Here is a 57,671-nt window from a genome sequence, read left to right as displayed (position 1 = left end):
CGCCTATGCGAACAAGACGGATCGGCCTCGCCGAGTGCTGACCATCGTATACATGCCCGAGCAGGCAACCTTCGACGGCATGAGCAACCATCATTTGACTAGCGGCATGGGGTTCAAGGACGGAGATATGATTGCGGGAGAGCTGTTCCCGGTATTGGCTAGTGAAGTTTAAACCATGATTGTATCGTTATAGAAAAAATCAAAAGCAAACCGTTAAGCTAATATGCTTAATTGTTTGCTTTTTCATATTAAGAGGAAATTCAAGGATATTGTCGGAAGAAATGTTGGCTGACATGGACTCAAGTGTCGGAAAGATGTCACTAGATGCACTCGATAAAACAACTCACAAAGACCCGCACCTTTATACCTATACTAGATAATTATCTGTTTTATATTTACAAATAAATAGTCCAATACTATTATGTTTATGTGCACTTTTTTCATTTTCATCCAATTTACTGATTAAGCAAAACCGATGGGGGCTAAGAGGCTTATAATGAGGAAAGATAAGAACCTATACATAATCTTCATGCTGTTGATGGCTTTTCTGGCATTTTATTGGGCGAATTCTAACGAGAGCTGGACCGTGGGTGGCACAATCGCCACTGCTTCCTGTTTCGTACTATTCGTGTTATTGGGCCTGCGCGCTATACCTGTTCTGTCCGCCTATATTCTGACTGGCGATCGGACGGATGAGATACAGGTTCATCGAACGGATGAAGGTAATAGGAAACGGGATTGGTTGAGAATAATAGGCTGGATGCTGCTAAGCCGCTGTCTCCTTCTGATTATTGGTTATGTTTTTCTGATCATACAGCATGGTTATTCGGGCGGGCTATTCAGTAAAATTATGGAGACATGGCACATATCGGGGATCGATGCCTTTGCCTATTTGGGGATTGCGGAGAATGGTTATGTGACGGAGGGAGATCCAAGGTTCCACATTGTTTTTTTTCCGTTGCTGCCTCATTTGATAAGAGTAATCGAGGTATTGACTGGAAGCTATCTCGCTGCGGGATTCGTGGTTTCTATCATCTTCTCGATTGTCGCGGCTCTGTTCGCTTATGAGCTTGCGCGTATGGATATGTCTCGCAGAAACGCTATGCGGGCAGTAAAATATATTTTTATATTCCCGGCAGCATTTTTTTTCCTCATACCTATGACAGAATCTTTATTTTTGGCACTTTCTCTCATGTGCATTTATTTTGTGCGTAACAAAAAGTGGATCATCGGATGTTTGTGTGGAGCGCTAGCCGCTTATACGCGTTCGCCGGGGATTCTCTTGGCTGTGCCGGTGGCTATTGAGCTCGTAAGGGATCTAATAGTTTACTATAAGGTTTCGGATAAGCGGGTGTTTATAGGCAAATTGGCCACAGCTGTTGCCGGTCTGCTTATTATACCTTTGGGTCTGCTGGCGTATTTATATATAAATTACGAGGTTACTGGGAACGCATTTCAGTACTCTATCTACCAGAAAGAGCATTGGTCTCAGGAGCTCTATTTATTTTTCGATACGGTAAGGTATCAGATGGAATACGCTGTTCGCGCATTTACGGAGGGGAATAGTCGTTTCTTCTTAGGATTATGGCTGCCGAATCTGGTCGCTATATTTACTGCTCTGATTGTTATGTTGCTTGGTGTCAAGAAGCTGAATCCCTCGTACACGGCGTATTTTATCGTATATTTTGTTTTAGTAGTGGGACCTACCTGGTTGCTGTCCGCTCCGCGTTATTTTATCGTTGCGTTTCCGCTAGCTTTTGCAACCGCAGCCCTTACAGAAGAAAAGTCTAAGGATGCTGCGCTTACCGTATTATCGATTGTTGGAAGTCTACTGTATCTCGCATTGTTCGTAACAGGTTATCCTGTATATTAGCATTGATTTTTTTGAAATTAAAATAGGGTCTGTAATAACAATGAAGCCACTCCATCAGGAGTGGCTTTGTCTCTATATGCTGATAATTCTAGTGCCGTCTTTGCTGTGCGCGCTGCAGTAAGATCTGCGGTTTGGCGGTGTCTGGTGCTAGGTCGTGAACTGCTTGCGGAACTTGCTCGGCGCCATGCCGATCTTGTCGGCGAAGCAATTGGAGAAGTAAGGCGTATTCTCGAAGCCGACGTATTGTGCGATTTGCGCTACGGGCCATTCCGTCTTAATGAGCAGCAGCTTCGCCTGCTCGAGTCTGTACTTGGTTACGTAGTCCATCGGGGTCATTCCGTATACCTGTTTCATACAGCGAGTAATGTAGTTGTAATGGAAGTTCAAGGCATCGGTCATTGTTTTGCTCGTAATTTCCGTCCGATAGTTATTCTTAATGTAGGCTTCCGTTTTCTCCGCGAGCGTGACCGAAGGGCTCGTATACATGTCATCTTGCCTGAGGTCCATTAAGCGCAGCAGTTCATCGAAGTGCTGTTGACTTGTCCAAAAAGCGCTGGATTGGCGCTCGCTGCCCGATTGGTTCAGCGCGCGGAGGAGCTGATACGTCGTCTCTGGGTTTGGCAGCCTCCATTGCTTCTGCAGGTGAAGGGAGTAAGGCGATGTATGAAATTTTGTATAATGCTCCTCTTGATTCAGGCTTGCATATTCTTCTGCCGACTGTTGCCATTCGCCAACAGGCAGGAAGTGTATCCAGTAAAAGCAGGTTGGTTCCTCGCAGGGCTTCACCGAATAATGATAACGATCGGGGAGCAGCAGGAGCGTCTCTCCAGCTGTCAGAGCCCATTTCATATCCTCTTCTCCTATATGCAAAGTGCCGGATTCGACGATAATCAGATCGAACAAGCCAAGCTGCTGGCGGCTTGGATGCTGACCGCCCGGCTCATAAATAGTCATGCCGCTTTCTAGAAAATAAGGCAGCGGCGGGGCTGCGAAGTACACATGCTCAGACGATCGGTTAGTCATTGAATCTCCCTCCCGGGCGAGTGTGATATTTTATAAAAAATAGGTTTGATCTTATTATATTTATGTTTCATTGTAGCGCATACAATAGGAATCAGCAGCACATAAATCATAACTTTCTTTCGGAGAGGTGCGAGTTACTGATGGGACAAGCGGTAAATAATAGGAGCAAGGCAAGACCGGCTTCGCTTCAAGACGTTCAAATAAAAGACGATTTCTGGAGCTACTATATCGATTTGGTGCGAGACGTCGTCGTTCCGTATCAATGGGATGCGCTGAACGATCGAATCGAAAGCGCAGATCCGAGCCATGCGATCGCCAACTTCAAGATAGCAGCTGGCGAAGCTGAAGGCAGCTACCACGGTATGGTGTTCCAGGACAGCGATGTGGCCAAATGGCTGGAAGCCGTCGGTTACTTGCTGCATACGAGAAAAGATCCGGCGCTCGAGGTGATCGCCGACGAGGTTATAGATACAATTGCGAAGGCGCAGCATGCGGATGGCTACTTGAATACGTATTATACGCTCAAGGAACCGGGCAAGAAGTGGACGAACTTGACGGAATGCCACGAATTGTATTGCGCCGGACATATGATCGAAGCGGGTGTTGCGTATTACAAAGGAACAGGCAAGCGCAAGCTGTTAGATGTCGTATGCAAGATGGCTGACGATATTGCTATTGTTTTCGGCGATGGACCAGGTCAAATTGCCGGTTACGATGGTCACCAGGAAATTGAACTGGCGCTCGTGAAGCTGTACGAAGCGACGGGCGAAAATAAATATTTGGAACTAAGCCGATACTTTATCGATAAGCGCGGACAGAAACCGAGTTTCTTCCATGCTGAGGCGGAAGCGCGGGGGTGGACATCGCATTGGCATAATGGAAGGCTGCAGCTTGATGATGCCTACTTTCAAGCGCATGTGCCGGTTCGAGAGCAGGACGTAGCGATAGGCCACGCGGTGCGAGTCGTATATATGCTTGCGGGAATGGCTGACGTAGCTCGCGAAACGAACGATCAATCGTTGGTCGATGCTTGCCGTAAGCTTTGGGACAATATCGTCTCCAAGCAAATGTACGTAACGGGCGGCATCGGCTCGATGGCGAACGGGGAAGCCTTCTCGATCGATTATGATCTGCCGAATGACACGGCTTATTCGGAGACGTGCGCCGCAATCGGACTTATTTTTTTTGCGCACCGGATGCTGCAGATTGAACCGAACAGCCGGTATGCGGACGTATTAGAACGTGCGCTCTATAACACGGTAATCGCAGGCATGTCCCGCGACGGCAAACATTTCTTCTACGTTAATCCATTGGAAGTAACGCCGGAAGTATGCGACGGAAACAATAAAACCTACAATCACGTTAAGCCGGTACGCCAACAATGGTTTGGCTGCGCGTGCTGCCCGCCGAATATTGCGCGCTTGCTTGCTTCCCTAGGCGAGTATACGTATGCGGTCAAAGGTTCGACGATCTATTCGCATTTGTATATCGGCGGCGAAGCAACCTTGCAGGTTGAAGGAACAAGTGTACAGCTTGCCCAGAAATCAAGCATGCCATGGTCGGGCAACGTCAGCTATGAAGTGAAGCCTGCTGCGCCAACCAAGTTCGCGCTTGCGCTCCGTCTTCCGGATTGGAGTGCTTCCGCGACGATTACCGTGAACGGCAAGCCTTATGCATATGAGGATAAGATTGAAGGCGGATACGCAATCGTAGAGAAAACATGGTCCTCTGGAGATGTCGTGGAGCTTGTGCTTGAGATGCCGGTTATGCGTGTAAGAAGCAATCCGCTTGTGAAGTATAACGCCGGCAAGGTTGCGCTGCAGCACGGACCGCTCGTCTACTGCGTCGAGGAGGCGGATAATGGCGCGGGTCTTGGCTCGCTCATGCTGCCGGTCGACTCGGAGCTGCGCGTGTCGTTCGACAAAGGGCTTGCGGGAGGACTGCAAGTGATCTCGGCCCAAGCGCTCAAGCTGGAGTATAAGCAATGGGGAACGCAGTTGTACCGTACGGATTCATCGGCTTACTTGGCGCCTGCCGAAGCGAAGTTCATCCCCTATTACGCTTGGGCGAACCGCGGCAAAGGCGAGATGGCGGTTTGGGTGAAGGAACGCGTGTAAAGTACTTTATATTAAGGTTCTAAGGTGCTGGTTGAACGCGAGACTGAATATATAGGATGAGGGTAGGGTCGTATAAGCCTAAGTTGGCTTGTACGGCTCTTTTTCTAGTTAGTTTGAACTGGATCTAACGGACAGCAGMAGCTCTTATTCGTTCGTTTACCCTCTGATCGCCCTCGTTCCGGACACAGCTGACGCTATACCTGTCAAACGAGGCTAGAACGCTCTAGTTATGAGGGAATAGGGTCTCCTCGGTCCGTTAAYTCGCGGGATGCACATTATTCGGCRTATTAGCGTCGCTGGTGTCCGTAACTGAGATTGCGGAACGAGAGGCAATTTTTCGATAAGGTACTTTTTATGTTCGTAATTGTGTGTTATTATAGAAAACGAACAATAACATACCTATTAGGAGGCTTTTATACAATGGAAGTGCGCCATACTACGAACCCAACCGATGTGAAGCTATATGATACGGAACGTCTTCGCCAGGAGTTTTTGATCGAAAGCTTGTTCGAGCAGGATCAAATCAAAATGACTTATACACACTATGATCGTATGGTCGTTGGCGGCGCAGTGCCGGTTACGAAAGCGCTTGAACTGGAAGCGGCTGCTACGCTTAAGACGGAATACTTCCTTGAGCGCCGCGAGATTGGCTTCCTGAACATTGGCGGACCGGCATCGATTTCCGTTGACGGCGAATCGTATGAGCTTAGCAAGCTTGAGGTGCTGTATGTCGGCAAAGGCAAACGTCAAGTGCTGCTTGCAAGCCTTGATGCTGCCAATCCGGCTAAGCTGTATTTCTGCTCCGCCCTTGCGCACAAAGAAATCGAGACGCGCAAAATGACGGTAGAGGAAGCGAACCCTTCGCACCTTGGCTCGCAAGAAACTTCCAATGAACGCGTCCTTTATAAATATATCCATGCAGACGGTATCCAAAGCTGCCAGCTGATGCTTGGCGTTACGAGCTTGAAGACGGGCAGCGTGTGGAATACGATGCCTTCGCACGTACATGACCGCCGCATGGAAGCTTACTTGTACTTTGACATGAACGACGACGCGCGCGTGTTCCATATGATGGGCGAGCCTTCGCAGACGAGACATCTTGTCGTGGCGAACGAGCAAGCGATTATTTCGCCGCCATGGTCGATTCATTCCGGCGTGGGCACAAGCAACTACACATTCTGTTGGTCGATGGCCGGCGAGAACTACACGTTCACGGATATGGACGCGGTACCTGCAAGCCAGTTAAAATAGTCGTACTGAAAGATTTGGGAGGTACGCGTCATGCTAGCAGCGGAAAGGCATCGCAAAATTATAGAAAAATTAGAGCGTAACGGCGCGGTCAAAGTATCCGAGCTAAGCGAGCAATTCCAGGTAACGGAGAAGACAGTCCGCGAGGATCTGGAGAAGCTGGAAGAGAAGGGGCTGCTGAAGCGCACGCACGGCGGGGCGGTCATGGAGCAGAACGGCGAGGACAGCCTGCTTCCGATCCAATACCCGAACAGCAAACACCAGTCCGAGAAGACGGCGATCGCGGCGCTTGCGGTAACTTGCATCGAGCCGGAAGACATTATTGCTCTGGATGCCGGAAGCACGACGCTTGAAGTGGCCAGACTGCTCCCGAACATGCCTGTAACGGTACTGACGAACGATCTGCTCATTATCCGGGAACTAATCATGAAGGATCAGGTTAGACTTGTTGTTCCCGGCGGATATCGACATAACAATCTGCTTATCGGCGCGGAATCGCAGGAATGGATTAAGCGGCTTAATGTCCATAAGCTGTTTCTGTCGACGACCGGCATTCATATGGAATACGGCTTAACGATCTTCACCGAGGAACTAACGAAGCTGAAGAAGATGTATATGGAGAATGCGAAAACCGTCTATTGCCTGGCCGACCATAGCAAATTCGACCGAGGGGCGCTCATTACGTATGCGGCTTTGGAAGATGTCGATATCATCATTACCGATGATGGCATAACTCCAGAAATAGAAGCGAAGTATGAAGCATACGGCCTTCAAATGATGAAAGCATCGGCGGCAGGCGGCGGCAAACGCAATAAAGGGAAGGTGTAGAACGATGGGATTGTTTGATTTAAGCGGCAAAACGGCTGTTGTGACAGGAGCAGGCCGCGGGCTTGGAGAAGCGATCGCGCTTGGGCTGGCGCAAGCAGGCGCCGATATTGCGCTCATAACGAACCGAACGCCTGCGGACAAGGCTGCGGAAGCGATTCGCGCGCTTGGACGCAAAGCGATTACCATTCAGGTTGATGTTGCCGATCGCGGCAAGCTGCCTGGCATCATTGAACGGACCGTCGACGAGTTAGGCAAGATCGACATATTGGTCAATAACGCGGGCATTATCCGGCGTACGCCTGCAGCCGATCACAGCTACGCCGATTGGCAGGACGTGCTGGACGTCAATTTGAATTCCGTATTCGCGCTTTGCCAGCTTGCGGGCAACCGCATGATCGAGCAAGGCTCGGGCAAAATCATCAATATTGCTTCGATGCTTTCCTTCCAAGGCGGCATCAACGTCCCGGGCTACACGTCGAGCAAGCATGCGGTAGCTGGTCTTACCAAAGCTCTTGCGAGCGAATGGGCTTCGAAGGGCGTGCAAGTGAATGCCATCGCTCCAGGTTATATGAGCACGGATAATACGGAAGCGCTTCGCGAAGATCCGGTTCGCAGCGCCCAAATTCTTGGCCGCATACCGGCTGGCCGCTGGGGTACGTCCGAGGATATGATCGGTCCTGCGGTATTCCTTTCATCCGCCGCATCCGATTATATGAACGGCCATATTCTCGCTGTAGACGGCGGCTGGCTCGTTCGATAAGCAGCGTTGTGTTGCAAGCCTCTAAGCTATAATAGCTTGGGGGATTTTTTTTTGGAGCAAAGCTTTGATTGCCTAGATATGGATTGTGTTTCATAATCGTAACTAATAGAACAAAAGGGTAAAAGGAGGAAGGACGTTGCTGCGGAGAACGTTAACATGGGTAGGATGGATTATTGCCATACCGGTCGCTATTGCTGCTCTGTTCCTTATTTATGTGACATTGGTCGATTACAAGCCTGCTTCGGAGATAGAGCTTGAAGCTAGCCATAACAGCCAGCAAGCGTTGAAGCAAGGCGATTCTGTAACGGTGACAACCTTTAACATCGGATATGCTGGGCTTGATCAACGGCAAGATTTTTTCATGGATGGCGGAAAAATGTCGCGTTCGAGCAGCAAGGAGCAGACCGAAGCTAATCTTGATGCTATTGCTGATTTTTTGCAAGGCACGCAATCGGATTTCTATTTGCTGCAAGAGGTAGATACGAAATCATCTCGAAGCTACAAGATTGACGAAGCGGCTGCTCTAAGCAGCGCTCTATCCGACTACGACAGCACCTATGCGATTAATTATAAAGTGCCTTGGGTGCCTGTTCCTGTGTTTGCTCCGATGGGGACGGTCAGAAGCGGTCTGATGACGTTATCTACGTTCCAAACTACATCACATGTACGTTATGATCTGCCAGGCAAGGAAAGCTGGCCCGTTCAGCAATTGGAGCTGGATCGCGCATTAATCGCAAGCCGTTATCCAGTCGACAATGGCAAGGAGCTGGTGCTGATCAATCTGCATCTGTCCGCGTTTGACAAGGGCGGGACCATTCGCAAGCAGCAATTGGATTTCTTGGACGGTTTTATTCGCGAGGAATCAGACAAAGGCAACTATCTCATCGTTGGCGGCGACTGGAACCACTCACTCCCTTCAACCGATGCCGCTGCTTTCGAAGCGGAGCAGGATTGGCCGGAATGGCTGCAGCCGTTTCCTGAAGGTTTCGGGTTAGAAGGGCTTCAGTGGGCGAATGATCCCGCTGTCCCATCCGTTAGAACGCTCGACATTCCTTATGAGAAAGGCGTTAATTTTCTAGCTGTCATTGACGGTTTCCTAGTATCTTCGAATATTGGGATAACGACTGTGAAGGGGCATGACCTCGGCTTTGCGAACAGCGATCATAACCCAGTGACGGCCAGCTTTGTATTGAAGTAATAAAAAATAGTGAGGAGAATCTCACTCGCAATGAACCTAAGTTCATGAGAGATGAAGTTCTCCTCACTTTCTATCAAACTATGCCCGCTCTTCGTACAGCTTCACGATCTCGATAATCGTATTCACGGCATGAAGCATGCTGTCGACCGATACATACTCGTAACGGCCATGGTAGTTCTCTCCGCCAGTAAAAATGTTCGGCGTCGGAAGCCCCATGTAGGACAGCTGAGATCCATCCGTTCCCCCGCGGATCGGCTGGATGATCGGCGTAATGCCGAGACGCTCCATCGCCTGCCTCGCAATATCGACGATTTCTTTGACAGGCTCGATTTTCTCGCCCATGTTGAAATATTGATCGCGCAGCTCGAGCTCAATACGATCGGCGCCGTACTTCGCCTTCAACGTCTCGACGATGTCGGTCAGCTCGGCTTTGCGGCCATTGAATCGCTCGCGGTCATGGTCGCGAATCAAGTAACGAAGCTGAGCCTCCTCCACATCGCCTTGAATCGAGGATAGATGGAAGAACCCCTCGTAACCTTCGGTATGCTCAGGAGCTTCTTCGGCAGRAAGCTTGCTCTGAAGCAGGGCGGCGATTTTTACCGCATTGATCATCTTGCCTTTGGCAGTGCCGGGATGAACGTTCTTGCCCTTGATCGTGATTGCTGCTGCTGCTGCATTGAAGCTCTCGAATTGCAGTTCCCCAAGCGGTCCTCCATCGAGCGTATAGGCATACGAAGCATCGAACGCCGCCACGTCGAACTTATGCGGTCCTCTGCCGATCTCCTCATCGGGTGTGAACGCGACACGTATTCTGCCATGCTTCACCTCGGGATGTTGGATGAGATAATTCATCGCCGTCATAATCTCGGCAATACCGGCTTTGTCGTCCGCGCCAAGCAGCGTCGTGCCGTCAGTCGTAATGAGTGTTTGACCCTTATAGCCTGCCAGCTCAGGGAAGTCACGCGGCGACAAGACAATTCGGAGCTCTTCGTTCAGCGTAATATCGCCTCCGTCATACGCTTCAACGACTTGCGGCTTCACATTCGCGCCAGACAGCTCGGTAGCGGTGTCGACATGGGCGAGGAAGCCGATCGTAGGGATCGGCTTATCGCTGTTGGCTGGAAGGGTTGCCATAACATAGCCATTGTCGTCAAGCGTTATCTCCTGCATGCCAATCGCCTTAAGCTCCTCTACAAGCATACGCGCCAGCGTCAGCTGTCCTGGTGTGGAAGGGCAGCTTGTATAGGTTTCGTTCGATTGCGTATCCACCTTGGCATAGGTGACGAAACGATTCATAATTTCGGATTTCATAGTTAACGGTCATCTCCAATTGTAATAGACATATTTATCATTATAATACAAACCCGCCTTCAACGAGAAACGGTCGACAACATCTCCAATTTTCACCGAAAAAAACACAAAATAAGCGATTCACTCGGCGCTGCATGCAGGATAATTGCGCCCGCTAAAGAATGACTTCTTATAGATGAAGAAGCTTGTCCATTTGTTCACGAAAGGGCTGATCGGGTAGTGGACGCTTATGAGTATTACAAACAAATATTTGCAGATCTGCCGAAGCCCCTTGCTTATGTCGATCTTGACATGCTGGATGCGAATGCGGCTGCAATCGCTGCGGCAGCGGGAAGCAAAAAGGTGCGTATAGCGAGCAAGTCGATTCGGTGCGTCGATGCCATGCGGCGGCTTCTGCAAACGAGCGACGTATTCCAAGGCATCATGTGTTTTACGGCAGGCGAGGCGGCATTCCTTGCACGCCAAGGATTCGACGACCTGCTGCTTGGTTATCCGCAGTGGTATTCTGCCGCATTGCTCGAATTGCTGGAGTTCATTCGCGAGGGGCGCTCGATCGTCTTTATGGTTGACTGCGAGGAGCATGTGATTCAGCTTGAGAGACTGGCGGAGGATAGGCAAGTCGTTGTTCCTCTATGCATTGATATGGATATGTCTGCCGATTATCCCGGTTTGCACTTTGGGGTATGGCGCTCGCCGATTCGATCATGGGAACAGATGAAGCCGCTAGTGCAGCGCATTAGCGAATCATCGTGGCTGAAGCTGGACGGAATGATGGGCTATGAAGCCCAGGTAGCGGGAGTTGGTGACAACGTACCGGGCAAGCGATTCAAAAATGCGTCAATCAAATGGCTCAAAAAAAGATCGATCGCAGAAAGCGCAAGACGCAGGAAGGAAGCGGCCCAGGGCATTAGCGCTATGGGCATTTCCTTGCGCTTCGTGAATGCGGGCGGAACGGGAAGCATGGACAGCTCCCGCGAGGAAGCATGCGTCACCGAGATCACGGCAGGCTCAGGCTTCTACGCGCCGGGTTTATTCGATCTCTATAGCTCGTTCCGTTTTAAGCCGGCGGTAGGTTTTGCCGTCGAGGTCGTTCGCCGGCCGAAGACGGACATTGTCACTTGTATGGGCGGCGGCTATACCGCATCGGGTTCGCCTGGACCGGAGAAGGAGGCGAAGCCTTATTTGCCGGAAGGGCTGGAGCTGTTCAAGCTTGAGGGGGCGGGCGAGGTGCAGACGCCGCTGCGCGTGCCGTCCGGTTTGAAGCTTGAGCTCGGCGACCCCGTGTTCTTCCGCCATGCGAAGGCCGGAGAGCTCTGCGAGCGATTCGAAATTTTGTATGCGGTTTCGCAAGGGAAAATTGTTGGCGAATATAAGACTTATCGCGGAATGGGAGAGTGCTTCCTATGAAACAAGACTCGTCAGGCTGGTCGAATTGGTCGGGCTCGGTACAAGCGACGCCAAGACAGGTCATCATGCCGAGCAGCATCGAAGAGGTTGTAAATACGGTGCTCCTATGCCGCCGTGAAGGAAGGAGGCTGCGAACGGTTGGCTCAGGTCATTCCTTCACGCCGATAGCGGCATCCGACGATATACTGATCTCGCTAGACCGCATGCAAGGCATCGTATCCGTCGATCCGGAAGCGAGAACGGCAACCGTATGGGCAGGAACGAAGCTGAAGCTGCTCGGCGAGCTGCTGTTCGAGAACGGATTGGCTCAGGAAAATCTAGGCGATATCGATGTACAGTCGATTGCCGGGGCGATTAGTACGGGTACGCACGGGACGGGGCGAACACTCGGCAATATCGCAACGCAGATCGCCGAGCTCACAGTCGTTACGGGCACGGGTGAAGTCGTGCAATGTACGGAGCAATCTCATCCTGAATGGTTCAAAGCGTTCCAAATATCGCTTGGCACTCTCGGCATTATCGTGCAGGTGACGCTGAAGCTTGAGCCAGCCTACAAGCTCGAATACGAGAGCAGACGAATCCCTTTGTCTGAATGTTTGCAGCAATTGCCGAAGCTGGCGGGAGACAATCGCCACTTTGAATTTTATTGGTTTCCTTATGCGCAGCCATGCCAGATTAAGCTTACGAACAAGACGGACAAGGAAGTGACCGGAAGAAGGGCATGGGATCACATCAGCGAAGTGTGGATCGAGAATCGCTTATTCGGGCTTCTGTCGGAGGTATCCCGCAGGCTGCCGGGCACGAGCAAGCATATTAGCCGAATCTCTGCTTCGCAAGTTCCTGTAGGACGTAAGATCGACCACAGCCACCGATTGTTTGCTACACAGCGATATGTTCGTTTTAACGAAATGGAATACAATTTGCCGGCGGAAGCAATGGCACCGGCTATTGAAGAGATGCGAGAGGCCATGTCGCGCGGCAAGTACCGCGTTCACTTCCCGATCGAGTGCCGTTATGCGAAGGGCGACGATATTTGGCTTAGCCCGGCGCACGGTAGGGACTCGGCGTACATCGCCGTTCACATGTACAAAGGGATGCCGCATGAAGCTTATTTCGAGGCGATGGAGCAAATCTTTCTGAATTACGGCGGCAGGCCGCATTGGGGCAAGATGCATAAGCTTCAAGCGGCGCAATTGCAGACGCTGTATCCGAAGTGGCATTCATTCCAAGCGGTGCGCGAGGAGCTGGATCCAGATCGTATTTTGCTGAACGACTACATGCGGAAGCTGCTTGTTTAAGCAGTCGTTTCCAGCCGTCATCGGCTGTAATCTATCTTCAAAAGGAGGGCTGTGCGAATGGAAGTTGACGCAATCGTAGTAGGCGCCGGTCTGGCTGGTCTTGTCGCGGCGGCAGAGATCGCAGACGCAGGGAAGAAGGTGCTGCTTCTCGACCAAGAACCGGAGAGCTCCCTTGGCGGGCAAGCATGGTGGTCGTTCGGCGGACTGTTTCTTGTTGATTCGCCGGAGCAGAGACGGCTTAGGATTAAAGATTCGAAGGCGCTGGCGTGGCAGGATTGGCTGGGAGCGGCAGGCTTCGACCGGGATGAGGACGAGGATAATTGGGGACGAAAATGGGCAGAAGCTTATGTCGACTTCGCCTCGGGCGAGAAGAGGGCTTGGCTTCATGCGATGGGTGTTCGTTTCTTCCCGATTGTCGGCTGGGCGGAGCGCGGAGGTTATTTGGCGGAAGGTCACGGAAATTCCGTTCCCCGCTTTCATATCGTGTGGGGGACTGGGCCTGGAATCGTCGAGCCGTTCGAGCGGCGGGTTCGTGCGCATATGGCGAGCGGGACGATTACGTATTTGCCGCGCCACCTTGTCGATAATCTGCTGCGCAGCAATGGTGCCGTCACAGGCGTGGAAGGTGCGGTGCTTGCGCCAAGCACGGCGGCGCGCGGCGAAGCAAGCTCCCGCGAGGAGGTTGGACGCTTCGAATATCGGGCGCAGGCTGTCCTTGTCAGCAGCGGAGGAATCGGCGCGAATCACGACCTCGTTCGGCAGAACTGGCCGAGCAGGCTGGGGACGCCGCCCGATGATATGCTGTCAGGCGTTCCGGCTTACGTTGACGGGCGCATGCTCGCCATAACGGAGGAAGCAGGAGGCCGAATCGTTAACCGTGACCGGATGTGGCATTATACCGAGGGCATTAAGAACTGGGATCCGGTCTGGCATAAGCACGGCATTCGGATTCTTCCAGGTCCGTCATCGTTATGGCTGGATGCGAAGGGGCAGCGTTTCCCTGCGCCAAACTTCCCAGGGTTCGATACGCTTGGCACGCTAGAGACGATACAGAAGACCGGCTACAGCTATTCGTGGTTCATTCTGACGCAAAAGATTATTGAACGCGAATTCGCGCTGTCCGGCTCGGAGCAAAATCCCGATCTGACCGGCAAAAGCATCAAACAGGTGCTCGGCCGCGTGCTGCCGGGACCGACTGCACCGGTCAAGGCGTTCATGGAGAAGGGGGAAGATTTCGTTATAGCGACGAATCTAACCGAGCTTGTAGACGGCATGAACAAGCTGACGGGTGAATCGTTGCTGAACTTAGCTGACATTGAACGCCAGATACAGGCGAGAGACCGCGAGATTGAGAACAGCTTTACGAAGGATATGCAAATTACAGCCATTCGGGGAGCACGCAACTATATTGGCGATAAGCTGATTCGTGTCGCGGCTCCGCATAAGCTGCTCGATCCGAAGAGCGGTCCGCTCATTGCCGTGAGACTTAGAATCGTAAGCCGCAAGACGCTCGGCGGATTGCAGACGGACTTGTCCGGCAGAGTGCTTGACGGGAACGGTGATCCGGTACCCGGCCTATATGCAGCCGGAGAAGCGTCCGGCTTCGGCGGCGGCGGCGTACACGGCTACCGCGCGCTCGAAGGCACTTTCCTCGGGGGCTGCCTCTTCTCGGGAAGAGTGGCCGGTCGTGCTATCGCCAAGCTTTGAATTATACGTAAAATTAAAAGCCGAGAATTCTTGCGAATAAAGGATTCTCGGCTTTTTACTTTTAGGCTGCTGTTATACCTTACTTTTTCACGATCGGAATCCAAACTTCGCAGCGATAATCCTCTGCGGTCGTGTCGCCGAGCGGATAGACTTCGATCTCCGGTCCTTCCGCATGCTCGTATCCTGTAGCGGGGAACCATTCCTGATAGATTCTGCCGAATACGGCTTGTATCGCACCGGGGAGCGGCCCGATGGAAGTGAAGATGGCCCATGTAGATGCCGGAACGGTGCGCAGCGACAATCCTTCGGCAGCGCCGCCGCTCGTTTGACCGGCAATCATGTAGGTGAATTCGCCCTGTCCCGGCTTCATATCCAGGCAAATGCCAAGCAAGTCCCCCTTGATACCCGCAGTCTCAAATTGCTGAATAGTGCCGTTGCTGTTGCATTCCGCCCAAAACTTCGGTATGTCGCGCAAATTTTGACCGTCCTCGCACGTTACCTCGATCGACTTGCCGATGACATTAAACGCTTCTTTCTCTTCAATGCGATAGTCCATGTCTTTGTCTCCCTTCAAGGATAGATGGAAAGAGATGCGTGGAAAAGCTTTCAAGCTGACGCCTGGTTTCCTGGCTTCCGACGGCGTTAAACCGTGGATCTTGCGGAACGCTTTGGCGAACGATTCGGGAGAATCGTAGCCATACTTGAGCGCTACGTCGATGACCTTGGCAGAAGACATCGCGAGCTCCTGAGCAGCTAACGTCAGCCGGCGCTTACGCGTATATTCGGCTACCGTCATCCCGGTAAGGATATGGAACATGCGCTGAAAGTGGAAGGGAGAGACGAATGCCTCCTTCGCGATTTCCTCGATATCCAGCCGATCATCCATGCGTTCCTCCATTAAATCCAAGGCGTCCTTCATGCGGAGCAGCCATTCCAATCGCAGCACTTCCTTTCGTTGCCTATATTATCACCACTCAGGACGGGAAACCTGTCATTGCGTGCTCTCTTATAACAGGTGTCACCAATGAAATAAGAAAAGGCCGAGCGATAGTAATTAGCTACTCGCTCGGCCTTTTATATGCCGTAAACCTATTTTAGACAAATTTCAAGCTAGGGGGTCCGTCCTCRATCTCTATAATAATAGTATAGCTGGGCCGAAATTATAAGTCTATACTTTTTTGACTAATTTGGATATATTTCTTGAGCGGCGTTTGCAAAGTGTTTCGGACTTATCAGGAAGAGGATGTAAACATAAAAAGAGCGAGGAGGATTAATTGACATGCATGACCCTATGATTCAATTGAAAGGAATTGGGAAGTCGTTCAAGGTAGCAAAACGTTCGGCTGGATTGAGGCAAGCGGCGAAAGCGTTGTTCGTACGGGAGCATACGGTTGTCGAAGCGCTTAAAGATATTTCTTTCTCGATTGGCAAGGGGGAGATTGTCGGATACATCGGCCCGAACGGAGCGGGAAAGTCGACGACGATTAAAGTAATGAGCGGCATACTCGTGCCGGATGAAGGAAGCTGCTCCATTATGGGCTATACACCATGGACGGATCGTACTGCTTATGTGAAAAATATCGGTGTCGTCTTCGGCCAGCGCTCCCAGCTATGGTGGGATGTGCCGGTGATTGATTCTTATGAGCTGCTCAAGGATATTTACAAGATACCGCCTAAGCGGTATGAAGACAATCTACGAATGCTGACGGAAACGCTGGACCTTGCAGAATTCATTCGTACGCCTGTGAGGCAGCTCAGTCTGGGCCAAAGAATGCGCTGCGAGATAGCGGCTTCGCTGCTGCATAGCCCAAGCGTATTGTTCCTCGACGAACCGACGATCGGACTTGATGCCGTGAGCAAGCTGGCTGTTAGGCAGTTTATTAAGACAATCAACAAGGAGCAAGGCGTTACGGTCATTCTGACCACGCATGACATGGCCGATATAGAAGCGCTGGCCGACCGGATTCTTATGATTGGCAAGGGTACTTTGTTATACGACGGGAGCTTGGAGCAGCTGCGCAGACGGTTCGGCGTGCAGGAAAAAGAATCCTTGGATGAGATGATCGTTCAGCTCTATAAGGAGCATCAAATATGAGGGCCTATGTCTCGGTATGGAAGCTGAGATTCATTAATGGTCTGCAATATCGCGCATCTGCAATTGCCGGTGCAATAACGCAGTTGTTTTTTGGATTCGTATTCATTATGATCTACATCGCTTTCTATAGTCATAGCACGGCGCAGCCGCCAATATCGTTGAAGGAAATTATTACTTACGTCTGGCTGCAGCAAATTTTTCTTTCGTTCATCATGCTTTGGGCGCGTGACAATGAAATATTCGATCTCATTACGAGCGGCAATATTGCCTATGAATTGTGCAGGCCAATCGGCATATATCCGCTGTGGTTCGCCAAGCTGCTCGCGCAGCGCGTGGCAAACGCAGCGTTGCGCTGCTTGCCGATTGTTCTTGTCGTGTTTTTTTTGCCGGAACCGTATCGTATGACAACGCCTCCGGACTGGCCAACGCTTTTCTTCTTTGTTGCTTCATTGCTGCTGGGCTTATTCGTCATTGTTGCGATATCAATGATGATTTACATTTCCGTATTTTGGACACTTTCACCGACAGGTTCGATTCTTATGATCTCGATCGCCGGCGAATTCCTGGCGGGGATGATTATTCCCGTACCGCTTATGCCGGATTGGCTGCAACGGTTTACTTACGTATTGCCGTTCCGCTGGACGGTTGACTTCCCTTTCCGCGTATATTCAGGCCATATTTCACAGACGGAAGCGCTATGGGGGATCATCATCCAGGTAGGCTGGCTTGGGGTTCTCATAGGAATTGGTTGGGCCACGATGAGGAAGGCACTACGGCAAATAGTCATTCAGGGGGGCTAACCGCTATGCAACTCTATTTCAAATACTTATCGATTTTGTTCAAGTCGCAGCTGCAATATCGCGCTTCCTTCTGGCTGCTAAGCTTCGGACAGTTTTTTGTACCGGTTACGGTGTTCGCAGGTTTGTATTTTATGTTCGAGCGCTTTGGGGAACTGCAAGGTTGGACCTTTTTCGAGGTTGCGTTGTGCTTCGGCATTATTCATATGGCGTTCTCGCTAAGCGAATGTTTCGCGCGGGGCTTCGATGCCTTCTCGGGTCTTGTGAGAAGAGGCGAGTTCGACCGTCTGCTTGTTCGCCCGCGCAGCACAGTACTTCAGGTGCTTGGGTCGCAATTCGAGTTCACGAGAGTCGGGCGGATGCTGCAAAGCGCGATTGTGCTTGGCTGGGCACTATACAAGCTGCCGGTTGAATGGAATGCGTCCAAGGTGACGACATTTATCTTGATGATCGTTTGCGGCGTATGTATCTTCGCAGGCATCTATATCTTGATGGCAACGATGTGCTTTTGGACGATTCAGGGGCTTGAGATCGCGAACATTTTGACGGACGGAGGGCGGGAGATGGCACAATACCCGCTGAATATTTACGAAAGATGGGTTAAAGTTCTGTTTACGTATATGATCCCGTTCGGATGCGTCAATTATTTGCCGTTGCTCTATATTCTTGGAAAGCAGAACGGCAATCACTGGTTCTATATGCTGCTGCCACTTGCTGGTGTATTGTTCTTGGTACCTTGTCTAGCGGTATGGCATATCGGTGTCCGCCATTATCGTTCGACCGGATCATAAGCTCGCCGTAACGTAAGCAAGCCCGCTCCTTCGCGCTGTAGGAGCGGGCTTGCTTCATTCTAAAACGCTAATGGATGGACACATAGGCAACGGAACGGTTCTTAAGTACTGTCTCTTCGGTATTGCCTTCGATGAAGGTAGGATTGTCGGTATGAGCGAGAAGATCGTCGATCGCGGTGCAGAACAATTCATTGAGTCTTCCATCCACATGTGCCGGCAGTAGAGAGTCATACAACGAGGCAGAATCCGTGAAAGCTCCGACGAATTGACGCAGCGGCTCACTCCATTGCTTCAGATCGATTTGGCTGTCGGACTCAGGCGCAAAAAATTCACCCCAGCCGACCCCTTTGTTGCTTAGCATTCGAAGACATACGCGATAACCGGAAGAGTCGACGGCGAGGGCAGGAATAACGAACAACTCGATGCGTGTGATGGTGAGACTGTCACTAAGATCTTGATCGGACAGAAAAKAAAGATGACAATCGGATTTCGTCAACATAAATAAACCTCTCCTTATTTCGCTTACGAGGTTAGCTGTCGGATTCGGACAGAGAGACGCCCTACCAAGGTTACAAATCCTTGGATTCACCCCTTGCGAGCGGATCGATTGATCCAAGTAGTGGCTCGCGTTGGTTCCCCCGCTTTTTCAAACGAAAAATTCAGCGTTAGTATGCCGTATATTATAAATCTATTCGCACCATTTGTAAATGCTTTTCGCTAAATATTCTGACAACTTACTCTTAAAACAGTGAGATATAGGAAACGGAGCACTTCAGTAAATCTCCAMTCTTGGCGGGATTTAACGTACTCTTGTCATTCCGAACGTGAAGAAGCGCGTCGTTGAACAAACTGTTAATGCGATTGTCAACGAGGCTTTCCTCAGCATGCATCACACCTATATAACGATGCAGCATGCCGCCCCATCTGATCCAGTCTGCCGGTTTATCTGCTTCATTCACGAACAACTCACCCCAGCCTAATCCATTAGTCGTTGTTAAATGGAGACAGACGCGATACCCGGCGCAATAACCGTCGTAATCAGGAATGACGAACATCTCGATTCTTCGAATGATTAGCACCAGGCAGTCGTTGGTGCAAGAAGGTAATGGCTCGTCGATTTGTGCTTGTGTGAACATATGAAATTCTCTCCTCTATTCGCTTACGAGGTTAGCTGACGGATTCGGACTAGAGAGCTGCCCTACCGAGGCATTGCCTCGGATTCACCCCATTCGAACAATCGAACGATTGCTCTTGTTGGTTCCCCCGCTTTATCCTATGGACAAATTCAGCGATAATGATATGCCTTTTTCGGCTCGACGTCTATCCTAAACCGATTCGAAGCATTTGTAAAAGGTTCATTTTGTTGCACAAGACGCTCTAAGAGCAAATTAGAGGAGCGACGATCATTTTATCCATGAAAAGAGGCTTTTTCGATGGAATACTCGTTTTTACTTCTGTTATTTATGATTTGAAAAAAAGCATGCTTGCGCGTGTTGGATAAGAAATTCAGGCATATATGTAATTTCAAAAAACGAGAGATAATTGGCGAAAAAGTGAGTAATATCGAGCTATAACTTTTTGAAAACGTTAACGATCACTCTATAAGCTCCTATATTATCCAATATGGACGCTGGACCTGCTTTACATAAAATTTGGCTGGGAGTAAGATTCGATACAGGATTCGCAATTGAAGTTGCGATGGACTGATCGCTGAGTTTCCGCGAGGCAAGCGGAAAGCGGGGGAACCAAATGTGAAGCGGTGCGTTTGTACGATGTGAGAGTCGGACGACAGCACGGCAGGGGTGAATCTTCGAAGAGGCAGCACCATGGATGCCGCTTCGAAGTAGGGCGACTCTCACCGCCCGAATCCGACAGCTAACCTCGTAAGCGTGGTTTGGAGAGAGGAATGATACAACGATTCGTTTTTAATTGCTATTTTATCGCTGAGTTCCGCAGCAGTCTGCGGGAACGGGGGAACCAAAGAGCGATGCGCCGCGATGGAGTCGGCCGCATAGGTGCTCATGGGGTGAATCGCAAGGCTTAACTGCCTTGCGTAGGGCGACTCTCACGCCCGAATCCGACAGCTAACCTCGTAAGCGTAATCGAGAGAGGCAACCATCGCAGTGCCGATTCGGCATGGCTTCCTTAGCCATGCCTCCGAAGAAGCCCGCGGGGAAAGGTCCTCTTTTCCCGCAGGCTTCTTTTTTGTTGCCTTTTTACAGAAATTCGGAGGAGATTGCCGTTGGGCGAGGAGCATATTATCGTTGCCGGGCTTAATGAAGCTGGCAAAGCATTCATAAAAACATTGGTATTTCGCGGACTGCCGTTCATCGTCCTGACGAACAGCAAGCTAGAGGAAAGACAACTTCGTAAGCATGGACTTAATAACGTTTTATACGTGAATACTAATGACAGGAATAGTTGGATGATACCGGAAAAGGTCATTGGAGATGTATTCATCTTTGAGAGCAGCTTAGCTCTTAGCTGCAGGTTCATACAATGCTGCAGGGATTGGACGTCTAGATCGATCTACGTCATTACTACGCATTGGAATCCAAGAGTCATATATAAAGGTCTTGGCGCAGATCACATCGTACATTCGCAAACCGGCGAAATTGGGTTTCTATTGAAAAAATAACTTTTTGTAAATGTCTATAGCAGGAGGGAACTGCCTTGATGGATCTGTACATGATTGGTACTTTAATCGTTTGCTTCGGATTGTTTTATGGTTTTCTTGCTTGGTGCGACAGAGCTGTTAAGCAAACGGGGGGCGATGGCGAATGATTATCGTAGCAGCGCTTGCGGTGCTCGTATTCGGTTACCTATTATATGCTTTAATTCACCCGGAAAAATTTTAACCAGGAGGAACAACGATGGATATTTTGCAGCTATTAATTGTCATTGCCGTTCTTCTGCTGCTTGTGAAGCCGCTCGGAACGTATGTGTATCACGTATTCTCGAACGAGTCCAACCGGCTCGATAAAGTATATGGAGGATCGGAACGGTTCATTTACAGGTTGATTGGACTTAAGAATCGAGCGGGCATGAGCTGGAAAACGTATGCGCTCAGTTTCATCGCCACGAACATTATTTTGGTAGCTTTCAGCTATCTGATTCTACGGCTGCAGCATGCGCTGCCGCTTAATCCGAACGGCATGGCGAGCATGGAGCCTACGCTAACGTTTAATACGATTATCAGTTTCATGACCAATACGAACCTGCAGCATTACAGCGGCGAGAGCGCTTTGTCTTATTTTTCGCAAATGGCGGTCATCATGATGATGATGTTCACATCCGCTGCAACCGGGTTTTCAGTCGCAATCGCGTTCGTAAGGGGCATTACGAGCAAAGGAAAAACGATCGGCAACTTTTTCGAAGACTTTGTTAAAGCCCATACGAGAATTTTCCTTCCGTTGGCCTTTATCGTTACGCTCGTTCTCGTTGCGCTGCAAGTACCGCAGACACTCGATCCGACGATCGCGATCAAGACATTCGAGGGCGCGGTGCAGCAAATTGCGATCGGACCGGTCGCTTCGCTGGAATCGATCAAGCATCTCGGTACGAACGGCGGCGGCTTCTTCGGCGTCAACTCGGCTCACCCGTTCGAGAATCCGAATCCGTTAACGAATGTCATCGAAATTTTGTGCATGTGGGTTCTTCCAGCAGCACTGCCTTACACATTCGGTTTATTCGCCAAAAATAAAAAGCAGGGCTGGATCATTTTTTCGGCCATGATGACTTTGTTCCTCGTATTCCTTGGCGTTGCTTATGGCGCCGAGAAGATGGGCAACCCGGCAATGACCGCGCTTGGCATCGACGCCTCGCAGGGAAGCATGGAGGGCAAAGAGGTTCGATTCGGCATCGCGCAATCCGCTCTCTTCACGACGGTGACGGCGGCTGCGACGACAGGAACGGTCAACAATATGCACGATACGCTTACGCCGCTTGGCGGACTGGTGCCGCTGGCCGAAATGATGCTTAACGTCGTATTCGGGGGCAAGGGCGTAGGGCTAATTAATATGCTTATGTACGCTATCTTGGCCGTGTTTATATGCGGGCTTATGGTTGGACGGACGCCGGAGTTTCTCGGACGGAAGATCGAGCCTCGCGAAATGAAGCTGATCGCCATCGCGATTCTCGCGCATCCGTTCATTATCCTTGTACCGACCGCACTCGCGTTCATGACGRATCTTGGTTACGCAGCCGTTACCAACCCGGGCTTCCATGGCATAAGCCAGGTGCTCTACGAGTATACGTCCTCGGCTGCCAATAATGGCTCCGGCTTCGAAGGACTTGGCGATAATACGCCTTTCTGGAATATTAGCACCGGACTTGTCATGCTCTTCGGACGTTACATTTCGATGATCGCGATGCTCGCCGTAGCGGGATCGCTTGCACGCAAGCAGCCGGTTCCGGAGACCATCGGCACGTTCCGCACGGATAATAAGCTGTTCCTTGGTCTGTTGATAGGTACGGTGTTGCTGATTGGCGCTTTAACATTTTTGCCGGTTATCGTTCTCGGACCGATAGCCGAACATTTGACACTCCGCTAACGGATGAGGTGAACGAAGATGAGTAGAAACGAAACCAATAAATTGCTATCCTCAGGCGCGGTCAAACGTGCGGTAATGGATAGCTTCATAAAATTGAATCCCATTGTTATGATGAAAAATCCGGTCATGTTCGTTGTAGAGGTCGGTACGGTTATCGTCCTATTGATGGCCCTATTCCCCGGATATTTCGATGCCAAGCAAAACGTTGGCTTTAATCTGACCGTGTTCGTCATTCTGTTCGTTACGCTGCTGTTCGCGAACTTTGCGGAGGCAATTGCAGAGGGCCGAGGTAAAGCGCAAGCCGATTCGCTCAAAAGGTCTAAGCAAGACATGACCGCCAATAAGCTGGTTGGCAGTACGATTACGGTTGTATCTTCGCCTGAGCTGCGCAAAGGCGATATCGTCGTCGTCTCTCAAGGCGAGATGATTCCCGGCGACGGCGAAGTCATCGAAGGTCTGGCATCGGTAGACGAATCAGCTATCACAGGTGAATCGGCGCCCGTTATTAAAGAGGCGGGCGGAGACTTCAGCTCTGTAACCGGCGGCACGAAGGTCGTCAGCGACTCGATTAAGGTCCGAATTACAAGCGATCCGGGACAATCGTTCATCGATCGGATGATCGCGCTCGTGGAGGGCGCCAAGCGGCAAAAAACGCCGAATGAGATCGCGCTGAATACGCTGCTGACGAGCTTGACGATCATATTTTTAATCGTCGTTGTCACGTTGAAGCCAATTGCGGAATACGTAGGCGTCGACTTGGAAATTCCGGTGCTGATTGCTTTGCTGGTATGCTTGATTCCAACGACGATCGGCGGTTTGTTGTCAGCGATCGGCATTGCCGGCATGGACCGCGTTACGCAATATAACGTTCTTGCCATGTCGGGTAAAGCGGTCGAGGCCGCAGGAGACATCAATACAATGATTTTGGATAAGACGGGAACGATTACGTTCGGCAATCGGATGGCAAGCGAGCTTATAGCGGCAGGCGGCGTCAATCAGCAGGCTTTAGCGGAGTGGGCTGCGATCAGCTCCATCAAGGACGAGACGCYGGAAGGCAGATCCGTGCTGGAATGGATGAAGAAGCAAGGACTTAGCTACGATGCTTCCATTGCTGAGGGCGGAGAATTCGTGCCTTTCAAAGCGGAAACGCGCATGAGCGGAATGGACTTGCCGGACGGTAGGCGAGTTCGCAAAGGGGCCGTCGATTCGGTCAAGAAATGGGTAATCGAGCAGGGCGGACAGATACCGTCCGACACAGACCAAATCGCGAATACGATCGCGACGCTTGGCGGTACACCGCTTGCGGTAGCAGTCGACAAGCAATTGTTCGGCGTCATCTATTTGAAGGATACGGTCAAGCCGGGCATGAAGGAGCGGTTCGATCAACTGCGCGAGATGGGGATCAAAACCATCATGTGTACGGGCGACAATCCGCTTACGGCAGCAACGATCGCTAGAGAAGCCGGCGTTGACGACTTCATTGCCGAGAGCAAGCCGGAAGACAAGATTGCGGTCATACGCCGAGAGCAGGCGGAGGGCAAGATGGTCGCGATGACGGGCGACGGAACGAATGACGCGCCAGCTCTGGCGCAAGCCGACGTCGGCCTAGCTATGAACAGCGGTACGACTGCAGCCAAGGAAGCGGCCAATATGGTCGATCTGGATTCCGATCCATCCAAAATCATTGAAGTAGTCGCAATTGGCAAGCAGCTTCTAATGACGAGAGGGGCGCTTACGACATTCAGTATCGCGAATGACATTGCTAAGTATTTCGCAATCATTCCCGCTATGTTCATGCTCGCTATCCCTCAGATGAGCGTGCTTAATATTATGAATCTCGGCTCCCCGATGTCTGCTATATTGTCGGCGTTGATTTTCAATGCGATTATTATACCGCTGCTTATACCGCTCGCCATGAAAGGCGTTGCCTATAAAGCAATGAGCGCCTCGCGATTGCTGAGCCGCAACGTGTTGGTCTATGGACTCGGAGGCGTTATCGTTCCGTTCGTAGGGATTAAGCTGATCGACCTGATCGTGCATTTGTGGGTTTAACATTTAACGAATATAGATGAAAGAAGGCTTGCCTAATGGCGACTGAGGAGAAACAAAACTCGAAAAGCGGTTTGACAATCATAACAGTAGCATTGCGCAGCAGCGTCGTGTTTATGATCCTATGCGGCATTTTATATCCGCTCGCAAGCACGGGAGCAGCGCAGCTGCTCTTCCCCGCACAAGCGGATGGAAGTTTAATTAAAAATAGCAGTGGCGAAGTGGTGGGATCGGAGCTGATCGGACAGAGCTTCGCTGATCCAAGCTACTTCCAAGGACGAGTATCGAGTATCGATTATAACGCAGCCGGCTCTGGTTCGAACAACTATGCGCCTTCCAATCCTGCATTGATTGAACGGACGCAAGCTTCGATTGACGCCTGGATAGCGAATAATCCAGATGTACCGATCGATCAGCTTCCAATTGCGCTGATCACGAATTCGGGCTCGGGGCTCGACCCGCATATTACGCCGCAATCGGCGACGGTTCAAATTCCGAGAATTAGCAAGCTGTCGGGAGTATCGGTCTCCGAGCTTGAGAAGCTTGTAGCCGATCATACGGAAGGCAGGGATTTGGGCGTATTTGGCGAAGAACGCGTCAACGTGCTTAAGCTGAATTTGGCGCTCTCTGAACTTGTGGGCAAGTAGGATCACCCTGGAGGTGAGTGGCATATATGCCGTATCAAAGAAAAACGCCCGAGGAGCTGTTGCTGACCATCTCCAAGCTGCATCGCGGCCGGCTTAAAATATTGATTGGAGCTGTAAGCGGATCAGGAAAGACGTATCATTTGCTGCAGGAAGGCTTGCAGTTGAAAAAGGACGGTATTGACGTCGTCATTGGCTTGTTATCGACACCGCTTCGACCGGAAACGGCAGAGCTTGCGGATGGGCTCGAGTGCGTGCCTAGCCTGTTGCAGGRGGACGTTGATCTTGATGCGCTGGTAGAGCGCAATCCCGAGGTTGTCCTCGTAGACGGGCTTGCTCATATAAACCGGCCAGGCTCGCGATTCTACGATCGGCTCGGAGAGGTTAAGTTTTTATTGGATAGAGGCATAAGCGTCATTACGACCATCAATGTGTACGAGCTCGACGGAATCGACGAAACGGTGCTGAAATGGATGGACATCCAAGCAACCCATACCGTACCCGCAGATACGCTCGAACTGGCAGACGAGGTTAGACTCATCGACGTTTCGCCTGAAACGATGCTCGGACGGTTTGAAGCGGGGCTGCTCGGCGATGCCGCTCATCCGGCTATGGCGCAGCGAGGCAATCTGGCGATACTGCGGGAGCTGTCACTGCGCCTCGTGGCTGAAGGTGTTAACGATATGCTGGAGAAACATCGCGGTGAAAAGGGACTCAGCGGTCCCTCCGGGGCTTCGGAGACGATCCTCGTTACGGCCCAATACGTCGTGAACGGCTCGTTGTATGTGCGGCGGGGGCGGCAAATAGCGAGAAGATTGAACGGCGAGCTTATTGTTGCTGCCTACGTTCCTCCCGGGAAGACGTTGTCCAAAGTGGAGCAGGCCATTAAACGTTCAATCATGAAGATGACAGAGAAGGCGGACGGAAGCTTCGAGGAGCTGCCGCAGCCTCGCAGGCGCAAGCTGCCTGCTGCCTTAGCGCAGTATGCGGCAGATCGTCAAGCGACGCGTATCGTGATGGGTCACTCCAAGAAAAGCCGCTGGCAGCAGCTGTTGCAGGGCTCGCTTGCGGACAGCGTTCTGCGTCGATTGGAGAAGGTCGACTTGCTGCTCATGGCGGATCTTGCCGAGCATGAAGGGGAGAGAATTATGCCCGTTCGGCAACGGGGGGATTCGAAGCGGGAGCTGTTCCGCAGATTCAGCATGGAAGAGAAGGAGCGGCAGATCGCATCGTATCGCAGGGGGGAACTGAAAGTATATATCGGAGCGGCGCCAGGCGTAGGCAAGACGTATACGATGCTAGCCGAAGCAAACTTGCTGCGCGCTAAGGGAGTCGACGTCGTGATCGGTCTCGTGGAGACGCACGGCCGCGCCGATACGCTGGGGAAGATCGGTTTGTTGCCGATTATCGAACGACAGGTTATCCCTTATAAAGGCACGAGTTTAGAGGAGATGGATGTTGACGCCATCATACGAAGAAATCCGGAGGTCGTGCTTGTAGATGAGCTGGCGCATACGAATGTGCCGGGAAGCGCGCGCAAGAAGCGTTATGAGGACGTCGTACAGCTGCTCGAGCATGGCATCTCCGTCATCTCGACGATGAACATCCAGCATATTGAAAGCTTAAACGACGCCGTTGAGCAGCTTACCGGCGTAAGGGTCAGGGAGACAGTGCCTGATGCCATCCTCAGGCTGGCGGATCAGGTAGAACTGATCGACGTGACGCCGCAAATGCTGCAGAGCCGTATGCGGGAAGGGAAAATTTACGCTATGGCAAAGGTAGAGCAAGCGCTTGGCGCTTTTTTCTCGACTGGCAATCTGATCGCCCTTCGGGAGCTAGCGCTGCGTGAAGTCGCCGACGATGTCGACGAGAGACTGGAATCGTGGGATCGCCGCCAGACGCTGCGCGGCGAGCTCCGCAGGCGGGAGATTATTTTCGTCGCTGTCGATATTCGGTCGGGAGCGGAGCAGCTAGTCAGACGAGGATTCCGTACGGCGTATCGGCTTAAGGCGGAATGGCGTGTTCATTACGTTCATGACAGGAGCGAATGGTCGCCCGGCGACGCCGCCAAACGAGATTCGGTGATGAAGCTGGTCGAGCGACTCGGAGGTAAGTTTGAGACGTCATTGACGGCCAGCAAGAAGCATATAGCCGAGACGCTGCTTACCGCGGCTAGCCAAGCGAAAGCAACACAGCTCGTTATCGGTCAGCCGGCTCGTTCAATGGTAGGAAACTGGCTGAAGGGAAATACGGTTCGCAAACTGCTGCGGCTTGGTCGTCATATGGATGTGCTGATCGTAGCAAGGCAAACAAAATAGACATCCTTCTGGCGGGCTATGGCTCACCGGGGGATGTCTTTTTTTGTAGAGAACGTTATGGCTGCAGCCAATCCGACGACCATTTCTGAATTTCGCGAATGACCGGCTCGAGTGCCTTGCCTTTATCGGTTAATGAATATTCTATGCGTACGGGGATGTCTGGATAAACGTGACGAACGACAATGCCTTCTGCCTCTAGCTCCTTCAAACGTTCAGACAATAGTCTGCCGCTGATCGGCAAGGCGCTTTGTATCGTGCAGAAACGTTGTGTTCCCTCTAATAGTTGATAAATGATCAGGCCGGTCCAACGCCTGCTGAACATATCCATCCCCTTCTCGAAGCGGGGACAAAGAGTCTGTTGTTCCATTCGTATCACCTCTTTTGTCTACATCCACAGTATAACCCTTATATAGTTTTTATACAAGCACACTTCTTGACTGTTAATTACTTGACTATCATTAGTTGTGAAACTATAATTAGTTACGAATAGTAAGTGAATAAGCAGGATGAAAATTAAGGAGGCGCTTCGTTATGAAGCCATTATTTTTAGCGCACGGCTCACCTATGCTGGCCGTCGAGCAAAATGAATATAGCCGTTTTCTACAACATATAGGCGCCAATATGAAGCCTGACGCCATCGTCATTTTTACCGCACATTGGGAGACCGAAGCTGTAACGATCTCTTCCAAGGATGACGAATACGAAACGATCTATGACTTCTACGGTTTTCCCGATGAACTGTATCAAGTGAAGTACCCGGCCAAGGGATCAACCAAAGTTGCGGCATTAGTGGGCAAGTTGCTTAGCGATAAAGGCATCCCGGTCGCATACGATGAAACACGCGGACTTGACCATGGCTCATGGACGATGCTAAAGCATATGTTCCCGCTAGCCGATATACCTGTCGTACAGGTGTCGGTCAATCCATATCGCTCCGCAGAGGAGCAATACCGGATCGGCGAAGCACTCCGGAGCTTGAGTTCACAAAATATTTTGTTGATTGGAAGCGGTGTAACCGTTCATAATCTAAGAGCGGTCAAATGGGGACAGAAGGAGCCTGAGAGCTGGGCAGTCGAGTTTGACGATTGGCTGATCGAGAAAATGAACGAGCATGATACGGATTCGTTGTTTAAGTACGACAGTCTTGCTCCGCACGCACGAATGGCCGTCCCGCGCGCCGAGCATTTCGTACCGTTATATATTGCGCTTGGAGGCGGCGATCCCGAAACTGCGCCAACAATTGTATATCGAAATTATGAATTTGGAACTTTGAGCTATCTTTCGATGCAATTTTAATTCATACTAATCCTATAATCTTACAGAGAAGGTGAAACGCCTAATGATTCAATCCCATATTGCAGACCGTATTAAGGACAAAATAAGAAGGATCGAGAACGGCGCTAACGATATTTACGTCGTCGGCCCGATTAATCTGCCTGTCAATTTGGATGGGGAGACGAAGATGTTCCAGTGGTACTCGTGGCTTCGCAAGGAAGCAGGCGAACCAAAGACTGCAACGCAGCTTGTCGAGGATTTGAATAGATTCTCATATGCAGAGATGCAGCAATCCAGCGTTCTTGTGTACGGCGACTTCGAGCATGAGAGTGACGCAATTATACGTATGCACAGCATTTGCCACACGGGCGATATATTCGGCAGCGAGCGCTGCGACTGCGGCTTCCAATTGAAGCAATCRATGCGGATGATTACGGAGCATGGCACAGGCGCGTTATTTTATTTGGCTAACCACGAGGGCCGCGGAATCGGATTGTTCAGCAAGGCGATCGCCTATTTGCTCCAGGAGGACGGCCTAGATACCGTCGATGCGAATACTGAGCTTGGCTTCGCCGACGATTCGCGCGATTACAGCGAGGCGATTGCCGTTCTGAAGCTGCTTCGCCCAGCGAGCGTTGCGATCATTACGAACAACCCGCGCAAGGTAGAGGCGCTGCGCAAAGCTGGCATGAACATTGCCCGCCGAGTACCGCTATGGGGCAATCCATCCGTTTATAACGAGAAATACCTCCATACGAAGGTCAATCGTTCGGGCCACTTCAGCAAAGAGTCGGTGTCGGGCTCGGAGTCCGAGACGATTGCGCGATAGCAGCTGCAAACCCTTAATTGGAATATGGTGACTGTCGATTCATTCGGCTCTCTTAGAGGTGCACTAGCCTTTTGGGTGGATATTATCCAATCAAAAGGTTGGGAATGAGAAAGTTTCAGAGTTTGTTTGGATTTTGTACAGTCAAATGGGCGGAAAAAGGTTACTGAGGTTAAAATCGCAGGTTTTGGCTGTATAATTTCCACTCAAAAGTAATTTTGTGGTGTTTTGGGTCAATTAGACTGTATGAAATACAGGCTAACGTAATCTCAGCCATTAAAGAATCGACAGTCTCTTATGTCCAACATTGCGGAAAATGAAGAAAAGGCGGAGCTACCTTGCTCCGCCTTAATTGATTTTCTGTAAAAACAAATGATCGCTTCTGGACTTTACTTGAAAAAGTCGTTGAAAATTTCAGCGGCCTTTTTCTGATCCGACGTTATCGAGAATAGGACATAATCGCCATTTCGAACGATTTGATAGTTGCTGGCCAGCTCGTATTGGTTCGGAAGATAGTTTTCAAACGATTTTTTGACTGTTTCCGCGCGCTGCTCGAGCCCTTTTTTGACCGCCTCGTATTGCTTGTCCGACTTCAACTTGACGACAGCGACCTCGCTGACGTTAATGTTGATCATGGCGTATCTGAACGAGCCCTCGCTAATCATTGTATCAGCGTCGATGCCGTAAACATCCTTAATGAGATCTCCTTCCGCTTCGGCTAGCGAGCCCAAATCGATTTCGTTCATGATTTTATCCGAAATATCGGATACCTTCACCTGAGCGGCAGGCTTTTCCGTCGGTTTAGCTGTTGGCTTTGCCGTAGGCTTAGCCGCCGGCTTGGCGGTCGGTTTTGCCGTAGGCTTCGTCGTTGGTTTCGCCGTAGGCTTAGCTGTCGGTTTGGTGGTCGGTTTTGCCGTTGGCTTTTCGCTTGGCACATCTGGCGGCTCATTGCTTGGAGCTAAGCTCGGCTCGGGGCTGCCGGCATTATCGCTTGGCTCTGGCGTTGCGGCCGGTTCGACCGTAGCAGAAGGAGCGTTCGTTGCCGGAGCTTCTGTTACGGAGCCTTCATTTGTTGAGGGAGCGTCGGCATTGTTCCCGTTCGCGCTGCATCCAACGACTATTAATGAAAGCACAATCATGATTGCTACTGCTTTAGAACGTTTGTTCATTTTGTTCTACTCCTTATCTATTTGAAGAAACTGTTGAAAGCTTTGGCTACACCCGTCTGATCATCGGAAATCGATAAAAGAACGTAGTGGCCGTTTCGAATAATTTGATAGTTTTCGGCGAGCTCATATTGATCCTGCAAGTAGGATTCGAACGTTTTTTTAATGCTTTCCGCGCGCTTTGTCAGTACTTTCTCGACTTCATCGTAATCTTTGTCGGACATAAGCTGGACGACGGTAAGCTCAGCCGAACTATTTCGCATGCCTCCCATGAAGATGCCATCCGATAACAGGGTGCTCGGATCGAATCCGTATATATCTTTGAGATAATCGCCTTCCATTGCAAATAGCATAGGAAGCTCAACATCTTCTTTAATCTTAGCGATAATATCAGCGACCTTAACGGCTGCAGGCTTTTCTGACGGCTTCGGCGTTGCAGCGGGCTTCACTGTCGGCTTCGCTGTTGCGGCCGGTTTATTCGTCGGCTTTGCCGTCGGTTTCGCCGTCGGTTTCGCTGTCGGTTTGGCTGTCGGTTTGGCGGTTGCAGCTGTTTCCGTCTCTTTCTCCACAGCAGGCTTGTCGGGTGCAGGGGCCTCGGTGACGGATGCTTCAAATTCGGGAGTAGTCGTAGCTGCTGGATCGTTAGTAGCGCTAGGGGTCTCAGTCTGCGAGTTGCCCGAGGATGCATTGTCAGCTGCTTCGTTGTTGCTCGCGTTGCCGCAGCCCGTTGCTAAGATTGAAAAGGCGATCAAAAATGCTGCTATTCGGGTGAATTTCTTGCTGTGCTGTGACATGGTATTCTCTCCTTAATGATGTATTCCACCTAAAGACGACAATATTCGACAATAGGTTGCGTGTACAGAAAGATTGCAGGAAGAAAATGAAAATGCCGGCTGTGATGCAAATCCATGTAGGCTTGAAGGTAGAGGCGGAAAGCTGATTAAATCAACCATAAATCGACAAATTTATTTTGCGTTCGCTCTTTATTTCAAGTATGATGATAAGAAAAAAAGAACTCTTGTTCACAATCAAAGGAGCAACAACGCATGCATTCGAAAACAAGCCACTGCAAAATTGTCGATTGCACGATCCGCGACGGCGGACTCGTGAATAACTGGGATTTCAGCGTAGAATTCGTTCAATATTTGTACCAAAGCTTGAATGAAGCTGGCGTCGACTATATGGAAATCGGCTACAAAAACTCGCCAAAGCTGCTTAAAGGCGCTGAAAGCGCTGGACCTTGGCGTTTCCTGGACGACGATTTCTTGAAAAAAGTCATTCCGAACAAAGGAAATACGAAGCTGTCCGCATTAGTTGATATCGGTCGTGTAGACGAAAATGATATCCTTCCGCGCAGCGAGAGCCTGCTTGATCTTATCCGCGTCGCTTGCTACATCCAAGACGTAGACAAAGCGCTTGAGCTTGTGAAAGTATTCCACGACCGCGGATACGAAACGACGCTTAACATTATGGCACTCTCCAACGTAATGGAGAACCAGCTTATTGAAGCGTTCAAGCTGATCGACGAGAGCGTTGTAGATGTTGTGTACATCGTGGACTCGTACGGCAGCCTGAAGCCTAACGATATGACTTACCTCGTACAGAAGTTCCAACAGCACTTGCCGAACAAACGTCTGGGCGTTCATGCGCACAACAACCTTCAGCTTGCTTACGCGAACACATTGCTTGCTGCCGAGAAGGGCGTTGAGCTGCTTGACTCCTCCGTATACGGCATGGGCCGCGCAGCGGGCAACTGCAATACGGAATTGCTTGTTGCTGAATTGCAAAACACGAAATACAACATTCGCCCAGTTCTCGATATGATCGAGAAATACATGATTTCTCTCCGCGAGAAGGAAGAGTGGGGCTACATTATCCCTTACATGATCACAGGCATTCTTGACGAGCACCCACGCTCGGCAATGGCGCTTCGTGATTCGGATGACAGAGACAAAGGCGTCGATTTCTACGACCGTCTGACGACTCCGGAAATCGCTCACGGCAAATAAGCTTTAAGAATGAGAAAAAACCGTTCGACCAGTGAATTGACGCTGGTTGGACGGTTTTTCTTTGTTGATGGCTCGATCTAGATGAACGAACAAACAAGTCATCTCTGTTTGAAATAAAGGGAATATCTCCAGTTAATAAAGGAGAATCTCCCTAAAAGTATCGAATAACGGGAGTTCCTCCTGTTAATTTTGAATATTACACAGATTTGACCGATAACCGGAGAAATTAACGGGAGATATTCCATCTAACTCATATAAACCGACAGGGAGAGACGCAATAACGGGAGAAATTCCAGTTATTTCGATCATCTCCCTGTTGAAGGTTTCTGGTGCTAGAGGCCGTAGTCTGACTGCGATTGATTATTGCGAGAATAGTTCGCCGTCACCGCGGATTGCCGCTGCTTGATGCGGCTCATTCGGATGCAAATAACCTTTGCCGCGGAAGGTCGTGCCGTTAACAGCGACAGCCGTTACTTCAACGCCGATGTCCTCCGATTGTCCGAACCAGGCAAGCAAATCTACTTCGCCGATGCCTACGACATCGATATACCATAGCCGGTCGCCGTAATCAGTGACGAGAACGAGACCTGCTGAAGTGAATGATAAATGTCTGGTTTGCTGCTGATATGCGATTTCTATTACGATGAGCTCGAATGTTTCCATTAGGGAAGTCCTCCTTGAATATGAAGCTGATGCAGTCGATCGCGGACTCGCCTCATGTCTGTTACCGATTGTAAAACGATCAGCGGAAATATGCAACATTTGTAAGCCGAAGGCCGTTTGATAACCAAATAGATAAAAAGGGGTTGAAGGAATGAATAATGCTCATTCGTTCAGAAGGTCTATTGGTAAAACGGCTGCGATGCTGGTTGGCATAGCGATGCTCGTCTGGCTGCTCGGCGGCTGCTCATCGAGCAGCTCAAATGACGAAGGCACAGGTAATCGAGGCAGCAGCGAAAGCGCGACTGAAGCAGGGGAGTCCGCGAACGGAGGCGATCACGATACGTCGGAGCCGAGCTCTGAAGAGTCGACGTCGTCGAAGTCCGATACTAGTAATCGCAAAGAGAACAAAGACAAGCGCGGTTATGGCTCGCAAGACAAGGAAGTTCAGGCTGGTCAGTTGACCGCGGGAGAATGGGATGATCTCGCCGCATGGGAGCGGTTCGGCAATCTGCTTAATAGCCAAGAGGGCGACAGCAGCTTGCGCGCGTGGTCCTTCGCTGCGTTCCACCGTGTTGAGGTTGTGGTGACTGCGAACGGCAAGGCAGTTGCCGACGCGGAGGTAAAGGTGATGCAAGGCGGGCAACCGCTTTGGGAAGCCCGGACGAACACAGAAGGAAGAGCTTATGTATTCGCCGGCTTGTTCGACGGGCAAGAGAACAGACGCCAGAGCGAATACGTCATCGAGGCGAGAGCCGGGCAACAGAACAAGCGGTTAGAAAATATAGATATTACGAAGCAAGGCGTCGTCAAGGTTGATCTTGGCAGCGAAAGCGGTGCTTCTTTGTCCGATCAGGTCGATGTGATGTTCGTCGTCGATACGACGGGTTCGATGGAGGATGAGCTTAACTACTTGGGCGCTGAGCTGAAGGACGTCATTCGAAGAGTGTCCGAGGAGCATGCGAACCAGCTGGATATCCGTCTGAGCGCCAACTTTTACCGGGATAAGCATGATGATTATATCGTGAAGCCGCATCCGTTCGTCACGAACGTGGATACGGTGACCGGATGGATTACGAAGGAAAATGCACGCGGAGGCGGTGACTTCCCGGAGGCAGTCGATCAGGCGCTGCGGGATGCGATTCATGACCATGAATGGAGTAAAGAGGCAAGGGCGAGGCTGCTGTTCCTCGTGCTGGATGCTCCCCCGCACAGCGATCCGCAAATCATAGATGAAGTGCAGCAGTTGATACTAGACGCGGCGAAGCAGGGCGTCCGCGTTATTCCCGTCGCCTCAAGCGGAATAGACGTCGATACGGAATATTTGCTCCGATTCATGGCTATCGCGTCAGGAGGGACATACTTGTTCCTGACGGATGATAGCGGAATTGGCGGCGATCACTTGGAGCCTGCAGTCGGCGAATATGAGGTGAAGCTGCTGAACGATCTACTGGTAGAGGTCATTAATCGCTACGTGCAGGAGTAAAATCTGATATAGAAGAGGGCTATTCCTAAGCGGCGACTTGGCTGCCGTGGAATAGCCCTTCTTATTATCTTTAATTAGTATAGCTTGCCTTGGCGATACAGAGAGGTGGACAGCTTCGTTACGGCATGATTGTAACAGCTTTGACGAAGCGGTGTAGGCTCTCCGAAATAAGCGGGCAGTATGCCGGTTAATGTTTTTTGCATTTTGGTATAGAGAAGATTGTAGACTTCTTCTTCTGTGTAGAATTGCGTCTCGCGTCCCTGGAGCCATTCGAAATAAGACACGATAACGCCGCCTGCGTTGGCAAGTATGTCGGGAATGACGATCGTGCCGTTCGCATTCAATACATCGTCGGCCTCGCCGGTAACTGGAGCATTGGCGCCTTCCACGACGATACGGGCTTTCACTTTGGACACATTGTCGGCGCGGATCTGTTCTTCCAACGCAGCGAGCATCAGGACGTCAACGTCGAGGTAAAGGACAGCCTCGCGCTCGAGAATGTCGGCACGAATGCCAAGCTCCTTCAAGCTCTCTGGCGTAGAAGGAAGATCGCCTTGGTTATTGGCGGCATATTCGATCAGTACCGGAATGGATAAGCCCTCCGCATTAAACAAGGTGACGTTGCGGTCACTGACGGCCACGACCTTGTTGTGGAGATACGGACATTTGTAAGCTTCAAGCGCGGCGACCGAGCCGACATTGCCGAAGCCCTGTACCGCAATCGACAACGGTCTGTTCGTATGTGCAAGCGCCGTCTGAGCGTACGGGTTCGAGCTTCCCGCGAGCCAATCGCTCTGCTCATTCAGGAAGTCGTGCAGCAGGTAGCGGAATGTGAAGTACACGCCTTTGCCTGTCGCTTCCCTGCGGCCAAGCGAACCTCCGCTTACGATGCTTTTGCCTGTAAAGCTGCCGAGGTATGGCTGACCGGGATGGATGCTCTTGTATTCGGCCATCATCCAGTCCATTTCGCGCTCGCCCGTTCCCATATCGGGTGCTGGAATGTCTTTGTCCGGTCCGAGCACATCGCTGAAGTATTGGACATATTTTTTGCAAATAAGATACAGCTCTTTGACGGAATACTTGCGCGGGTTAATGACCACGCCGCCTTTGCCGCCTCCGAACGGAACTTCGTGAAGCGCGTTCTTAAGCGTCATCAGTGCAGCGAGATTCGTTACCTCGTCCTCGTTCACCGATTCATGGAAGCGGATGCCGCCTTTGTAAGGGCCGAGTGTGTCGTTATGCTGTATGCGGTAAGCCGGAATGCGGACAACGCTGCCGTCTTCGACCGTAATTCTCAGAAAAGCTTTATGAACTTTATTCGGAGTGGATAGGATTGCAGCCAGCGACTTGAAAGCTTGCTCACGCTCCTTCTCCTGCAAATTTGGCAGAAATGACTGATCTCCCGTTAAAACATTCAAAGATTGCTGTACGATGGCTCCTGTTTGGCTTGCCATGGGCAGACGACCTCCTTCAGTGTTAGTGCAGCTAACACTTAACGTTATAGTATGAGGAAAAATACTCCATTTGAGTGTACCATACTTGGAAGCGTTTAACCAAAAACGGCTAAGCGGAGCCGCTTGCGAATACGAGGAATAACAGTTGCTATACGGCGAAAAGGTATGTCAAAATCGATGTATCCGTATAAGAGCGGCAGGCGGGAGGATGGCGGCATGGTTGAAAAGGAGTTCGCCGGACTGCAAGTCAAGTCGGACGATGAACGGATGCGCTTCTATCCGCTGGGGGACAGCGCGATTGTCCTGGAAGCTGGTGAGTTTGGAGTCGAAGCGGATTGGACAGAGTTCGCGGCGCTTGCCGATCAATTAGGTGCGAGCCGAGAACGATGGATGCTGGATATCGTTCCTGCTTATACGAGCGTAACGGTGGTATACGATCCGGATTTGCTCTGGCGGGAAGAAAAGGCGACGGATGCCGCCGGATGGAACGACAGGTTGACGGACCTTTTGCCGTATCAGCTTGCCGAGCAGAGGTTACGGGAGATTATAAGCCGGGAATGGCGCGTTTCAACAGTGAAAACAAGGATAGTTGAGATCCCGGTCTGCTACGGCGGCGAATTTGGTCCGGATCTGGCCGAGGCGGCTGCACATGCGGGAATGACGGAGGATGAGGTGTGCAGGAGGCATGCCGAGGCTGAATATAAAGTGGCGATGATTGGCTTCATGCCGGGTTTTCCGTATTTGATCGGATTGCCAGAGTCGCTCGCTCAGCCGCGCAAAGCTGTCCCGCGCTTACGTGTAGAGGCGGGTTCGGTTGGCATAGGAGGCGGGCAGACGGGCGTTTATCCGCTTGCGTCGCCGGGAGGCTGGCAGTTGATCGGACGCACGCCTGTGAAGCTATTCGATGCGCAGCGCAGCGAGCCTTCCTTGCTGCGGGCGGGAGATACGGTTCGATTCGTGCCGGTAAGGGACGCGGCGTGGAGGGATGAACAGACTGGTGCTGATTCACGGAGCGATGATGCCAGAGATGGACGAATGCACAATATTGAGACTGGTGCATCCGATGATGGTGCAGGTTTTCGTATCAGTAAAGCAGGCTTACATACGACGATACAAGATTTAGGCAGGGCAGGATATCGATCAATCGGCTTGCCGGCAGGCGGCGCGATTGACAGCTATTCGCTGCGGCTTGCCAATATGCTCGTTGGCAATGAGGCGAATGCGGCGGCGCTCGAGCTGACGCTTATCGGGCCGGAGCTGGTGGCGCAGGACGATATGCTGATCGCCGTATGCGGCGCGTATATGGCGCCGACAATCGACGGCGAAGAGCTGCCGATGTGGCGGCCGGTGTTCGTGCGAAGCGGCGCCGTGCTCCGCTTCGGCAGTGCGCTGAGCGGCTGCCGCGCGTATATCGCGGTTGMCGGAGGCATCGGCGTGCCCGAGGTGCTGGGCAGCCGCAGCACGTATGCGCGCGCCGGGCTCGGCGGCCTCGGCGGGCGGCGGCTTGCCGCCGGCGACGTCGTGCCGTGCGGCGCAGCTGGAGCGGCTGCCGCTTCGCGGTGGGCAGCCGCATGGATCGCGGCGATGGCCGCCCGCCCAGGGTGCTGGGCGGCCGCGCCGTGGTTCGCGCAGCCGCTTGCCTATGGCGGCGGCAGCGACGAGGACGGCATCGAGCTTCGCGCGATGCCGGGCAGCGAATTCGGGCAGTTCAGCGAAGCTGCCCGAACAGCTCTTTATCGGGAGCGCTACCGCGTCGCTCACGACTCGGACCGTATGGGCTGCCGCTTGGACGGCAGCCCTCTCGAACGCTCTGCCCATGCGGAGCTCCGCTCGCATGGGGTAACGCCCGGCGCCGTCCAGGTGCCTTCCGGCGGCGCCCCGATCGTGCTAGCCGCCGATTGCCAGACGACCGGCGGCTACCCCAAGATTGCGCATGTCGCCAGCGTCGATCTGCCGCTGCTCGGGCAAGCGAAACCCGGCGATACGATTCGCTTCCGGCATGTATCGCTTGAAGAGACGCAGCGGCTGGCAATATCCCGCGAGCTGGAGCTGCGTCAGCTCGCAATTGCGATACGCTGCCGTTTGTCATAGGAACAGGAGAGGAATGCATCGATGAAAGATCGATTAGATAGTACGACAGGGTCGGCAGCCGTCAAAGCCGTCGATCTCAACTGCGATTTCGGAGAAGGGTTCGGCGCGTATTCGTTCGGGCAGGACGACGAGCTGCTCCGGTATGTCACAAGCGTCAACATCGCCTGCGGCTTCCATGCAGGCGATCCGCATACGATGCGCCTTGCTGCCGAGAAATCGCTGGCGGCAGGTGTTGCGCTTGGCGCGCATCCGGGCTTGCCGGATCGGATCGGCTTCGGACGTCGCGAGATGAGCATAACCGCTAGCGAGGCTTATGATTACGTTGTTTATCAGGTTGGGGCATTATCCGCTTTTGTGCAAGCGGCTGGAGGAAGGCTAAGCCATGTAAAACCGCACGGCGCGCTCTACCATATGGCCGGACGCGATCAAGAGATTGCTGCAGCCGTTGTGAAAGCCGCAGCCGATATCGACAAGCGGCTGCTCGTCTTCGGCGGCTCCGGCAGCCTGCTTCTTGACGAGGCTAGGCGCCAAGGACTTGGCGCTGTCTCCGAAGTATTCGCCGACCGCACGTACTTGGCGGACGGTACATTAACGCCGCGCAGCCAGCCGGGCGCGCTGCTGGCCAGCACGGAAGCGGCCGTCAGACAGGCCGTCTCGATGGCCGCGGAAGGCAAAGCTTATACGGCGAGCGGCGATGAAATCGCCATCGAGGCCGGCACGATCTGCCTGCACGGCGACGGCCCGCATGCAGCCGCGTTCGCGCAAAGCATTAGCAGCGCTTTGCTTGCAGCCGGCATCGCTCTTCGCGCACCGCAATAGGATACAAAGCAAAAAAGCAGCCCTCCAATGATCCGCACTTCCATTGTTAGTCGTGTCTAACAAATGGGGTGCAGTTCAAGGCGGGCTGCTTTCTGTTTCTATACTCAATGTGTTCGTACGGACTGTAGTGACGCTAACTGCAATCTATAAGCCGCAATTGGGAGTGTAACGGACCGTATAAACGCTATCTGCGACTAAAGAGTCAAGTTTTGTAGAAAAACGACTATTTAATGACTCCTCAGTCCGCAACTCTGCAATAGGATCGCTTGTCGACGGCTAAGTGTCGCTGGAGTCCGTAACGCCAGCAAGCACATGCTACGATTAATTCAGCTTAAGCAGTAGCGAGCTGTGAGGCGGCAACTGAAAGGATAGCTGATCCAGCGTTCCAAGGCTCTCGCGCTTCCACAGATCACGTCCCTGCACGGGGGCAGAAAGACCAAGCTGCTCCAAGCTGACCGATACATTGTCCGACGCTTCGCCTGCGTTGAACAAAGCGACATAGGTTGTATCGTTCTCGCCTTGCGAGGCCCATACGATACGATCACCGTCGCGCAATACTTGCCGCGCTCCGCGGCTGTTGCGATGCAGCTCCAGCACTTCTTCGTTCGTAATGAGCGACAGTGTCCAGTCGTCATTATCGCGAAGCTCGCCGCCGAACATAAGCGGCGAACGGAAGATCGACCAAAGCGACATCATCGTAAGCTGCTCGTCTCGCGTGAATCTCGTCCAGCGGTCGCTGCCGCCGCCGTCAACCGAGCGGATGCCGAGATGCCCGAGCGGAAGCATGTCGCAGTCCGGCCATCGTCCTTCCGCTACATGCGGAGCCCACTTCTCGCAGCGCTCGAACATATTGTAGAGCAAATGCCAGATGTCCCAGTAATCGTCGGTCATCCGCCACATATTAGCATTTGCGGCAAGCTCCTCCGCATGCGCAAGCGGCGCGGGTCCTGGCGAGAGGCTAAGCACCATCGGCCGTCCGCACTGCTCGATCGCCGAGCGGATCAGCTCGATCTCTGGCAAATGAATGCCGTATAGCCGCGATGCGGCGATGTCATCGACTTTGACGAAATCAACGCCCCAAGAAGCGTACAGGTCGAACAATGAATTGTAGTACGCCGCAGCGCCGTCTCTCGATGCATCAACGCCGTACATATCGGTGTTCCACGGGCAGATCGAGTTCGGGTGCGCGATCTGGCGGGCCGTTGCCGTCGTTCCCAGCACCGGTGTATCGGCATGTGCCGCTTGGCGCGGAATGCCCCGCATGATATGGATGCCGAACTTCAGGCCTAAGCTATGCACATAATCAGCCAACGGCTTGAAGCCTTGTCCGCCAGCGGCAGACGGGAAACGTTCAACCGAAGGCATAAGCCGCGAATATGCGTCCATTTCCAGCGGAACGAACTGGCGGTAATGCGAAGACACCGCGCCGGGCTCGTACCATTGAATGTCGACGACGACATATTCCCAGCCGAATGGCTTCAGATGCTCGGCCATATATTCCGCATTGCCTCTAATTTCTTCTTCTCTAACCGCAGCCCCGTAGCAGTCCCAGCTATTCCAGCCGAGCGGCGGCGTTGCCGCATACTGATGATGTTTCTTCGCGCTTGTTACCACAATGATCGCCCTCTCTATCGTAATATTGCTCTATGCCAATATCGTAGAACGAATCATTACCCTGTGGCTAGCCTATTTTATTGCGTTCGTATGTAAAATATTGCTCAATCAAATCGCAGTCTATCGATGGATGGCAGCTCCTTCGCCAGTCTGAAGTCACCTGGCGGAAAACCAACTCTGCCACGGAACACTTTGCTAAAGTAGCTGCCGTTCGCATAGCCGACCTCTCGGGCAATTTCATCGACCGTCAGCTTCGAGCTGCGCAGCAATTCGACAGCTTTCTCAATACGCAGCTTCGTGACGTAATCCATCGGCGACATGCCGGTCGTCCGAAGAAACAACCGAGCAAAGTAATATTTGGATAAGCCGACAACGGCGGCGATTTCGTCCAAGCTCTCAGGCTGTGCGAATGAAGATTCCATGTGGAAGGCGGCATCACGAATACTGCTCGGCCAAGACTCTCTCTCGTTCTGTAACTTATGTTTGGTTTGCAGCAGCTCCATCATAAGCGTATATACGAACGACGATGCCTGATAACTGTTCTTTATACCGTTCATACGCGCTTCTGAATATAGCCTCTGCAGCGCTCGAACCGCAGAACTGCCGGCCTCAAGCTGAGGCGTTACACCAATCGAATCGATAAGCTCTCGCCATAACGGCTGCAGATTAGCTTGGCGAATGAGTACGAAATAGAATGTCCAGTTGTCGCTTTCGGGAGGCAAGTAATAATGATGATCCCCCGGAATTTCGGCCAGGAAAGCCGTTCCTGGGCCCACCTCATAGGTTGTATCGCCAAGACGGTATCGGCCGAAGCCCGACACCGTATATTGGAGTAAATAGAGCGGTCCATCAATCCGCTTCATGCCGTCCCAAGAATACTCGGGATCACTAATTTGCTGATGTCCAACTGCGAACAACTGGTAGATCGGGAGCTGCGGCGAATCTTGGAATCGGTAGCCGTATACGCCGTAAGGTTGCGAATGAGCCACTATTGATGAACCTCCTTGCCTGCATGGGGGAGCTTATTATTACAGCTTGTCGTATCAATCACTGACCCTTATGATGATAGCATCAAATACGCAATACACTCGTATGGACAGGTGTGAACAGCATTTATGAGCATTCAAGTATTTATTTATGGAACGCTTCTTCCCGGCGAAAGCAATCATCACGTCGTTGCTAGCTTCATACAAGCTTCAAGAACGGGACAAGTGTTCGGCCGATTGGTTGATTGCGGCTCATATCCGGCAGCCGTTCGGGATGCCGATGCCAAGCAGCGCAATAGTATTATACGCGGTCAGTGGATCGTCGTCGATAGAGCGGGACTTGCGTCGATGGATGAGCTCGAGGAATTTTACGGCATAGAGGAATGTAACGATTACGAGCGGGTATGGGTGCGGGATGCTTATCGCCCAGAGCTGGCGGGGTGGATCTACGTTTGGAGCGACGACAGAGGCTGTCCAAGGATAGAGGAGCCGTATTGGCCGGATTATCGTTCAAGTGTTTCATGTGGGGATAGGAATTAACTGCATTATTGGTATTGGAAGAGGCAGTGGTTTGCTGGCTGTTGCTATGTTGGATTCCTGCATGATAGAGCCCACTTAAAAGAAGCAATTATCGGCTATACTGGATTTATGCAGCAACTCTTTGCTGAAGTGGCTGAATTGAAGCTTATTGAAGGAAAGGTAGTGCAATTATCCAACTTAGACTAAGGCTCAGACAGACGGCCAGTCCGAAACAAAAAAACCGGCGTACACGAGAGCAGATCTCTCATTAGCCGGTTATTCCCTTATTCCCCTGCTTGCCGCTTGCCGTCTGAATGGTCGGCTTCGGCGTAAGCAACCAACGCAACCGTTGAGCCATAATCCTCACTAAGCTTTTGTTCCAGCTTGCGAATCGAGTCAAGCGCATCCGCCTGCTCGCCAAAGCGGGCGAGCTGATAAGGCTTTTCTGACATCAAATCACACATCCCTATTCGAAGTTTAGCAGCATAGCCGCGTCAGCTTACGCCGTTAATGGACGGCAACCGCCATTGGTATCATTTATGAGCATCGGCGATTTCAGTGAAATTTATACGTCCTCTTGTTATCGGGCAGCAAAAGGTGAGCATTGTGTGTCACTGCGGCGGTTTCATTGTTCTTTTCTTTTGCGTTTAGTACACTGTACGTGATAACTAGCGTAACGGAAGGAAGGTTCAAGAGCGACATTATGATTCACACTCACGACAACATACATGATTTGAACCCAGGGAGAAGCTCGAGGACTGCTTTTTACCTGTTTGCAATTGTTGCCCTGTTATTTTTYACACTATTACTATGGCTTCCGGCTGGTCAAGCTGCCGCGGCATCCGTTGATGCATCGCATCAGCATTCCGAGTCGGGATATTCCGGCGGGGCGACAGGAGGACAATCGCTGCTTTATATCATTAGAGCGGTCTATTATATCGCTTTGATGGCGGCAACGGGGACGATGTTATGGTCCGTTGCGCTTCCTTTTGCATTTGGCAGCGATCCGCAGCGCATGCATGCCAAGTGGAGTTTGCTTGCCGTTAGAACACTGCTTCTTACCGCCATTGTGTACATCTTTATTCACTTCAATGCACTTATGAATAGTCTCGGCACAAGCGTGGATGCCATCGGCGTCTTTACAGAAACGAATGCCGGCCGCTCGTGGATCGCGCTTCTAGTGCTGGCTGTTCTCGGTTTCGTTATATTGAAGCAAAATGAAATTGTTAAAGCGATATGGGCGCTGCTGCTGCTCGGCGTAGAGAGCTTCGGCGGACACACGTTGGCTCTCGACGATTCGGCACTGGCTCTTATTATGAACTTCCTTCATCTGAGCTGCTCGGCCATATGGGCAGGGGGCGTTATGCTGCTCCTGCTCTATTGGTTCTCGGACCGTAAGGAGGCTGGGCGGTTCGCCGCCAGGTTCACTACCGTTGCTTGGATAACGATCGTGCTTCTAGCCGTCACAGGCATCATCATGACGGTGTTCCTATTGCCTTCGTGGCGCTATTTGCTATACAGCAACTGGGGATGGCTGCTTATGGCCAAAGCGCTACTCGTCCTTGCGGTTGTCGTCGTCGGAGCATTCCTGCGAGTGCGCGCAAAGCGCAAGGAAATGCCGCGCGGCATGCTGCTTAAGCTGGACGGCATATTGATGATCGCCGTTCTATTGATTGTCGGCGTACTTACTTATATCAGTCCGGCACCTGATACAGAGCCGCTTAATTATCACAAAATGGGAGAAGAGCTTCATTACACATTGGACATTACACCGAACGGACCTGGTCCTAATGAGGTGTCGCTCAAGGTGTGGCTGCCAGAGGAGCTGGGAGAGCCGGAAGCTGTCAGCTTGTCGATTACATCGCAGAAGCGTCCGGATAAAACTCCGATTATCGTGAATCTGCTGCCGAAGGAAACGAATAACGATAGTTCCTTCCCTGGCTTCAAGCTGACGGAATATAAAGCTAGCAAAGTTGAGCTGCCATATCCAGGTGCATGGCAAGCGGAACTGATCATTACCGATATAGATGGCCAAACAACCGCGGAGACGATTCCATTCCGTAACGATTAAGACAGGGGGGAGCAAGTTGTCTTATAAATGGCTGAAGTGGCTGATATTGTGGATACCGACGGTTACGATCGGCTTGTGGGAGTATATTCGCCATGCGGTTTTGCTGCCCTATGTTTCGATGGAGCTGGGTAATATTCTTGCTCCGGCGCTCGTATTCGTTGTTACGCTGACATTGCTGCGCGGTCTGTTCGCGAAGCTGGAGCAAACACAAGATTCTCTTCATCGGGAGCGAGTCGCGAAGGCCGCCTTCGAGGAGCGAGAGCAGCTTGCGCGCGAGCTGCATGACGGCATCTCGCAATCGCTGTTCATGCTTTCCGTTAAGCTCGACCGGCTAGAGCGCGAGACTGCCGACCCGAAGGCACTCGCCACAGCCGAGGAAATAAAAACGACAGTCCGGCGCGTGTATGACGACGTCAGGCAGCAGGTCGAGAGCCTGCATCATACGCCACTGCCTGCCATGCAGCCATGGCTGCAAAGCATACATCATCTGACTGCCGAGATGGAACAAGCGAGCGGTATCCAGTCGTCTGTCGATTGGAAGTTGAATGAGGATGTATTATCTCCGAAACAAAAGGTCGAACTGCTTGCCATTATGCGCGAAGCGCTAATGAATGTGCAGAAGCACGCGAGAGCAGAGCGTGTAGTCGTCCGAGGCGGTCAACTTCCGCTAAGTGCCGGCTCGGCGGGCGATGAGGCCGCATTTTATTGTCAAATTGAGGATGATGGAATCGGAGCGTCAAGCAACGGGTTGGACAAGCAGGGGACGTACGGCTTGAAGATGATGCGGGCGAGAGCGGATGCGATGCGTTGGTCGCTCGATGTGTCGCCTGCCTATTCGCATGGAATGATTGTTACGATACGGGGTAAGGGGGCAACGAAATGACAGATATCGCAGCACCGGTCCGGGTGATGCTTGTTGACGACCATCCTCATGGTCTCGAAGGAATGCGGGAGATTGTGGCAAGCGATCCCGCGTTTACGGTTGTCGGCGAGGCGTCAAGCGGCGAGGAGGCGCTCGCGCTTGCAGCCGCCATCTGTCCTGATCTTGTGCTTATGGACATCAATATGCCGGGTATCGGCGGACTTGAGGCCACTTTCCGTCTTAAGCAGCTTCATCCCTCGCTTAAAATTATAATGGTTACGGTTTCCGACGATATTACTAACCTCTTCGAAGCGATTAAGCGCGGCGCGCAAGGCTATCTGCTCAAGAACATCGCTCCTTCCTCTTGGCTCGAATATTTGCATGCCGTTTCCGTCGATGAAGCGCCGATGTCCAAGGCGCTTGCTTTCCGGCTTCTGCAGGAGTTTACGGGAATGGACAAGCCTTCTCCCTCAGTTGACCAGGCCATTTCATCGCGCAAGCCGGCTGCTGGAGCGGCTAAGCCGCTGCCTGATATGACAACCCCGCTCACCGATCGGGAAAAGGTCGTGCTTGAGCATGTCGCAACGGGCGCTTCCAACCGCGAGATCGCCGGGGCGCTTTCCCTCTCCGAACATACGGTCAAAAACCACCTCAAAAATATTTTGCAAAAGCTTCATCTCGCCAATCGGGTTCAATTGACAATTTATGCGCTCCAGCAAGGCATAGTCGAAAAATGACAAGATGGGTCGACAGTCCTCTGCGCCAATATTCGACCCTTTCGGCAGGATTCGCGATAGTTTCGTAGAATGATATAACAGACAAAAATATCGGCGAATTCCGGCATAGTGCTTTTGGCATATGACTTCATAGAAGTGTGGGGGGAATGGATGTTGAACGATCGGCAATATCCTATCGATCGCGAGATCAAGCTCTTGAACCGAATGGACGAGCTTGAGCGTTTGAATGAGCGCTTGGAAGAGATCGGCGCCGATGTAGGGTGGACGGCTCGCGCAGTGCTTGACTTGTCTCTGGCATGCGAGGAACTTGTAGTCAATATTGTCAACTACGGCTTCCCGTCAGGCGGGGAGCATAGTATTGCTGTCATCATCCAGGCCTCGCCCAGCAGCGTCGAAGTGAAGATTGAGGACGGGGGCATACCGTTCAATCCGCTTGATAATTCGGATGCGAGCGCTTTGCTCGATCTGGAACTCGACGACCGGCCGATCGGCGGCCTTGGCATTTTTTTCGTAAAACGGTTAATGGACGATATTCACTATGAATATACCGGGGGAATAAACCGATTTCGGATGCGCAAGCAATTTCAGCCTATGGAAAGTCATAACGAATAAGAGCAATCGGGGGTAACGAATGATGAATCTATCAGCAACGGAATGGAATGGCGTTACGATTCTTCCTTTTGAAGGAAGATTGGACGGGAACAATGCGACGGCGGCGGAACAAGCTTTTTTGCAATTATTGTCTGAAGGAAAGCAAAGCTTTATATTCGATTTCAGCAATCTTCAATACATAAGCAGCGCAGGCTTGCGCGTCGTTCTCGTAGCGGCGAAGAAGCTTCGGGCATCAAAAGGGAAGATGGTATGCGCGTGCTTGGGCGAGCAGGTATACGATGTGTTCGAAATGTCGGGATTTACGACAATCTTGGAAATAGCGGCTACGCGCGAGGAAGCGCTAGAAAAAATCGGGGCAGGCGCGTAATGGCAAGCTGGCGCGAGCTTGAAAGGCGGTAACAAAATTGTCTCAACTCGAATGGATAATCGGCGCGGCGGGTATTGGCGCAGCGGCTTATACGCTGGTTCGCAACCGCCGTCTCGCCGCGAAGCTGAAGCGGGCGGAAACCCTGTTCGATCTTAGTGCCGAGCTGCATGCGTCGCTGAACAAGCCAGAACTGCTAAGCGCGGTGAACGAGGCGGCTAGACGTCTCGTATTCGCCGAAGAAGCGGCCGCCTTCTTCGAGGAGAACGGCGGCACTTTGCAAGGCACGGATGTCGTTACCATTCCGATGACGGCGCGGGGACGCAAGCTTGGCGTTCTGCAGGCTGCCGGCAAGAGCGGCGGCGCAGCGTTCAGCCATGACGATCGCGAGGCGCTTGCGAAGCTGGCAGGCCCGCTCGCGCTCGCGCTGGATAACGCGAGGCTGTACGAGGCGCTGGAGGAGTCGGTAAGCGAGCTGCAGCAGGCGACCGCGCTTACGGAGAGGCTCGAGAGCGAGCTGCAAATCGCCGGCAGCATTCAGCTTAGCTTCCTGCCTACGACGATGCCTTCGGCCAACGAGCCGTTCGACGTGTGCGCGCTGCTTAAGTCGGCGAAGGAGGTAGGAGGCGACTTCTATAATTTCTTCAAGATCGATGATGATCATCTTTTCTTCACGCTGGGGGATGTATCCGATAAGGGGATTCCGGCCGCGTTGTTCATGGCGATGACGCTTTCCTTGCTGAAAGGAAAGATGAATCCGAAGCTGTCGCCCGGCGAGCTTCTGGAGAAGGTGAACGACGAATTATGTACGGATAATGCGCAGCTATTCGCAACGATCGTATGCGGCGTGCTGCAAATATCGACCGGTGATGTCGTGCTGAGCGATGGCGGACATTGTACGCCTTATGTCGTGAAAGCGGATGGTACCGTTCAACCGATCAAGCTGCGCAAAGGCATTCCGCTAGGGTCGTTCCCGGAGTTCGTCTATCACGATCAGACGATCAGCCTCGACAAGGGAGATCGCCTTATTGTATATACGGACGGCATTACGGAAGCGGAAAATGCGCTGCAAGAGCAATATACGGTTCATCGCCTGCAGCAGTTTTTGTCGCAAACCTCCGGTTATTCAAGCGCGGAGATTATCGACGCGCTGCTGATGGACGTATTCATGTTCGCGGACGGTGCTCCGCAGTCTGACGATATTGCCGTATTGTGCCTAATGCGCAGATAGCGCGATCATTTTGGAATTCGGAGATGGATATGACAAATTTTGCAGCCGTTTCGAAGGATATATATGAAGAGCTTGGCTTGCTCGAACAAGGACTGCGGTTATTGCTGGCCGATTTCGAGAGCAAGGAGGTTGACGGTCAAGCTCCTTATTCGATGCGCGGGTTAATGATAACGCCATCCGATATCGAGCGTACGCTAGAGGAGACGGAGCATCGTCTGGAGGACGATGCTCTTGCTGCGTTCAGGGAATATCGATTGCAATGGGAGGCGGAGCGCGATGCCGCTGGAGAAACGGAAGACTCCCCGCTCGCGCGCATGTCGCATCAGCTTGGCTTGTCTGTGTGGGAGCGGCGCTGTGTCCTATTGTGCTTAGCGCCGGAGCTCGACATCAGATACGAGAGCTGGTTCGGCTATTTGAACGATGACGTGACGCTTCGTGTTCCGACAGCCATGCTTGCGCTGCGTTTGCTATGCGATTCGGAGGAGGAGCGCGACACGGCGCGCGCTTATTTGGCAGGCTCCTCGCCGCTAAGACGGTTTCTGCTAAAAAACGAGACTGTCGGCGAGCGCAGCTCCTTGAAGCTTCCGCTGCGTCTTGATCCCCGTGTCGTAAGCTTCCTGCTTCATACGGAGACGCTCGACAGCCGGATTGCGGCTGTCGCCGTAAAGTATGACGAGCGGCAGGCCGCGCCGGGACTTCTGTATGATGAGCGGCTGCAGGTCAGTTTGCAGCTTGCCGTGAATCAAGAGCGTGCCAATGGCGGAGCCAGACTTCCTTTCATGCAGATAGTCGGACCTTCAGGAGCAGGCAAAAAGCTGCATGCACGACATGTAGCCGAAGCTTCCGGTCAGCCGCTGCTCGTTGTTGCATTGGATAAGCTGGACAGTGAGGCAGATAAGCGAAGCGAGCAGCTTCGCCATATTGTGCGCGAAGCGCTGATATCCGGCGCTATGCTCGGGCTTACTGAAGGGATGGCCGGCGATACGCTGCTAGAGTCGTATAAAAGCAGCCTGGATGCGGCCATTGTCGAATATGCGGGAGCATCGCCGTTCCCTGTCGTCATCTGGCTGGCGAGGCGCGAACGTCGCGGCGCACAGCTTCCTCTGCCTGCGGAAGCCTCGTTATTATCATTCACTATTTCTGTACCAGACGCCGAACAACGATTAAAGTTATGGGAGCTTGGGAGCTCCGATTGGGACGATCCTACCCTCTACGAGCAGCTGGCCGACAAATATGCGTTCACGGCTGGGCAAATAGAAGGAACCAGGCGGCAGGCTGCCTTGCTTGCCTCCTTGCAAGGACGAAGCAGTGCCGATCTGAACGATTATGCGGCGGCTTCGAGATTGCAGGTCCAGCATCGCTTAAGCGAGCTTRCGGAGAAGCGTGCGCCTAGCCGTTCCTGGAGCGATCTCGTGCTCCCGGAAGAGCCGTTGGCGCTGCTGACAGAAGCGTGCAACCGCTATAAGTTCAATGAAACGGTGCTTAATCGGTGGGGCTTCGGGAGCAAGCTTCCTTACGGACGAGGACTCGCCATGTTGTTTGCCGGGCCTCCAGGCACGGGGAAAACGATGGCTGCAGAGGTTGTCGCGCGCGAGCTGGGACTTGAGCTCTACCGCATCGATCTATCTCGCGTTGTGAGCAAATATATCGGCGAGACAGAGAAGAACTTACGCGAGTTATTCGAAGAAGCAGAGAACAGCGGGTCTATTCTCTTTTTTGACGAAGGAGATTCATTGTTCGGCAAACGTACGGAGGTCAAGGATTCTAATGACCGATATGCGAATATGGAGGCCGCTTTCCTGCTTCAGCGKATCGAATCTTTTGATGGCGTAACCATTCTGGCGACCAATCTGCTGCAAAATATGGATGAAGCTTTCCTGCGCCGAATGGGCGTCATCGTGAAGTTCCCGTTCCCGGACAGCGCCGAGCGTGAGCGGCTGTTCCGCTCGATGCTGCCCGCGGAGGCGCCGCTTGATTCCGATCTCGACTTTCCGTTTCTTGCGTCGGCAGTGGATGTTGCGGGCGGGCATATCAAGAACATTGTGCTTGCTGCTGCATACATGGCGGCCACTGAACAAAGCGCTATCGCGATGCGCCACATGATCAGAGCTTCCAGACAGGAATTTCACAAGATGGGCAAGATCGTGGTGAAGGGCTTATTCGACCCGTATGCATGAAATTTAGCCAAATCTAGCGAAATTAGGATATGAACCGCGACTAATAGATCAGATTGCTTGTTTTTTTGACATAAAATGAGTAGTTTTTCGTAGTCAATTAATGGCAGAAAAGCTATAATAGATTTGGAGTCGAAATAGGTCAAAAGCCTATGTCAGCACTGTGTAAGGATAGAGAGGGGAATGGCAGTGGCCGGTTATACAGTTATCGCGGATTTGGGCGCAAGCATGCTTCGTTTGCTGCGCGACAATCTAACGCCGGACCCCGTGCCGCGCACCGATCTGATTGGCATTGCATCTCCGCGTGATGCGGGCGATCTTAATTTGTCGTTATTTCTGTTCAACGTGAAGGAAAATGGCGAAGCGCGTCGCACGGGCATGCAGGATCGTGGAAGCACGCTGCAATATCCGCCGCAATCGCTAGATTTCTATTTTCTGATGACAGCGCATTCGAATGCGGATCGTTTGACCAAATCGCTTGACGAGCATCGCATATTAGGACGAGCTATGCAGGTGCTTTACGACAACTCCGTGCTCCGCAGCCCCTATCTCGAAGGATCGCTTGCCGAGAGCGCAGAGACGATCCGGCTGTCGCTTGTGAGCATGGAGAGCGAAGAGCTGCTTAAATTGTGGCAATTCGGAGATTTGCCTTATAAGCTGTCGGTTGTGTATCGCGTCGGTCCGGTCATGCTGGATTCTACTCGCGTGAAGTCGGTATCGCGTGTCGTCGAGCGCCATATTGTGCTTGAAGAGAAGGGCGGTGGCTAGCGGAATGTCGCAGCTCAGAGATACGCTCATTACGCGATGCTCGCTCGTTGTCTCTCCGGTCGATGTATGGACGAGGAGAGTGCCCGGCGGCATTACCGTATCGCTTGAGGGCATTGCCCGCAAGCCCGTTCGCAAATCGGACGGCACCTATTTGTTTCTAGATGTCCCAATGGGCGTCTATGCGCTCACTGTCAAGTCGCCGATGTTCATGCCGTACAGCGAACAGATTGACCTGTCGGCGCTGCCTCCGCTTGCTCCTGTCGTGACCGTACCGTTACTGCCTGGGTCTGGCTATGCTTATCCTGCGGCGGCAACGGCTGTAAGGGTCAGAATTGTGAATGAGGCTGGAAAGCCGATTCCGCACGCTGACATTGAAGCGTATGCGACAGAGGATGCTGCAGCCAGGGCAAGAGTTGCCCAGGACGGGCTGAAGGCTGGCGACAGCCGGGTAGCTGCGGGTTCGTTCAAGGGCAAGACGTTCGCAGGGGAATGCTTGCTTCTGCGCGATATGGAGAACGAACAACTCCTTCGTGTCGCAGAGATGCTTCCCGGCGATGTGCTTAGGTTCGAACGTCCGTTAGCTCATAGCTTCCGAAGAGGCGCGCAGCTAATGCCTGCTATCGTTACGCGAAGCGGGCTGGACGGGACGGCGCTGCTGCCGTTTCGAGGCTCGCTGCCGGGACAGTTTGCCGTTAAGGCAACGGTGAAAGCCGGAGGGAAGGCCGTTATTGCCGAGCTGCAAGCAACGGCCGGGGAAGTTGCGAAGCTGAGCACCATTGTGCTGTAGTTGCACCTTTCCCGAATGAATTTGGTCTTGGGGCTGACTATGGCCATAGAAGCCGAACGTCACCTAATACATAAATAGATTCAGAGAGGAGATCATTCATGGCTGAGTACTTATCGCCAGGCGTTTACGTGGAGGAATTTGAAAGTGGCTCCAAGCCGCTCGAGGGAGTGAGCACAAGTACGGCGGGCTTTATCGGTCTTGCGTCACGCGGACCCGTCGAGGGCTTGCCGCAGCTTATTACAAGCCCTGCAGATTTCCAGCGCGTCTACGGCTCTTATTTGTCCGAGAATGCATTTGGTTCTTATCGTTACCTGGCTTATGCGGTTAATCAGTTTTTCACAAACGGAGGTTCCCGCTGCTTTATCGCACGCGTTGCACCTTCGGATGCGGCTGCAGCTTCCAATAGCGAGCAAGCTGCTGTACTGTCCGTTTCCGCCAAAAACCCGGGGGCATGGGGCAATCAGCTCCGTCTTGTAGCCGTTCCGGCAAGCAAAGCTAAGACGCCTATTTTCGAGGCGGCTGAAGGCAATCGTTACCGCGTGAAAAACGCAGCCGGCTTCTATGCAGGCGATGTGGTCGTGTTCACGAACGGTTCGGAGAAGCAATACAGCCGCATCGTATCCGTTCATGATCAAGTGATTGAGCTCGCTGATTCGCTGAAGGGCGAAGTGGTGGATACGGCGCTTGTTCCGTCCAAATGGCTGAGCACAGCTGAATTCACGCTTTCGGTAAGCTATGGCTCTGAAGTTGAGACGTATGAGAAGGTATCGCTTAACCCTGAAGCTCCTAACTATGTGGAGAAAGCGGCAGGCCGCTCCGTGCTGGTTCATATCGCCGTTCAATCGGTTTCCGAGGGCAGCGTATCMCMGTTCGAGCAACTGGCTGGCGCGGATGCCGATTCTTATGAAATTACGCTTTCCGGCGGCAGCGACGGCACGGCTGCAAGCTTGTCCGCAGGCGACTTTATCGGCGAAGATTTTGGCCCGGGCAAGAGAACGGGTATCCAAGCGTTCATCGATAACGACGTTGTCAGCATTATGGCGATTCCAGGTGTTACTGATCCGAACGTTCAATTGTCGCTCGTGGCGCATTGCGAGTCGCTCGGCAGCCGGTTCGCGATCCTCGATCTTCCGCGCGAAGTGACGAAGGTACAGGACGTTTTGGCTCACCGCGATCTATTCGATTCGAGCTACTGCGCATTGTACAATCCATGGCTTCAAGTGTTTGACCCGCTCGACAAACGCAATATTTTCATCCCTCCTTCCGGTACGATTGCAGGGGTATACTCCCGTTCCGACTCCACTCGCGGCGTACAGAAGGCTCCGGCCAACGAAACGCTTCGCGGCGTAGTCGGCATTGACGTGCAATACAACAACGGCGAACAGGATATTCTTAACCCTGCGGGCGTTAACCTGATCCGTTCGTTCACGGGACAAGGCATTCGCGTATGGGGTGCGAGAACTTGCTCGTCGAACACGCTTTGGAAATACATCAACGTTCGTCGCTTGTTCATCTTCCTCGAAAGTTCGATTAAGAACGGCTCCAACTGGGTCGTATTTGAACCGAATACCGAGCAGCTATGGGCACGCGTACAACGGACGATTGAAGCTTTCTTGATGCGCGTATGGCGTGACGGCGCGCTGTCGGGTACAAGCCCGTCCGAAGCTTTCTATATCAATATCGGCCGCTCGACAATGACGCAAGACGACATTGACAACGGCAGATTGGTTTGCGTTATCGGCGTAGCGCCTGTCAAACCGGCAGAGTTCGTCGTATTCCGCATTACTCAACGCACTGGCTCGGAATAGGAATAGCATTTGCATTTAGCTTCCATATCGAATAACGGAAGGGGATAACCATGGCAGGAGATCGTATTGATCCATATCGCAATTATAGATTTATTGTTGAAATCGAAGGTCTGGAAGAGGCCGGATTCAGCGAGGTTTCCGGATTTGAAGCGACTTTCGACGTTATTGAATACCGCGAGGGCAACGAGGTTATTACCCCGCGCAAGCTTCCAGGCTTGGTGAAGTACGGCAACATTACGCTCAAATGGGGCGCTACGGAATCGATGGAGCTGTATGAATGGATTCAAGAGTGCATCGAGGGTACGGTTGAGCGTAAGACGATTACGATCACCGCGGTTGACGAGGAAGGCGAAGAAACGGCTAGCTGGAACGTTATCGAGGCATGGCCGGTTAAGTACACGGCGCCTACCTTCAACGGTCTTGGCAACGAAGTAGCAATCGAGCTGCTGGAATTCGCGCATGAGGGTTTGACGCGCACGGCTTAATACACGCGTGATGCAACGGAACAAGAGGCGGCAGTAGGCGGTTATCGGCTTACTCCTCTCTTGTTTTCCGCTTTATTTTTGCAACTGTCAAACTTTGTAGGGAGCAGGAAGAATGCAGGGGAGAAGCGAGGAGTAATCCTCTCGTTGCAGAAGCTGCAATTGAATTAGGAGTAACGCTTGCTTTCGAATGTCATGGTTGCAGCTTAGAGTCTATCGATTCATTCAGCTCAATAGAGATGTGCTCGCTTTTTGAATGGATTTCATACAATTAAAAGGCTAGGAACGAGAAGATTTCAGAGTTTGCTTGGATTTTGTGCAATCAAATGGACTGAGATAGGTTACTTGGGGTTAAAATGCCGGTTTTGACTGTATGTTTTCCACTCAAAAGTCACTTAACAGGCGATTTGGACCGTTTAGACTGTATGAAATACAGGCAAACGTAACCTCAGTAAGCGAGGTCTTGTGCTTTGGATTTAGCGTTGGAGTGACCCATTATGAATCGACAGTCTCGATTGTGCAGTAGATGAATGAGAAAGCGACACATATGGAACAGAGAGCGGTCAATCCGTTGCAAAATGTGCAATGGCATTCGTCTTAAGCTGAGCAGGATGACGAATCCGTTGCAGATTATGCAACAGGATTTATAAAGCAAGTCCTTAGGCATACATCAATAGATGGTATTGGAGTGATAGAAGGATGGCGTTTCAAACCGAATACGAATTTGAGCTTCCGCGCGGCTATGTCGACGAGCATGGCAACCTTCACCGCCGCGGCGTCATGAGGCTGGCAACCGCAGCCGACGAAATATTGCCGATGAAGGATCCGCGCGTGCAGTCCAATCCAAGCTACTTGACCGTTATTTTGATGGCAAGGGTAGTAACGAAGCTGGGCGACCTTAGACATATCGATACGAGGCTCGTTGAGAAGCTGTTCACGGCCGATCTTGCTTATTTGCAGAACCTGTATCGCCAAATAAACGATCTGGAAGCGCCAAAAGTGGCGGCGGCATGTCCGAAATGCGATCACGAGTTCGAGGTGGCTGTCGATTTTTTGTCCTTAACAGAGGCCCTCTCCTAAATTATCCGGTTGACCGGTTATATGAGGAGGTAGGCTTCGTCGCCTATTATTTCCATTGGTCGCATGACGAGATTATGAATATGGAGCATGCAGAGCGTCGCCGGTGGTGCGATGAAATTTCGAGAATTAACCGGAAAATGAACGAGGATACGGACAAGCCGAACGTGTTCGACGTCTTCGGAAAGAGGTGACGCTTACTTTATGGCAGCAATGGAAGGCAAGGAAAACGATCGGCTGTTCACGGTGGCTAGCAGCTTTAACTTCTGGGTGGAGCTGGACGGCGTATTCGTAGCCGGGTTTACCGAGGTGTCCGGGCTGGAAGCCGAGACAGAAATCGAGGAGTACCGTGAGGGCGGCGTGAACGGGTACGTTCATAAACTGCCAAAAGGCGTACGGTATCCCAATCTCGTATTGCGCCGCGGCGTTACGAAGTCTCCGGTGCTGTGGAACTGGTATGAGAGTTCGATCGACGGTCCGATTACACGCAAGACGGGGGCGATTGTGCTTCAAAACGCCGACGGAAAAGAGTTTGGCCGGTGGAGCTTTTTTGACGGATATCCGGTCAAATGGACGGGGCCTCAGCTTAATGCGAGTACGAGCGACGTAGCATTCGAGTCTATCGAAATTGCTCATACCGGCTTATATGGCGGATTTAACTAGGACCAAGTGAATCGAGAAAGCAGAATGAAAGAAGGAGGATGCCAGAAGTGAAAAGGACGACGAACCGGGCCAGCGATACRAAGCAGCAACCGACATCGGTTCAGTCTTTTGCCGGAGGCATCTTGAACAAGTACAAGCAAAAGCAAGGAAAAAGCCAATTTGGCGGATTATCGTTATCTCATAAAAAAAACAGCTTGGGCGAACCTTCGGTCGTACAGCAGAGGGTGCATGTGCAGGTCATTGCGCCGAAGGATACGACGAAGCAGCCGAAACCGAAGAAGGATGCGGCGGCAAGCGCTGCGCCTCGAATTGAACGCGTTATTGAACGTGAGAAAGTAACGGTRGAGAAGCAAACCGTCATTTATAGAGACGTACAGCGCATCATTAAGGAACATCGGACCGTTAGGGAAATTGCAGTGACTCAGCCTGCCGTCACCTTGCAAGGGCGAGATCAAGCTGATCTTAACAAAGCTGAAAAGGCTGCTGGCCTTACGGGCAGTAAAAGTATTGCAGGCAGTAAGAGTAGTAAAGGCAGCACGAGTAGCACGAGTAGTACGAGCAGTGCTGGCGGATTGAGTAACACAGTCCATACAAAGACGGAAAGTATACAAGTTACCCAAATTGGAAAGAAAGCCGAATCGCCGGGCATTACAGCGAGTGAACGTAAGCTGCAGGCGGGAACGGATTTTCATAAATGGATTCAAGCGAGAAGCAAAGAACCTATTACGATTCAATCGGCTCGCCGGTTGGAAAGTTTACAGAAGCCGATTGTGAAAGAGCGGGTTAAGCTGAAGAGCTCTGTATTGGATTATAGAAGCGGCCGTGAGGCTGCTCCGCTTCAACTGACGAATKCAAGGAGCAGTCGGCTGCGCAGCTCAGACGGTAAGGTGCATGCTGCCGATGTCAGTCGCGTAGCCCGTGATGTACAGACGAAGCAGACCGAGGCGAAGACGTCGGAGCGAGTGAAGCAAGCGGAGCAAAGTGAGGCGAAGACGTCGGAGCGAGTGAAGCAAGCGGAGCAAAGTGAGGCGAAGACGTCGGAGCGAGTGAAGCAAGCTGCATCCGGATGGAAGGCCCATTTGGACGAGGTCGTAAAGTCGGAATAACGCGTGA

Annotated in this window: 54 protein-coding genes and 4 riboswitches (1 of these 58 running past the window's edge); of the genes, 41 read left to right on the top strand and 13 right to left on the bottom strand. The window is 51.9% G+C overall.

Going from position 1 to position 57,671, the window contains the following annotated elements; all coding sequences use genetic code 11:
- Positions 1–172, top strand: the 3' end of a protein-coding gene (locus AB4Z33_RS00270) for a phytanoyl-CoA dioxygenase family protein (RefSeq protein WP_442047957.1). 611 nt of this gene lie to the left of the window's left edge; the window shows 172 of its 783 coding nt (coding positions 612–783); its start codon lies beyond the left edge, outside the window; it ends in the stop codon at positions 170–172.
- 324 nt (positions 173–496) lie between these two features.
- Complete coding sequence (locus tag AB4Z33_RS00265) at positions 497–1,873, top strand: hypothetical protein (protein ID WP_442047956.1); 1,377 nt, start codon at positions 497–499, stop codon at positions 1,871–1,873.
- 147 nt (positions 1,874–2,020) lie between these two features.
- Here the strand turns inward: AB4Z33_RS00265 and AB4Z33_RS00260 are convergent, their stop codons facing one another.
- Positions 2,021–2,896, bottom strand: a complete 876-nt coding sequence (locus AB4Z33_RS00260; RefSeq protein ID WP_442047955.1) for a helix-turn-helix domain-containing protein — start codon at positions 2,894–2,896, stop codon at positions 2,021–2,023.
- 140 nt (positions 2,897–3,036) lie between these two features.
- Here AB4Z33_RS00260 and AB4Z33_RS00255 point away from each other — a divergent pair, with 140 nt between their 5' ends.
- The 5 genes from AB4Z33_RS00255 to AB4Z33_RS00235 all read left to right on the top strand — a co-directional run bounded on the left by AB4Z33_RS00255 (position 3,037) and on the right by AB4Z33_RS00235 (position 9,047).
- Complete coding sequence (locus AB4Z33_RS00255) at positions 3,037–5,013, top strand: glycoside hydrolase family 127 protein (protein ID WP_442047954.1); 1,977 nt, start codon at positions 3,037–3,039, stop codon at positions 5,011–5,013.
- Between the two features lie 420 nt (positions 5,014–5,433).
- Positions 5,434–6,264 carry a 5-dehydro-4-deoxy-D-glucuronate isomerase gene (kduI, locus tag AB4Z33_RS00250; protein ID WP_442047953.1) on the top strand — a complete coding sequence of 277 codons (831 nt, stop codon included), beginning with the start codon at positions 5,434–5,436 and terminating at the stop codon, positions 6,262–6,264.
- Between the two features lie 30 nt (positions 6,265–6,294).
- Complete coding sequence (locus tag AB4Z33_RS00245; protein ID WP_442047952.1) at positions 6,295–7,089, top strand: DeoR/GlpR family DNA-binding transcription regulator; 795 nt, start codon at positions 6,295–6,297, stop codon at positions 7,087–7,089.
- Between the two features lie 4 nt (positions 7,090–7,093).
- On the top strand, positions 7,094–7,849 hold the full coding sequence (gene kduD / locus AB4Z33_RS00240) for a 2-dehydro-3-deoxy-D-gluconate 5-dehydrogenase KduD (protein ID WP_442047951.1): 756 nt from the start codon (positions 7,094–7,096) through the stop codon (positions 7,847–7,849).
- Positions 7,850–7,985: 136 nt separating this feature from the next.
- A complete protein-coding gene (locus AB4Z33_RS00235; protein ID WP_442047950.1) occupies positions 7,986–9,047 on the top strand; it encodes an endonuclease/exonuclease/phosphatase family protein in 1,062 nt (353 codons plus the stop codon).
- Positions 9,048–9,125: 78 nt separating this feature from the next.
- Here AB4Z33_RS00235 and pepT read toward each other — a convergent pair whose 3' ends face one another.
- Positions 9,126–10,358, bottom strand: coding sequence for a peptidase T (pepT, locus tag AB4Z33_RS00230; RefSeq protein WP_442047949.1), 1,233 nt, complete (start codon positions 10,356–10,358; stop codon positions 9,126–9,128).
- Between the two features lie 219 nt (positions 10,359–10,577).
- Between pepT and AB4Z33_RS00225 the strand changes: the two genes are divergently transcribed.
- Genes AB4Z33_RS00225 through AB4Z33_RS00215 form a run of 3 tightly spaced genes read left to right on the top strand, consistent with a single transcriptional unit; the run spans position 10,578 to position 14,770 of the window.
- Entirely contained in the window at positions 10,578–11,765 is a 1,188-nt protein-coding gene (locus AB4Z33_RS00225; RefSeq protein WP_442047948.1) for an amino acid deaminase/aldolase, read from the top strand.
- Positions 11,762–13,063 (top strand): D-arabinono-1,4-lactone oxidase, encoded by a 1,302-nt coding sequence (locus AB4Z33_RS00220; RefSeq protein WP_442047947.1) that lies wholly within the window; start codon positions 11,762–11,764, stop codon positions 13,061–13,063. The genes AB4Z33_RS00225 and AB4Z33_RS00220 overlap by 4 nt, the downstream gene beginning before the upstream one ends.
- Positions 13,064–13,120: 57 nt before the next feature.
- The gene (locus AB4Z33_RS00215) at positions 13,121–14,770 is read left to right on the top strand and encodes an FAD-binding dehydrogenase (protein WP_442047946.1); all 1,650 of its coding nucleotides are present in this window, start codon (positions 13,121–13,123) and stop codon (positions 14,768–14,770) included.
- A 79-nt stretch (positions 14,771–14,849) separates the two neighbouring features.
- Here the strand turns inward: AB4Z33_RS00215 and AB4Z33_RS00210 are convergent, their stop codons facing one another.
- Positions 14,850–15,707, bottom strand: a complete 858-nt coding sequence (locus tag AB4Z33_RS00210) for an AraC family transcriptional regulator (protein ID WP_442047945.1) — start codon at positions 15,705–15,707, stop codon at positions 14,850–14,852.
- A 342-nt stretch (positions 15,708–16,049) separates the two neighbouring features.
- Between AB4Z33_RS00210 and AB4Z33_RS00205 the strand changes: the two genes are divergently transcribed.
- Genes AB4Z33_RS00205 through AB4Z33_RS00195 form a run of 3 tightly spaced genes read left to right on the top strand, consistent with a single transcriptional unit; the run spans position 16,050 to position 18,453 of the window.
- On the top strand, positions 16,050–16,865 hold the full coding sequence (locus AB4Z33_RS00205) for an ABC transporter ATP-binding protein (protein ID WP_442047944.1): 816 nt from the start codon (positions 16,050–16,052) through the stop codon (positions 16,863–16,865).
- Positions 16,862–17,665, top strand: coding sequence for an ABC transporter permease (locus AB4Z33_RS00200; protein ID WP_442047943.1), 804 nt, complete (start codon positions 16,862–16,864; stop codon positions 17,663–17,665). Before AB4Z33_RS00205 ends, AB4Z33_RS00200 begins: the two co-directional genes overlap by 4 nt.
- Positions 17,666–17,670: 5 nt before the next feature.
- A complete protein-coding gene (locus tag AB4Z33_RS00195; RefSeq protein WP_442047942.1) occupies positions 17,671–18,453 on the top strand; it encodes an ABC transporter permease in 783 nt (260 codons plus the stop codon).
- A 67-nt stretch (positions 18,454–18,520) separates the two neighbouring features.
- On the opposite strand, the gene AB4Z33_RS00190 is transcribed toward AB4Z33_RS00195, so the two are convergent.
- The gene (locus AB4Z33_RS00190) at positions 18,521–18,952 is read right to left on the bottom strand and encodes a hypothetical protein (protein WP_442047941.1); all 432 of its coding nucleotides are present in this window, start codon (positions 18,950–18,952) and stop codon (positions 18,521–18,523) included.
- A gap of 5 nt (positions 18,953–18,957) precedes the next feature.
- Positions 18,958–19,128, bottom strand: a riboswitch (cyclic di-AMP (ydaO/yuaA leader).
- A 65-nt stretch (positions 19,129–19,193) separates the two neighbouring features.
- On the bottom strand, positions 19,194–19,589 hold the full coding sequence (locus AB4Z33_RS00185) for a hypothetical protein (protein ID WP_442047940.1): 396 nt from the start codon (positions 19,587–19,589) through the stop codon (positions 19,194–19,196).
- 5 nt (positions 19,590–19,594) lie between these two features.
- A riboswitch (cyclic di-AMP (ydaO/yuaA leader) is annotated at positions 19,595–19,754 on the bottom strand.
- 397 nt (positions 19,755–20,151) lie between these two features.
- A riboswitch (cyclic di-AMP (ydaO/yuaA leader) is annotated at positions 20,152–20,358 on the top strand.
- A gap of 26 nt (positions 20,359–20,384) precedes the next feature.
- A riboswitch (cyclic di-AMP (ydaO/yuaA leader) is annotated at positions 20,385–20,567 on the top strand.
- A 128-nt stretch (positions 20,568–20,695) separates the two neighbouring features.
- Between AB4Z33_RS00185 and AB4Z33_RS00180 the strand changes: the two genes are divergently transcribed.
- From AB4Z33_RS00180 to AB4Z33_RS00155, 6 genes are all read left to right on the top strand, one after another.
- Positions 20,696–21,091, top strand: coding sequence for a hypothetical protein (locus tag AB4Z33_RS00180; RefSeq protein ID WP_442047939.1), 396 nt, complete (start codon positions 20,696–20,698; stop codon positions 21,089–21,091).
- A gap of 142 nt (positions 21,092–21,233) precedes the next feature.
- Positions 21,234–21,311, top strand: coding sequence for a K(+)-transporting ATPase subunit F (kdpF, locus tag AB4Z33_RS00175; protein WP_442048104.1), 78 nt, complete (start codon positions 21,234–21,236; stop codon positions 21,309–21,311).
- Between the two features lie 15 nt (positions 21,312–21,326).
- Positions 21,327–23,006, top strand: a complete 1,680-nt coding sequence (gene kdpA / locus AB4Z33_RS00170) for a potassium-transporting ATPase subunit KdpA (protein ID WP_442047938.1) — start codon at positions 21,327–21,329, stop codon at positions 23,004–23,006.
- Between the two features lie 18 nt (positions 23,007–23,024).
- Positions 23,025–25,058, top strand: a complete 2,034-nt coding sequence (kdpB, locus tag AB4Z33_RS00165; protein ID WP_442047937.1) for a potassium-transporting ATPase subunit KdpB — start codon at positions 23,025–23,027, stop codon at positions 25,056–25,058.
- Between the two features lie 35 nt (positions 25,059–25,093).
- Positions 25,094–25,702, top strand: coding sequence for a potassium-transporting ATPase subunit KdpC (kdpC, locus tag AB4Z33_RS00160; protein ID WP_337099705.1), 609 nt, complete (start codon positions 25,094–25,096; stop codon positions 25,700–25,702).
- A 26-nt stretch (positions 25,703–25,728) separates the two neighbouring features.
- Positions 25,729–28,017, top strand: a complete 2,289-nt coding sequence (locus AB4Z33_RS00155; RefSeq protein WP_442047936.1) for a universal stress protein — start codon at positions 25,729–25,731, stop codon at positions 28,015–28,017.
- A gap of 55 nt (positions 28,018–28,072) precedes the next feature.
- Here AB4Z33_RS00155 and AB4Z33_RS00150 read toward each other — a convergent pair whose 3' ends face one another.
- Entirely contained in the window at positions 28,073–28,384 is a 312-nt protein-coding gene (locus AB4Z33_RS00150) for a winged helix-turn-helix transcriptional regulator (RefSeq protein WP_337099703.1), read from the bottom strand.
- Between the two features lie 164 nt (positions 28,385–28,548).
- On the opposite strand from AB4Z33_RS00150, the gene AB4Z33_RS00145 reads away from it, so the two are divergent.
- Both AB4Z33_RS00145 and AB4Z33_RS00140 read left to right on the top strand, forming a co-directional pair.
- The gene (locus AB4Z33_RS00145; protein ID WP_442047935.1) at positions 28,549–29,313 is read left to right on the top strand and encodes a dioxygenase family protein; all 765 of its coding nucleotides are present in this window, start codon (positions 28,549–28,551) and stop codon (positions 29,311–29,313) included.
- Between the two features lie 43 nt (positions 29,314–29,356).
- Complete coding sequence (locus tag AB4Z33_RS00140; RefSeq protein ID WP_442047934.1) at positions 29,357–30,121, top strand: GTP cyclohydrolase II; 765 nt, start codon at positions 29,357–29,359, stop codon at positions 30,119–30,121.
- 386 nt (positions 30,122–30,507) lie between these two features.
- Here AB4Z33_RS00140 and AB4Z33_RS00135 read toward each other — a convergent pair whose 3' ends face one another.
- Together AB4Z33_RS00135 and AB4Z33_RS00130 are read right to left on the bottom strand one after the other, a co-directional pair.
- Entirely contained in the window at positions 30,508–31,287 is a 780-nt protein-coding gene (locus AB4Z33_RS00135; RefSeq protein WP_442047933.1) for a DUF4358 domain-containing protein, read from the bottom strand.
- 17 nt (positions 31,288–31,304) lie between these two features.
- Positions 31,305–32,078 carry a DUF4358 domain-containing protein gene (locus AB4Z33_RS00130; protein WP_442047932.1) on the bottom strand — a complete coding sequence of 258 codons (774 nt, stop codon included), beginning with the start codon at positions 32,076–32,078 and terminating at the stop codon, positions 31,305–31,307.
- A 252-nt stretch (positions 32,079–32,330) separates the two neighbouring features.
- Here AB4Z33_RS00130 and AB4Z33_RS00125 point away from each other — a divergent pair, with 252 nt between their 5' ends.
- Positions 32,331–33,293: an aldolase catalytic domain-containing protein gene (locus AB4Z33_RS00125; RefSeq protein WP_442047931.1), complete on the top strand. Its 963-nt coding sequence runs from the start codon at positions 32,331–32,333 to the stop codon at positions 33,291–33,293.
- Positions 33,294–33,653: 360 nt separating this feature from the next.
- On the opposite strand, the gene AB4Z33_RS00120 is transcribed toward AB4Z33_RS00125, so the two are convergent.
- Positions 33,654–33,956: a hypothetical protein gene (locus AB4Z33_RS00120; RefSeq protein WP_442047930.1), complete on the bottom strand. Its 303-nt coding sequence runs from the start codon at positions 33,954–33,956 to the stop codon at positions 33,654–33,656.
- A 151-nt stretch (positions 33,957–34,107) separates the two neighbouring features.
- Between AB4Z33_RS00120 and AB4Z33_RS00115 the strand changes: the two genes are divergently transcribed.
- A complete protein-coding gene (locus AB4Z33_RS00115) occupies positions 34,108–35,439 on the top strand; it encodes a VWA domain-containing protein (protein ID WP_442047929.1) in 1,332 nt (443 codons plus the stop codon).
- 74 nt (positions 35,440–35,513) lie between these two features.
- Here the strand turns inward: AB4Z33_RS00115 and AB4Z33_RS00110 are convergent, their stop codons facing one another.
- Positions 35,514–36,893 carry a Glu/Leu/Phe/Val family dehydrogenase gene (locus AB4Z33_RS00110; RefSeq protein ID WP_442047928.1) on the bottom strand — a complete coding sequence of 460 codons (1,380 nt, stop codon included), beginning with the start codon at positions 36,891–36,893 and terminating at the stop codon, positions 35,514–35,516.
- A 165-nt stretch (positions 36,894–37,058) separates the two neighbouring features.
- Between AB4Z33_RS00110 and pxpB the strand changes: the two genes are divergently transcribed.
- Both pxpB and AB4Z33_RS00100 read left to right on the top strand, forming a co-directional pair.
- Entirely contained in the window at positions 37,059–38,984 is a 1,926-nt protein-coding gene (pxpB, locus tag AB4Z33_RS00105; RefSeq protein WP_442047927.1) for a 5-oxoprolinase subunit PxpB, read from the top strand.
- A gap of 21 nt (positions 38,985–39,005) precedes the next feature.
- Entirely contained in the window at positions 39,006–39,803 is a 798-nt protein-coding gene (locus AB4Z33_RS00100; protein WP_442047926.1) for a LamB/YcsF family protein, read from the top strand.
- Positions 39,804–40,124: 321 nt separating this feature from the next.
- Here the strand turns inward: AB4Z33_RS00100 and AB4Z33_RS00095 are convergent, their stop codons facing one another.
- On the bottom strand, positions 40,125–41,417 hold the full coding sequence (locus AB4Z33_RS00095; protein WP_442047925.1) for a glycoside hydrolase family 27 protein: 1,293 nt from the start codon (positions 41,415–41,417) through the stop codon (positions 40,125–40,127).
- Positions 41,418–41,521: 104 nt separating this feature from the next.
- The gene (locus AB4Z33_RS00090) at positions 41,522–42,406 is read right to left on the bottom strand and encodes a helix-turn-helix domain-containing protein (protein ID WP_442047924.1); all 885 of its coding nucleotides are present in this window, start codon (positions 42,404–42,406) and stop codon (positions 41,522–41,524) included.
- A gap of 126 nt (positions 42,407–42,532) precedes the next feature.
- Here AB4Z33_RS00090 and AB4Z33_RS00085 point away from each other — a divergent pair, with 126 nt between their 5' ends.
- Positions 42,533–42,943, top strand: coding sequence for a gamma-glutamylcyclotransferase family protein (locus tag AB4Z33_RS00085; protein ID WP_442047923.1), 411 nt, complete (start codon positions 42,533–42,535; stop codon positions 42,941–42,943).
- 263 nt (positions 42,944–43,206) lie between these two features.
- Here AB4Z33_RS00085 and AB4Z33_RS00080 read toward each other — a convergent pair whose 3' ends face one another.
- Positions 43,207–43,374, bottom strand: a complete 168-nt coding sequence (locus AB4Z33_RS00080) for a hypothetical protein (protein WP_442047922.1) — start codon at positions 43,372–43,374, stop codon at positions 43,207–43,209.
- Positions 43,375–43,583: 209 nt separating this feature from the next.
- Between AB4Z33_RS00080 and AB4Z33_RS00075 the strand changes: the two genes are divergently transcribed.
- The 15 genes from AB4Z33_RS00075 to AB4Z33_RS00005 all read left to right on the top strand — a co-directional run bounded on the left by AB4Z33_RS00075 (position 43,584) and on the right by AB4Z33_RS00005 (position 57,664).
- Complete coding sequence (locus AB4Z33_RS00075) at positions 43,584–44,993, top strand: copper resistance D family protein (RefSeq protein WP_442047921.1); 1,410 nt, start codon at positions 43,584–43,586, stop codon at positions 44,991–44,993.
- 16 nt (positions 44,994–45,009) lie between these two features.
- The gene (locus AB4Z33_RS00070; RefSeq protein WP_442047920.1) at positions 45,010–45,876 is read left to right on the top strand and encodes a sensor histidine kinase; all 867 of its coding nucleotides are present in this window, start codon (positions 45,010–45,012) and stop codon (positions 45,874–45,876) included.
- Entirely contained in the window at positions 45,873–46,592 is a 720-nt protein-coding gene (locus tag AB4Z33_RS00065; protein WP_442047919.1) for a response regulator, read from the top strand. Before AB4Z33_RS00070 ends, AB4Z33_RS00065 begins: the two co-directional genes overlap by 4 nt.
- Before the next feature lie 150 nt (positions 46,593–46,742).
- Positions 46,743–47,204 (top strand): ATP-binding protein, encoded by a 462-nt coding sequence (locus tag AB4Z33_RS00060; RefSeq protein WP_442047918.1) that lies wholly within the window; start codon positions 46,743–46,745, stop codon positions 47,202–47,204.
- Between the two features lie 19 nt (positions 47,205–47,223).
- Positions 47,224–47,571: an STAS domain-containing protein gene (locus AB4Z33_RS00055; RefSeq protein WP_442047917.1), complete on the top strand. Its 348-nt coding sequence runs from the start codon at positions 47,224–47,226 to the stop codon at positions 47,569–47,571.
- Between the two features lie 37 nt (positions 47,572–47,608).
- Complete coding sequence (locus AB4Z33_RS00050) at positions 47,609–48,799, top strand: PP2C family protein-serine/threonine phosphatase (protein ID WP_442047916.1); 1,191 nt, start codon at positions 47,609–47,611, stop codon at positions 48,797–48,799.
- A 29-nt stretch (positions 48,800–48,828) separates the two neighbouring features.
- Positions 48,829–50,976: an AAA family ATPase gene (locus AB4Z33_RS00045; protein ID WP_442047915.1), complete on the top strand. Its 2,148-nt coding sequence runs from the start codon at positions 48,829–48,831 to the stop codon at positions 50,974–50,976.
- A 186-nt stretch (positions 50,977–51,162) separates the two neighbouring features.
- Positions 51,163–51,741, top strand: coding sequence for a DUF4255 domain-containing protein (locus tag AB4Z33_RS00040; RefSeq protein ID WP_442047914.1), 579 nt, complete (start codon positions 51,163–51,165; stop codon positions 51,739–51,741).
- Between the two features lie 4 nt (positions 51,742–51,745).
- A complete protein-coding gene (locus AB4Z33_RS00035; protein ID WP_442047913.1) occupies positions 51,746–52,528 on the top strand; it encodes a hypothetical protein in 783 nt (260 codons plus the stop codon).
- A 98-nt stretch (positions 52,529–52,626) separates the two neighbouring features.
- Positions 52,627–54,336 carry a phage tail sheath family protein gene (locus tag AB4Z33_RS00030; protein ID WP_442047912.1) on the top strand — a complete coding sequence of 570 codons (1,710 nt, stop codon included), beginning with the start codon at positions 52,627–52,629 and terminating at the stop codon, positions 54,334–54,336.
- 50 nt (positions 54,337–54,386) lie between these two features.
- Positions 54,387–54,821, top strand: coding sequence for a phage tail protein (locus AB4Z33_RS00025; RefSeq protein ID WP_337099680.1), 435 nt, complete (start codon positions 54,387–54,389; stop codon positions 54,819–54,821).
- 696 nt (positions 54,822–55,517) lie between these two features.
- Positions 55,518–55,898, top strand: coding sequence for a phage tail assembly protein (locus AB4Z33_RS00020; RefSeq protein WP_442047911.1), 381 nt, complete (start codon positions 55,518–55,520; stop codon positions 55,896–55,898).
- Positions 55,829–56,089: a DUF6760 family protein gene (locus tag AB4Z33_RS00015; RefSeq protein WP_442047910.1), complete on the top strand. Its 261-nt coding sequence runs from the start codon at positions 55,829–55,831 to the stop codon at positions 56,087–56,089. The genes AB4Z33_RS00020 and AB4Z33_RS00015 overlap by 70 nt, the downstream gene beginning before the upstream one ends.
- A 10-nt stretch (positions 56,090–56,099) precedes the next feature.
- Positions 56,100–56,558 (top strand): phage tail protein, encoded by a 459-nt coding sequence (locus tag AB4Z33_RS00010; protein ID WP_442047909.1) that lies wholly within the window; start codon positions 56,100–56,102, stop codon positions 56,556–56,558.
- A gap of 47 nt (positions 56,559–56,605) precedes the next feature.
- A complete protein-coding gene (locus tag AB4Z33_RS00005; RefSeq protein WP_442047908.1) occupies positions 56,606–57,664 on the top strand; it encodes a hypothetical protein in 1,059 nt (352 codons plus the stop codon).
- Positions 57,665–57,671 lie beyond the last annotated feature (7 nt).

The sequence above is a fragment of the Paenibacillus sp. 2TAB19 genome, assembly GCF_052115185.1.
Classification (GTDB): domain Bacteria; phylum Bacillota; class Bacilli; order Paenibacillales; family Paenibacillaceae; genus Pristimantibacillus.
Note: the sequence above shows the minus strand (reverse complement) of the source record. Positions and strands in the feature narration are given on the sequence as shown.

Excerpts from the sequence above, each read along its gene's own strand:
- AB4Z33_RS00265 (WP_442047956.1), top strand. The coding sequence starts at position 497 with ATGAGGAAAGATAAGAACCTATACATAATCTTCATGCTGTTGATGGCT.
- AB4Z33_RS00260 (WP_442047955.1), bottom strand. The coding sequence starts at position 2,896 with ATGACTAACCGATCGTCTGAGCATGTGTACTTCGCAGCCCCGCCGCTG.
- AB4Z33_RS00255 (WP_442047954.1), top strand. The coding sequence starts at position 3,037 with ATGGGACAAGCGGTAAATAATAGGAGCAAGGCAAGACCGGCTTCGCTT.
- kduI (WP_442047953.1), top strand. The coding sequence starts at position 5,434 with ATGGAAGTGCGCCATACTACGAACCCAACCGATGTGAAGCTATATGAT.
- AB4Z33_RS00245 (WP_442047952.1), top strand. The coding sequence starts at position 6,295 with ATGCTAGCAGCGGAAAGGCATCGCAAAATTATAGAAAAATTAGAGCGT.
- kduD (WP_442047951.1), top strand. The coding sequence starts at position 7,094 with ATGGGATTGTTTGATTTAAGCGGCAAAACGGCTGTTGTGACAGGAGCA.
- AB4Z33_RS00220 (WP_442047947.1), top strand. The coding sequence starts at position 11,762 with ATGAAACAAGACTCGTCAGGCTGGTCGAATTGGTCGGGCTCGGTACAA.
- AB4Z33_RS00215 (WP_442047946.1), top strand. The coding sequence starts at position 13,121 with ATGGAAGTTGACGCAATCGTAGTAGGCGCCGGTCTGGCTGGTCTTGTC.
- AB4Z33_RS00205 (WP_442047944.1), top strand. The coding sequence starts at position 16,050 with ATGCATGACCCTATGATTCAATTGAAAGGAATTGGGAAGTCGTTCAAG.
- AB4Z33_RS00200 (WP_442047943.1), top strand. The coding sequence starts at position 16,862 with ATGAGGGCCTATGTCTCGGTATGGAAGCTGAGATTCATTAATGGTCTG.
- AB4Z33_RS00195 (WP_442047942.1), top strand. The coding sequence starts at position 17,671 with ATGCAACTCTATTTCAAATACTTATCGATTTTGTTCAAGTCGCAGCTG.
- kdpF (WP_442048104.1), top strand. The coding sequence starts at position 21,234 with ATGATTATCGTAGCAGCGCTTGCGGTGCTCGTATTCGGTTACCTATTA.
- kdpC (WP_337099705.1), top strand. The coding sequence starts at position 25,094 with ATGGCGACTGAGGAGAAACAAAACTCGAAAAGCGGTTTGACAATCATA.
- AB4Z33_RS00150 (WP_337099703.1), bottom strand. The coding sequence starts at position 28,384 with ATGGAACAACAGACTCTTTGTCCCCGCTTCGAGAAGGGGATGGATATG.
- AB4Z33_RS00145 (WP_442047935.1), top strand. The coding sequence starts at position 28,549 with ATGAAGCCATTATTTTTAGCGCACGGCTCACCTATGCTGGCCGTCGAG.
- AB4Z33_RS00135 (WP_442047933.1), bottom strand. The coding sequence starts at position 31,287 with ATGAACAAACGTTCTAAAGCAGTAGCAATCATGATTGTGCTTTCATTA.
- AB4Z33_RS00130 (WP_442047932.1), bottom strand. The coding sequence starts at position 32,078 with ATGTCACAGCACAGCAAGAAATTCACCCGAATAGCAGCATTTTTGATC.
- AB4Z33_RS00125 (WP_442047931.1), top strand. The coding sequence starts at position 32,331 with ATGCATTCGAAAACAAGCCACTGCAAAATTGTCGATTGCACGATCCGC.
- AB4Z33_RS00120 (WP_442047930.1), bottom strand. The coding sequence starts at position 33,956 with ATGGAAACATTCGAGCTCATCGTAATAGAAATCGCATATCAGCAGCAA.
- AB4Z33_RS00115 (WP_442047929.1), top strand. The coding sequence starts at position 34,108 with ATGAATAATGCTCATTCGTTCAGAAGGTCTATTGGTAAAACGGCTGCG.
- AB4Z33_RS00110 (WP_442047928.1), bottom strand. The coding sequence starts at position 36,893 with ATGGCAAGCCAAACAGGAGCCATCGTACAGCAATCTTTGAATGTTTTA.
- AB4Z33_RS00100 (WP_442047926.1), top strand. The coding sequence starts at position 39,006 with ATGAAAGATCGATTAGATAGTACGACAGGGTCGGCAGCCGTCAAAGCC.
- AB4Z33_RS00085 (WP_442047923.1), top strand. The coding sequence starts at position 42,533 with ATGAGCATTCAAGTATTTATTTATGGAACGCTTCTTCCCGGCGAAAGC.
- AB4Z33_RS00080 (WP_442047922.1), bottom strand. The coding sequence starts at position 43,374 with ATGTCAGAAAAGCCTTATCAGCTCGCCCGCTTTGGCGAGCAGGCGGAT.
- AB4Z33_RS00065 (WP_442047919.1), top strand. The coding sequence starts at position 45,873 with ATGACAGATATCGCAGCACCGGTCCGGGTGATGCTTGTTGACGACCAT.
- AB4Z33_RS00060 (WP_442047918.1), top strand. The coding sequence starts at position 46,743 with ATGTTGAACGATCGGCAATATCCTATCGATCGCGAGATCAAGCTCTTG.
- AB4Z33_RS00055 (WP_442047917.1), top strand. The coding sequence starts at position 47,224 with ATGATGAATCTATCAGCAACGGAATGGAATGGCGTTACGATTCTTCCT.
- AB4Z33_RS00035 (WP_442047913.1), top strand. The coding sequence starts at position 51,746 with ATGTCGCAGCTCAGAGATACGCTCATTACGCGATGCTCGCTCGTTGTC.
- AB4Z33_RS00025 (WP_337099680.1), top strand. The coding sequence starts at position 54,387 with ATGGCAGGAGATCGTATTGATCCATATCGCAATTATAGATTTATTGTT.
- AB4Z33_RS00020 (WP_442047911.1), top strand. The coding sequence starts at position 55,518 with ATGGCGTTTCAAACCGAATACGAATTTGAGCTTCCGCGCGGCTATGTC.
- AB4Z33_RS00015 (WP_442047910.1), top strand. The coding sequence starts at position 55,829 with ATGTCCGAAATGCGATCACGAGTTCGAGGTGGCTGTCGATTTTTTGTC.
- AB4Z33_RS00010 (WP_442047909.1), top strand. The coding sequence starts at position 56,100 with ATGGCAGCAATGGAAGGCAAGGAAAACGATCGGCTGTTCACGGTGGCT.